Source organism: Moraxella sp. (assembly GCF_030525845.1).
Classification (GTDB): Bacteria; Pseudomonadota; Gammaproteobacteria; order Pseudomonadales; family Moraxellaceae; genus Moraxella.
The window spans coordinates 7,083-64,753 of sequence record NZ_JAUNDY010000003.1; the positions used below are offsets into that span (position 1 = coordinate 7,083).

Below are 57,671 nucleotides of genomic sequence, written 5' to 3' on the forward strand. Positions count from 1 at the left end.
TACTGACAAGGCGTTACCCCCCCCCCCCCACTTTTTTTTTTGGTTTATATCCCAACAAGCCATCGCCCAAGCACAGCACTGACCGCACTTTCGGTTCGCAGTATTCGCTCGCCAAAAGTCAATGCCCTCACACCCACACTCTGCAAAAGCTCAATCTCATATGGCACAAATCCCCCCTCCGCTCCGATGATAACGACTTTTGGCAGGGTTTGCGCTTTTGTCAAAAACCCATCAAAACCCATCTGTGCATAAGGGTGAAAAACCACCGCCCTGCCACCCACCATCAACTGTGACAACTCATCTTGCACAAAGGGCTTAAACCGCTTGGCAAGTCTGATGGTCGGTGGCATGCTGTCCATGCCTTGTTGAAGCCCCTCCAACACAAACTCGTCAAGCCTAGCCAATAGAGGAGAACCCCAGTAGCTTTTGTCGGTGCGTACGCTATTGATGAGAATGATTTCGTTTACTCCAAAGGCTGTCATGTCCAACATCAGTCGCCGTAGCACCTTTGGTCGTGGCAAAGCAAGAATGACGGTAACACCCAGTTTGGGAGGCGGTGGTTGGTTTAGTAAGACATCTACCAACACACAACTCTCATCATCGAGCCGACCAATTTTACCCATTCCTAGATAACCACCCAACTCGCCAATTTTGAGGGTGTCGCCCACATCTGCCTTTAATACCGTCTTGATGTGCGTAAGTTGGTTAACATCGGTAATGATGGCGGTACCATCGGTGTGATTTATTGAGGCTTTGGGTAAAATTAATACGTTCATCATCACACCTTTAATACAGCCATTAAAAGCTCAAATTGCTCTTTATCCGCATTTGCTCTTTGTTTTGTCAATGCCTTTGCCGATTCTCCTGCCACACCAGCAGACTCTGGGTCGGTCAGCCATGCTTTGACGACCTCATACAGCCCCTCATCGTCAGTTTGGATAAGTCCGCCTACTGCCATCAAATCTGAGACGATGTCCGTACAGTTTTTGACGTACCGTCCCATGACAACAGGCGTACCGACGCTGGCAGGCTCAATGGGGTTATGCCCCCCTTTATCCACAAATGAACCACCTACCACCGCCACCTGACAGATGCCATACCACGCCAAAAGCTCGCCCATACTGTCTGCTAGATACACTTGGGTATCCCCAAAAATCGCCTCATCACAACTTCGCCGATGGCAAATGAACCCCTTGCACAACGTCGCCACTTCCTCAAAACGCTCTGGGTGACGTGGCACTAGGATAAGTAATGCATTTTCAGAATCCGCCAGTAGTTTTTGGTGCACATCAAGTGCCAACGCTTCCTCGCCTGCGTGCGTGCTTGCCATGACCCAGATGGGGCGGTTTTTGATGTGCCATGTCTGCATTTCATGATAAATCGGCAAATCATGACGTGCCTGAGTACACCATTTTAAAGAATATGCCCTACCCACCTTATCCGCCCTCGCCCCAAGAGCGATGAAATTATCACGACTGCTATCATCTTGGGCGATGATATAAGACAAGTTTGTCATCATGGCACGGCTAAGGCGTGAAAATTTTTGGTAACTAACAAAGGAGCTTTGGGTAAGTCTGGCATTTACCAGCACGCTAGGAATGTTATTTTTTGCCAAAAGATACAAAGTATTTGCCCAAAGTTCAGTTTCAATAAATATCGCCATCTTAAAAGATGTATGAGACAAAAACCGCCGAACCACTCCCACATCGTCCACAGGCACAAAACTGTGCTGAACACGCCCCCCAAGCTCATCACCAAACAGCTTATCCGCCCTTGCAAAACCAGTCTGAGTAGTGCTAGTTATCCACAGCCCAAAACCTGAATCTAGTAACATTTTTAGCAAAGGATAAGCGGTGTTTAATTCCCCAAGCGACACCGCATGACACCAAATTACCCCCCTAGCACCTGTGGGAGCAGGCAGATAATGATATCCAAACCTCTCGTTAATTTCACGCTCATAATAAGGAAGTTTGGCTCGTTTTCTGGCGAGTGATAAGCGGTATAGAGGCTTTGCAAAGGCAATAACAAAGCGATAATACCAAGGCGAATTTATGACCATATCCACCCTACAATATGATACTAAGCACAATAAGAAGCAACAACGCTCCCACGCTCACGCCCAAAAGTAGCATGCCATAGCGTTTGTCGGAGGCTTTTTCGGTGCGATAGCTGTCTTTTAGGACTTCTACTTGATTCATGTAGGCACAGACTTTTTTTGCCTCAGGGTGTCCGCCATCTGCCGATTTTTTTAGCCAATGTTCCCCCAACATCACGTCCATCGCCACACCGCCATCGTCCGCACGAAACCCCTGATAGTACAAGCGACTGAGCAGTTTTTGAGCTCGAATATCCCCAGCCTCGCTGGCTCTTTTGGTTAGCATGGTGGCTTTTGCTACATCTATACCCACGCCACGCCCTTCAAAATAATATAACGCCAAACGAAGCATGGCAGAGGTGTTGCCCTGCTTAATTAGCCCCACAAGCAAAGATAGAGCCTGCTTGCGGATATGTTGTTGTTGGTCGCTAAACGTGATATTATCTAGCAAGTCGCCTTTTGACAGCTTATCTTCGATGAATTCATCAAATTTATTAAGCGTCATACTCGCTCTTTGGTAATCGTGAACAGCGTCGCTGGGTGTGTTTATATTTTTCAAATCCTGATATGCCTCCAAAAAAAGCTTGGGTGTGTGCGAGGCCCTTGCTTTTTGCTTATAAGCTGATGGAGGCAAAACATGAGACTTTTGGGGTGTGCTTGATGTAGGATTTACAACGGAAGTTGGCATAGGGTTTTGAGGGCTTGGCGTGTTTTGTGAAGGCTGATTTGGAGCTTGGGGGATAGGCTCGGCAATGGAATTTGTGTTTGATGATACGTCTGTTTTGGGCGATTGGGAGGTTTGACAAAATAATGCTTTGGCATGATTGCTGCCGCCATCGCTACTTTGTAGAGCCTTAATTCGCTCAATAAAATCATGCACCGCCCAGTATAAGCTGTCTTCTGCCGTGCCTATTTTTTGTCCATCGTCATTTAAGTCTGAGGCAAACGCACGCTCCATAGAGCCAAACAATCGTGTGGCTATGATTGGCAAAATAAACAGCCTTGTCGCCACCTCACGCCCAGCAGGATTGACCCCCTGACACAGCACGCCAGCCCCATAATAAAAGTCATCCAATTCATCTGCCATCACAACCGAAGCAAAAGCCTCTTGCATGGACGAAAACAGGCGAGCATACACACGCCCAAAACCATCTGCGGTATAAATTGTCAGCTTGGGCTTAGGCATGGCAGTTGATTTTGCCAAAACTGATAACACCCCATCAATGACCGCCACCACATGATAAAATAGCACGACAAACAGCCGAGCAAAATCAGGGTGAGCCACTGCACGCTCCTCTGTGATGTTTTTGCCAGCCAAATCCGACTTAATCGCCGACAACAGTACGTCCACCACTTTTAGGCTGTCCAGATTTACCCCCCAAGTCGCCTCCTCTGCACCAGCAAGATTGGCAAGTCTTTGATGATAAGCGAAGTTTTTTCCGCCAGCAGGGATACTTTGCCACAGCCTAAGTACGTCATTATCAAATTCAAACTGAACAAAAGCACTCATGGCATATCCTTAATCATGTTATTTAAAAATTCTAGCACGTTTTTGGAGCTTACTTGCTCCTTTAAGCGAGTCAAATATCCATACGCCATCGTACGTCTATCAGAGGTAAGTGTGTTAAAGCGTGCCAACGCTGACAGCAGACGAGAGGCTAGCACAGGGTTTGTGTCATCTAATCTTGCCACAGCTGAGGTAAATAACGCCAAGCCCTCTTTTGTCCATAGTTGGGTGGGCTTGGTGGTTAGCCCCATCAAGGTGGTACGCACACGATTGGGGGTATGCCAATCATAATCTTCCCTATCCATCAGCCGTCCAATGTCTGCCACATCACGACTGTTTGCCTTTGCCTGCACGCTAAACCACGAATCAATGACCAGTGCTTCATCGCTAAATTCATCATAAAACGCCTGCACATATTCATCGGCACGCCCCAAATCAAACTCAATCATCGCAGATAACGCCCCCAACTTCTCACTCATGCATGTGGCATTATCGTACTGATGATAACTTAGCGGTTCGGCACGCTGTCGGTTTGTAGTTAACGCCAAGTCAAGCAAAACATTACGAAGCAATCGCACGCCACGAGCGTCAGGGCTGTCTACATATTCTGTGATTGGCAATTTATCATACCAAGCAAATATCTCATCAGACAGACCGTCTGCGATTTTTTGTTTGAGCGTATCTCTGATGTGCTTGACCTTATCAGGGTCATAATCATGCTCGTAGGCACTGGCAAGCTCTTTTTCGCCAGTCAAATCAAACAATCTGGCCGCCAACATGGGGTCGCTCTCTATTAATGTTGGTACACTTGTTTTTAGAGCGTCAATTAAAACATTGACATCATCAGAGCTTCCCATCAACAGACGCATGTTTAGGGTTTGCACCGCTTGCCAACGATTAAAACCCTGCTCCTCAAAGGCAATCAGCTTTGACAATTCCTCATCGCTACATACAAAATCCAACTGCACGGGTGCCGAAAAATTACGCAATACCGACACCACAGGACGAATATTTTGTGCGGTACAAATGCCCTCAAACACAAAACTGCCCTCCTCGTCAGTCAGATAGCACAGACGCTCTGCCAACATCTGCCCTGTGCTTTTATCAAATATCGCCACATCAATCGGCATGGGCAGTGCTTTTGGTTCATCTAACCCTGCAACACGGCGTGTCTTTTGACGAAAATTTAACACCACTTTATCATCAATAAAATCAAAATCCCCTGATAAAACTGGTGTACCCGCCTGACGATACCACGCCAAAAAGTCAAGCACCCTCTCATCGCCCACGCTCATCGCTGATAAAAAATCCTCGATGGTTACTGCTTGTCCATCATAACGGCGAAAATACTCGTCCATGCCCTGACGGAATTTTTGCTCGCCAAGTAGCGTGGCTATCATACGAACAATCTCTGCTCCTTTTTCGTACACGGTAGCAGTATAGAAGTTATTAATCTCCACAAAACTCTCAGGACGCACAGGGTGAGCCAGTACGCCAGCATCCTCAGGAAACTGCGTGGCACGAAGCACCGCCACGTCCTCGATACGCTGAACTGCCTTTGAGCGATGACTGCCCGAAAATGACTGGTCTCGATATACTGTCAAACCCTCTTTTAAACAAAGCTGAAACCAATCACGGCAGGTAATGCGGTTGCCCGTCCAATTATGAAAATACTCATGAGCAATCACGGAACGCACATAAAAACTTCGCTCATCGGTGGTCGTCTTGGGCGTGGATAGCACACATGAGGTATTAAAGATGTTTAGTCCCTTATTTTCCATCGCCCCCATGTTAAATTGTCCTGTGGCGACAATCATATAACGGTCAAGGTCATATGCTCGCCCATAATGTACCTCGTCCCACACCATCGCATCTTTTAGGGCGGTCATGGCGACATGGCACTTATCAATATCATGTGGCACAGCATAAATTTCCAGCAAAACCTCACGCCCCTCCATTGTCGTAAAACGGTCGGTCAGCACCGCAAAGTTACCTATCACGCAGGCAAACAGGTAGCTGGGCTTTTTGGTGGGGTCATGCCAAATGGCAAAATGCCTATCCTCTCCCACATCGCCCATCTCCACCAAATTCCCATTAGCAAGTAGCGTGGCAAATCGCTTAGGTGCCTCCACCCTTGTGGTGTACTCACACAGTACATCAGGGCGGTCAGGAAAAAAGGTAATTTTGCGAAAGCCCTCAGGCTCACACTGGGTAACAAACATCAACTCCCTACCCACGCCAGCTTGATACAGCCCCTCTAAGGCGGTGTTAGTCTGTGGCGTGATCTTTACTTGCGTTGCTACCGAAAAACGCTCGCCCCAGCCCTCTTGCACACGGATGGTTAGTTGCTCATCATCTTGATGATAATCCGACTCCGAAAGTGCCTCATCATTGACACTTACCGCCTGCAAATCCAGCTCTCGCCCAAACAGCGTCAGCGTCTCATGCTGATTGCTTTTGGGGTTTTTGCTTACCGTCATGACCGCCCCTACTGTGGCATATTCCTCAAACAAACGAATGTCTAAGTAAATATCATCAACCAAAAACGCAGGTGGCGTATAATCTTTTAGGTAAATCTTTTGGGGGGTTTTGTTGGCGGTGGTAGAAAGGTCGCTCATGAGACACTCGATGTAAAATAATAAAAATAACGTATCATACTACCAAATTTTTATGCCCAAAAAAAGAGTGTTTTGCAAAATCCGTCAAGCGGTGCGATTTTAATCATAAGAATTATACGCCCAAACACCGCCCATTAAATCCATTTACGATAAGAAAATTATCACAACAAAAGCTTCTTCATCCAAAATCCCAAAAAAAATCCGCTGAGTATACCCAAAAATAACCCCCAAATGACTTGTCAAAAAACCATAATTTTGTCATCATAGCACAATAATTTTCACTTAATTTTGCAAATTGTCATTAAATAGCAAAATGTGATAAAATACAGCGATTTCTTAGTTTTATGTTTTTTTCAAAGGAGCAATTATGCTTACTTCTAAAATCTCAAAAGCTTTGGTACTGGCTTTGACAGCGGGCACCTTGATGGTAACAGGCTGTGCCAGCAAAAAACCAAAATCACAAGTGGTGGTTGCTCCATTGGGTAGCGGTCATGGCGGTGGTTATACTGGCGGTGCATTGGTTAACAACTCAGACGCCATCAGAAATGCCGCTCGTAGCCTACAAAACGTGGTTCATTTTGACTTCAACTCTGATGCCATTCGCTCTGATGCTGCCGCCATTCTTGATCGCCAAGCACAGTTTTTAAATGCCAATCAAGGTGCCAGAGTGCAGATTGCAGGGCATACCGATGAGCGTGGCACTCGTGAATACAACATGTCTTTGGGCGAGCGTCGTGCTGCTGCCGTACGTAGCTATCTTGCCAGCAAAGGCGTGAACACCGCTAATGTTGAAATCATCAGTTTCGGCGAAGAACAGCCTGTTGCCACAGGTTCAAACGAAGCTTCATGGTCTCAAAACCGCCGTGCCGAACTTAGCTACTAATTTACACACACCAAAGCCCACTTTCTCAAGTGGGCTTTTTATTTGTTAATTTTAAAATAAAAAAACAGCCCCATCAGGAGCTGTTTTGGCAATCACACAATAAAGGCGATTAGAAGCGGTAGGTTGCACCCACTTTAAAGATTGGGTACCAAGAGATGTTATTGTCGTTGATTTTTTCTCTTAAATCACGTTCTAACTCCTCTACTGTACCGCCAGTAATTTGGGCATCGGTGGCAACCTCAACTTGGGTTTTGTATTTGCCAGTATATGCCGCACCTACTTCCCCAAAGAAGCCCAAACGGTTTAGGCTGTTGGTATTTGGCTTAACACCGATGGTTAGGTATGGTGCTAGGGCATTACCAGATTTGGCTCTAACCTGAACATCGCCTTTTACTTGGTATTCTTTACCATCAACGGTAATTTTGGCAAGCTCATCAGAGGTAAGTGTAGCCGTGAAATTGTTGTCTTGGAAAATCATGCCCGTACCCACAGTAAACTGATTTTTCCATGGACGTAGGTTAACACCAACATAAGGGTTGCTTAGGTCAACATCTAGATTTAGCCTACCAGTATAATCGCCCCACTCATCGCCCAATACTTTATTCCAGTTGATGATGGAGTCGTTACCACCAATGTCAGCATTGATGTCAAATTTAGCACCATTCCAACCTGCCACCACCTCTGTGGATTCGTTGGCTGACCATGCAATGCTCGCACCATAACCTAGTGTGCCCACCTCAACATTGACCGCACCTGGCTTAGATAGAGTGGTAAATACTGTCTTACCACCATCTACGATGGTACTACCTGCATCTGCAATGGTATCGCCCACATCAGAAATCACACCAGCCATTGCTACATTAGAAAGCACCGCAGTAGCTACCAAAGCACTTAATTTAAAAAGCTTCATTACATTCTCCACATTGGTTAAAAACAACAACTAAGATAGCTTTCTTAGTCTTTCCACTCATCGCCTGTACCACACTGGGTGCTTCGGCATTTTACCCCTTGATGATTATAGGTAAGCGTCCCATCATCTGCCATCATCGTACCAGAGACGGGTGTTGCTGTTAACGTCCAGCCCGTAACACGCCCACTGTCATCATTAACGGTAGTCATTTGCGTAGTATAAAGTGTCACGCCTGTTTTTGGGAAGTTTCCTTGATAATCGCCTGTATTGACACGAGAGTACGACCCCTGAGCCAACTTGGCGGACTCTATTTTGCCACCCATTGAGGTCAGCTCCGCCATCATATCAGCACGCTTGGTTTTGATGACATATTTTTGGTAGTTGGGGTAGGCGATGGCAGATAATACACCAATAATTGCTACTGCAATCACAAGCTCAATAAGCGTAAAGCCCTTTTGATTTACCATGACTCCACTCCTGCACCTGTACAATCGGTTGTATAACTAAAATCTGATTCCATACTACGACATCTTTGACCTGTACTTGACAAAAAGTACTTATACTTAATAGCAGACATCGCTTCATCATTTGGCGTTGCCAACATAACCCACTGACTACCATTAGCATCAGCATCGCCCAATGCTCTACCCTCCACATCAGTAATAGCAATGATATAACGGTTTTTGGTGTCATTGGTGTGGACGGTCTTAGAACCGTCCTCATAGGCGTATGACTCTGTGCCACCAGAGATTTTTTTAGGAGCAAAACCTTTATAAGTCAGACGGCTAGAACGATACCGCTCCATCTCCATAGACAGCGACTGCATTCTTGCTACTGCCTGAGCTTCGGCATTACGGACAATATAGCGAGTGTACGAGCCGTAAGCAATGGAAGCAAGTACCGCCAATATTGCCAAAGCTATCACTAACTCAACCAGCGTAAATCCTTGATTATGTTTCATGGCTCACCTTAGTTACTCTTCGTGCTATTGTCATACCAGCGTTGCGGCTGCATTACAAAGCGTGAATCAAATAGAATGATTGGCATAGAGCCATCGCCACCGGTAGCTGTCGTATCGCTACTTTGATTTTTTAGGCTGCTATCTGATACGCCTTCGCCATAGTCGATGCGGTTGCTAACGCTACCATTTTCGCCAACAAGAGATTCATTTACTGCCACACTTGAAATCAGAACACGCTGATTTCTACCTGTCGCTGTATCGCTGACTGGACCTAAGGTCAACTCTCTAATGCCTTGACCTGCTGACAAGAAGCCACCACGACCATTTTTTGAACTATCACTCATACATACCCCAAATGGCAGGCAGTACATTTGGTATTCAGAACCACCAATGATAGACGAAACACATGCGTTGGTTTCACCATAACTCTTATCAGGGTTGTATACAGAAGTGTACAACAGAGATGAAATCACTTCAGACTTGCCAATACCCTTAGTATACTTAACGTTAGTATAGCCATCAAAGTAGCTCAATGGATAGTACCAACCTTTCTTGCTCTTAACATTTTCAATCTTTTTCTCTTTGGTGTTATCAGTGGTAATCGCCGAAGACAAATCCTCCAAAGTGCTAGAACTTACATCTTTTACTGACAATGTCGCATTATCGCCATAAAAGTCAGCATTGGATAGACCGATGTCTGTATCCATGATGCCGTACACTCTATCAGCATTCGCTTGCGTCTCACGCATGGTGGAGGTTGGGTTACTTCTATCGCCTGAAATGGCATTAATAAGCACAAAACGACGACCACCATTATAGCTACTATCACTATATACACTCAATACAGGCTTTTCGTAGAAACGACGCACGTACTTACTAACCACCTCGCTGTCTCGTTTTAGGATACGAGTTACACGATTGGGGATACCATTTGAGGTGCTGGTAGCATCGGCACGGAAAATCTGACCACCCAAGTCTGCAAAATAAATAGCGTCAATATAACCATCGCCGTTTCTATCAATGGTGTTTACCTCACCGACGATACTGTGCTTGATGTCGCTGTGGGTAGTAGAAGCACCCTCGGTATTTGAGCTGTTAGATGCCGACCAAATCAAACTGCCCGTCTTGGCATCAACCATATAAACAGCGTTACCCACCGCTTGGGTTTTGGCATTACATGATTCGCCTCGCTGATTGGAGGCAATACCATAGCTGCCTGATAGATCTACCTGAAACTCTGCGTTTTCGTAGCATAAATCATAGCCACCGCCAAAGATAAGTACGTCTTTGGCATTGCCTTGTGCATCCCTAATCTTAGCAGAAACTGGCTTACTCCAAATCTGACCTAAGCGACCAAATCCAGCGGTGTTTGGCGTGAGGGCAAATGCCAGAGTTGGTGTGGTAGAGCTACTCTTGCCTAGATTTAGACCGTATAGACCCTCGCCACCTAGACGTAGACCACCATAGGCATAGATGTCCTCAGATGGCACCATTGCAGACTGCTGATAATCTGCCTCGTAAGAAGCTGCCACATGCCAAGGTGCATCAACACCAAACTTAGGATAACCAGTATTTACAGCATCTTGAGAGCCTCTTTCTAGGGCAGAAGGCTGTGTTTGAATCATAACCTTAGGAATAAAGGCAAACTTCTCTGTGCCGCCCCCATCGCTTGCATCTTTGGCGTCAACCACGTGCAACGCACCGTCCATTGAGCCATATACCAAATAGTCCTCACGAGACGTTACCTGACTGTTTGCGTCTATCGTACCCTTGTAAGATAATAGTGCAGGCACTGAGTGAGGGCTAGCACCCATGACTTTTATCTCTTGGGCTTGTCTAGTAAGTGTCGCCGCATAAAGATTTGAAATGGCATTCACAGTGGCAGTATCAAAGCCCAGGAATTTGAGTAGATACTTGACATTTGTACTAGTATATGTTGCTCTATCCCTAAAATCATTGGTGGCAGAATAACGCTGACCATCTAGGATAATATGGCCTTGTGTATTTACACCAAACTGACGAAGCACTGGCTTGCCATCTGCCCCTGTATCCTCGACATAGACGGTGCGGACGTTATTTACAGTGGTATTTGGGCTGGCAAGATGACTGTATACACCACCTACCGTTACCAAGTCATTACCTGAGGCACTATTACTCCATAGGTCTTGCACGTTACTGTTTAGCGAGCCATCATCTTTATAGAGACGAACTTTTTCGTAAGTACCCGAGCTGCTAGCTCGCTTGCCGTATGGCGTACCAGCGTCCAACGTGTACTTTTTGAGGTTACCTGGCCAGATGGTGTCCTTATCAGAAGCCCTAGCTTCAATCGTTGGCATATAAGCTATCGCCTGCTGGGCAGAGATACTGTACGGGTCATCAGGAATGCTGATCGTCCCTGAGATAGATGGAGGTATCTCTGTTTGGAGGCTCTTAGCAAAACTAATCACGTTATTTTTGAGAGCTTCTGAGTCCGAAGTCGCCAAAAAGCCACCCTCGCCATAGCCATAACCTCTCTCGCCCCAACGGCATAGGTTACGAGCATCCGCTGAGTTCAGTGCATCACAATTCGTTACTTGAACCTCTTCACCATCAACGATTTTGGTCACGGTAGATGTAGAGTTTTGGTGGAACTCATAACCAAAGCCCACCGTTGCTGTCTTGATGGGTTGTCCCAAGGGGTTGTTGGTTGAATTGAGTCGTTTAGCAAAAGAAGCAACCGCCGTCCAACTCCTATCGCCAGCACTGCCTGTTTCATCAGGCATCACTGTGTCATAGGAGAAAGCAGAATTTAGAGCTCTACCCATATAAGTAGCAATGGCATTATCACCGTCGTTAGGAGCACCATCTGTCAAGAAGTAGATACCGTTACCGTTACATTCATCGTCCTTAATGGGCGAGTCATAGGTCTTACCATCTGCTTTTTTGGAGTCAGCCACCGACCACTGGATACCCGGTCTGTCATCTGCAGGTGTTGTTCTGCGATAGCCTTTTATTTCTTGGGCGAAAGTAACCGAAGTATCACAAGTAGGATTAATGGATACACTGGTAGGAATTCTACCATTTACCAGCTCAATTACCCTAGGTGCTCCCATGCCCTGAGCAACACATGTCGCTAAGCTACTACCAGTAGTGATGGCATGGGTTGCATTCACAAAAAACGAAGGGTCTAGCTGAGAAATATATGGCGTTGAAGTAAAGGTGTTGTTATATTGATCGACAAACCAACCATCTGGATAGGGGTATATGCTAGTCACTGGGTTGGTGCTTAGTGGAGTCATTAACCCTGTCGCATTCGGACCATAATACGAACCATACACCATATTCAAATTCCATTTACTGACACTAGGAGTCCAATTCGCTACCATTTTTGGTATATAACGTGCCGACACTGTATCTGATAGATCCCCAGTAGCTGTACCAAACATATAAGCTGCTGCATCAGAGTACGCCAGTGCTGTTGGTGTACGACCACCACTGGATAGTTTTGCTACTTCTTGCATGATTCGCCAGCGATGGGCATCCGTTAGCTTGTGTGCTGGCACGAGTATACGAGAGGTACTATAACGCACATCAGAGTACACACCAACACCCATTCTATAATCTTCAGACAGGTTGTTGCTATCAGACACTAAGTTTAATATGGCATCTTTTAACGTAGCAAGACGATCCACCAAAACGATTTGTTGCCTATTAATGGTAGGCGTGCACTGCCGCATATAAACCTGTACTTTACCAGAGATATTCTCTTCGGTACCATCATCGTGTTTAATCTTTGTGATGGTATTACCATTAGCATCTTTTAGCGTATAAGTGCGAAATGTTGAAATATTGGTTGTACTATATTGTCGACCATTATAGTCGCAAGCACCCATCGAACCTGAAATATCAAGCATCATAGTTAGTACAGCCGCACCACCCTTGGCGGCTTCGTAGATTTCTAGGTCGCCGATGGCTTTGGTCTTGGCATGAGCGGTAGCCGTTGCCATCAAAGCGGTACTAACTGCAAAGACTAGGGATTTGATGGTGGGTGTGTAAGTGGTTTTTTTTAGTTTTTTCATTGTCTTATCTCACGTTTAGTTTAGGCAAAGCAGGCGAGTAGCCCCACTACTGTCTGTGCCCGTCTGAGCTGAACTACTCCCAAAATCAACACACGCTTGGGCGGTAGTAGTATGTGAAATGTCAGCAAGCTGATATACTTGCGTTTGAGGCACACCTCTATCCTCTAAGCATGAGGCGATGTCCTCTGTCTCAGTACTACCACTAAAACATGTACTCACGTCTGACTTGCTAGAATAGGCAGGGATAGCGGCAGTAGAATTAATCTCAAACTGCTTGCTTTTACTGGTCTTGCTGTTAATATCCTGACCTGTGGCATAACCTGATAGCGGTGCAACCTCTACTGATGAGTGCTCATTGACTGGCTGAATACTCACTTGGCTGACCATCACATCACGACTGCTGGTGTATCTCATGTTGGAGCCATTGGCACAGTACCCACTACCAGCTCCGACTGTGCCTGTACCTGACTTAATCGTCGCAGAATTTACCAAATAGGATAAGTCGCTACCTGTCTGGCAATAAATCAGCTCTTGGTGGTCTCTGGTATCATCGGAGTAAAAATACCCAATAAAACCATTGGTGTTTTCTACCAGTTTTTGGTAGTCGGCATTACTGGTATCGCCGTTAATGATGGTTTCAAGTTTTTGGTTGGCGTTATCAGCGGTTTGCAACAGCACGGTGTTAATTTGATCGCTGGTCGCCACTTGTAAATCTGTACGGCTTTGACGCACTGCCAATGCCCCCGCTACCATCACAAGGAGCAGGACAAGCAACACAACGATTAACGTTGCCCCTTGTTGCTCTCTTAGGTTGATTGATTGCTTCATCACTACTCCGTCTTAGTTAATATTAATGCCTGTGTCATTGGCGTGATAACTGATGGCTCGTGCATTTCTAAGCAAGGTGGTCGTCTCAAAGGTATTACGCACGAAGTTTGTGCTAACACCGCCATTGATTGTCTCACTCTGTCCTAGCAAAGTAAACTCGGATAGACCCTCCAAGCCTGTCATCGGTGTACTACCACGTGCGATAATACCCGCTCGTATCATGACAATTTGAGGTTTATTAGCAGCAGACAAAGCCTTGTAGTTATCTGCGGTATAAAAACGAATTGTTGTCCCACCACTAGTAATGGTCTGCACCCCAATCAAGTAACGGAACAAATCCACGTCAGAGATAAGCTCCACGCCATCATCACCGAAGTTGGATAAAGCACCACCACTAAACGTACCTGCATCACACGCCAGTACTAGATTGCCGTTGGCACCATTACGTACAAAATAACGCTCAATACTGCGAGCCTTATCCGCTACTTCATTGCCCTCACAGTCATATATCGCAAAGCCTGTTTCATTGGTAAACTGAATGGTCAGCTGGTCGCTACCTGTGGCGGTGTTCGAAGAACCTGTACCTGTGTTTGAGTGCAGTGCTGTATCCGTAACAGCAGAGGCATTGGCAGATGTCAGTACAATACCGCTGTTGTCGGTCGCATCGGTAATGCTTGTAACATCGCTACCTAAGTTCGCTAGACGCAGACGAGCCTCCAAAGGCTGTACACCAAACATACTGGCACTTTGCATTTCGCTACCACTTCTTTGGGTGGCAAGGTTGCGATAATTAGCAAGATAAACCCCCACCGCCGCAGCGATGATAATAAGCCCCAAAGCCATGGCAATCATCAACTCAATCATCGTGAAGCCATGCTGTGTCGTTGTTTTTTTCATTAATATGCCTCCATGATGAAGCAAGTCGCTCGTGCCTGATACAAGCCGTTGGCATTGGCACATGAGTTAGTATTGCCATTAAAATCTGGCTGTGTATCGCCCCAACTTACTATCATGCATTGTCTTGTTTGGTTGCCTGATGTGCCAGCACAAGTATCGATGTTAATTTGAACCTCGTTATCAAAGGCGTAGTTATGCAGCATGGTGGCATCGTACTGTGCCAATTCAGCAAAGGTACAATCATTGTCCATGCAATCAGTGTCAGGCGTAGCTTTGGACTGACCTTGCAGGCTATTTAGTTGGCTTTTGAAGTCGTCAATGACATCATGGTGCAGTCGCATGACCTCAGCACCACTACGCATGACGGTCATCGCACGGCTACGCAGGATACTCTCGTCAGTTGTTCTAAGAGCATTCATTTGCAATGCACTAAACCCCAAAATTGCCACTGCCAAAATCAGGAGTGCCACTAAGACCTCTATCAAACCAATACCCGCTTGGTGTTGCTGGGAAGTTAATTTCATCTCATGTTCTCCTGACTTATAAGTTACAAACCACAGATTCGCTGGTAGATTTTTGGGCGACTGGCACGCTACGGTTTTGGAATTTTAGACCGATACTGGTGTTACCATTGTAAATGGTGTCGCACGCATAAAACACCTGTGTGGTGGGTGCGTAACTACTGCCTTGCTTGCTCTGAAAACTGCCCGCTGGCACAACTCTAAGCGAATTATCGGCGTTGATGACATTGCCACCACTATCAAGCAAGCGAATGGATTTTGGCAGGGGGTTGCTTGATATAATTTTATCAGCGTCCACAGTTGTTGAGCTTGGCTCATCGCTTGTCAGCACCAAAGAAAACTTGTCATCACTGTCTTTTTCGATGACAATCCACACAGGCTTTCTAAGAATAGAACTTTGGGCCTGAGCATCTTTAATGGTACTGGCAATGGTGGTCTTAGCACTTTTGATACGCATATTGGCAATCTGTGATGTCATAGAAGGGTAAGCCATCGCAGCCAAAATACCCATAATGACAATGACAACCATCATCTCAACCAAAGTAAAGCCACGTTGACGAGAAACACCTGTTAAATCCATGACAAACACCTTTTGGGGGAATTTTTACAATACATTGCAAGATAAGCTGCAAGAATCATTCCTAAGGTTCACCCAGCTAAATACTAAGCAGCCAAAACACATCAATAAATAAAAATTTGTTCACTCATTCTATCAAAAACCGCAAACAAAACCAACACCACTCATCTGCGTAAATGGCATTACGGCGGAAAAGTCGGTAAATGCATGTCGGCTCGCCCATGCAGTACGCACACGGCGTGAATGTTTGTTTTGGGGAAATTTTGTGTTAAGGCATGAGCCATCGCACTTAGCGTTGAACCTGTGGTAACCACATCATCGACCAATATCGCATGACGAGCAGACAAGATATCTGCCACATAAAAATCATCTTTGACGTTATTTAGGCGGTCATCACGTCCCAAGCCTCGCTGATGGATTTCGTTGTCAATACGACCTACGCCCTGCCAAATAGGGATTTGCCATAAAAAAGATAAGTATCTAGTCAATACACCCACAGGATAAAAGCCACGCTCTGCCAGACGGCTGTCGGTGGTTGGCACAGGGATTAGTACGGTGTTAGTGGCGTTTAGCTTGGGTGGCAACTTAATAAACCTAAGCAAATGATATAACACCATCAATGCAGACACCTCGCCTTTATCCTTAAAGGCACTCATCACGTGTTTTAGGGGCGTATCATAATAAGAGGCAACATACAGCGGAATATAGCCATCTGTCACCTCAATCCCAAAAACAGGCAACCTACCCACCCATGCTTCATGACAGTGATGGCAAAGCAATGGAGAGCGAGCGAGCATGTTACCCTGTACGCTCTTGGCTGGGTTGATGGGTATTGCCTGCTTACACAGATGGCACATGCCATGCACATACGAAGCCAGCATGGCAAGCGTATAAGGAGGCAATTTAGACACGCTCAACGATTATAAGCCCATCCAGTCATTTAACATTACACCCACACCAATGGCAGTAGATTCGTTGTTATAATCCACAATCGACTGTCCATAGCCATGAAACAACTGTACATAACCACTGATACCACGACCGATGGGACGCACATAATCTAACTGTAATGCCCCCTTGCTGGTTGATGGGTTGTAGCGTGCCAATCCTGAAATGTGGTTGCCTTGTTTAAATTGATACATGAAACGAACATCGCCATAACCATAAAAATCACTGATGTCAGGGTTATCATCTGGTCTGCCACTATCACTATCTTTGGCAACTCTCGCCCATAGGCGTGGCATGATGGTTAGGTTGCCCCACTCTGCCCCCGCCATGACATAAGCACGATTCCACGAACGTGATAATGGGTCGTTCTCGCCATTGGAATGATGCACTGCACCCACGCCAAGCATACGCAACTTACCATTAAAAGGTAAATCCGCCACCACAGGCTGAGTTAAAAAAATCTCTGGCTGATAGTCATGCACCCTAAATGGGTGAGAGTTATCCTCATTGTACACCTGCCAATGCGACTGCTGAGTATAACCAAACCACAAATCTGCATTACTGCCAAATAAATCCTCGGCAACTTTTGACTTAAAAGAAATTTGGAATTTGAGCTCTGTGTTACGAATCTCATTATCCGTAAATGTACGCACTTCTTGGGTGGGCGTTGCAAACTCACGATTGGGCTTGGCATTGACATAGACAGGCAAGATATACATTGGGTTATGCGGACGCACTTTCCACAGCCCTCCGCTGTTTTTATCAAGGTCATAAGAGAGGCTAAGTGGCGTATATTTACTGCTATCCACCACATCAAATGCCTTAGTATCCGACATGGATAGCTTTTGCCAGCTGTCATCTTGACTTAGAGAGGTCGGTTCATCTAGATTATCCGCAAGGATAATCTGGGGGTTACCCTTGATGGTGCTTTTGACGGTTTTGCTCAAATCAAGGGGGCGTTTTTCTTGCAAAATACTTGGCACTTTCCCCTGTGCAATGCTGTCATAGCACGCCAACCTCTCGCCATCACCAAGCACAGAAGCACAATCAAAAAACAACTGCTCTCCCTGTTCTGGGGTGCCAATTAAAGAACTATCAACGCCAAACACATCAGATGCCGCCGTATCATTTGCCCACGCCTGAATGTTTACCACGCCAATAGATAGTGCCACCATGACACTTAGTTGATTTGGGATAAATTTCATAAAAATCTCATCTTGATTTGTTGATGTTTGAGTGTACGTGTCTTATCCGCCACATATCGCACGCTTATTCGTATTTTTGACCACCGTACATAATCCAACCGCCTTGATGCCTGCCAGCGGGGTCATGGTGCGTCCAATGAACCACACCACCTTTTTCGGTGTATTCGTATTCACCATAAAACGACACTTCATCGCCCTTTTTAAGTCCGTGAACATAAGGAGCTAGGTCAATGTTATGGGCAATCAGCACGGTGTGATTATCCGCCACTTTTACGATGAATTTTTGGTGGCGAGAACCTTCATTATCATCAGGCAAGGTCGCCACCACCACACCACAGCCCCTAACTTGCACATCAGAGCGTCTATCAACAAAACTCTGCATGATAAGCTGGTTTTGACAGTCAGTTGATGAGGTTGCTACCGTCTCTTTTATGGGTTCTTTATCCGCCACAACAGCAGTCTGAGAAATTGGCTGGGTTGTTGATGGCGGTACACTGCCCTCTTGACACGCCAGCAACCCAAAACCCACCATCAAAAGAAATGCAAGTTGCTTGGCTTTGTGACGAAATAGATGCATGAATTATCCGTGTATTTGTTAAATCAATGGATATTTTAACAGAAGCCTAAGAGTGTTGCAAAATAAGCGTGCTGACTTTATGTTAATTTTTGAAAAATATGACAATTTTTGTCAATATTCATAAGCAACTTACAATTTTTGGCAGTCAAATCAAAACCTCGCTAGTGCATTCTCAAAATCTGCTCGCCCCACTTCTCCTAGCAGTACAGTTTGGAGTTGATTGTGTTTATAAATCAATAAAGCAGGTGGCCCAAACAACTGATAACGAGACAGCACCGCACGACTATCGTCATTGGTATCGCTGATGTCTAGTTTTACGACTTGATAGTCGCTAAGCACCGCTGGTCGGTTGGTAAATAGCGTCCGCTCCATGATGCGACATTCTACACACCAATCAGCGGTAATATCCACCAATACTTTATCATGGTGAGGCAACACTTCATCAAGCTCGCCCAATGTCGTGATTTTAATGTCCGCTCGTGCCACAGACCCAGTATGCTGGGATTTAAAATTTGCCAATGGTCGCCATGCGTCATTTGCCCCCATGCTTGCCCCCACCACAAGACACACCGCCCAAATAGCAGCAACCAAGCCAAAACCTTGCGAGGCTAGACTTTTAATTTTAAATAACCAAACCGCCATTACCGCAAACCACACCGCCCACATAACCAGTATCAAAGATGAAAAAATCAATCTTTCAAGCAATGATAGTGATACGGCAAGTAACAACAAACCACAAAATTCCTTGACACGGTTCATCCACTCGCCTGCTTTTGGCATGAACCGACCTTGTGCGACACCAATAAGCATCAGCGGTAATGACAGTCCAAGCCCCAACGCAAACAACGCCACAAAACCAAAGTACACATTAGAGCTTGATGATACCGCCGTCAAAGCCCCTGCCATCGGTGCAGAGACACAAGGCGACACCACCAATGCCGATAATGCTCCCGCCAAAAAACTACCGCCCAACGTACCTAACTTACCATCGGCACGCTGGGAATGTTGATGAAGTCGGTTTTTGATGACGGCAGGCAATCCTATTTTTAGCACATCAAACATGCACAACGCCAATACCGCAAATACGATGGCAAACACACCAAGCACATAGGGGTTTTGTAGCATGCCAAGCACACCGACCGCCTGACCCACCCACGCAATCATCGCTCCCAAAAAACCATATGCTGTCGCTACGCCCAAGCCATAACTGCCTGATAACGCCAATCCCTGCATGGAGCCACGTTTATTGTGCGTAACGATATTGGCAACAATCGGAATCATTGGGTAGACGCACGGTGTCAGCGACAACAATAACCCAGCCAAAAACAACAGTAATACCGCAAGCACAGGATTTTTATGGACGCCAAAAGGGTCAGGATTATCCATGATGGCTTTATGGTTATTTTGAGAGTTTGGGGTAGTTTGAGGGGACTGGGAGCTGAGATTCTCAGATGGAGCAACTTCCTTTTTGTCTTGACCCTCCTCAAAGATGTTTGGCTGATGACTTGTTTCGTTCTCCACCAAATCCTGCCAAACCTTTGTATCATTGGCAATATCGCTGGCGGCTTCCAAATCAACATCAGATGTCTGAGAGCCTACCACCTGCACCAGAGGCGATGATGATACATCTGACAAACTTGACGCATCAGCCGACTGCTCATCAGTTGTGGTTTTGATGGATGTTGATTTGTCTTGTATATCTTGCGATTTAAAGAATTGGAGCTTAGAGGTTTGGGAATATGCAGCGTTTTGCTCGGCAGCCTCTTTGATGTGTTTGGTGCTTGCCGTTAGATTGGCTGATGTTTTGACAGTCTCTGGCGGATAACACAGTCCTGCCTTGGCACAACCCTGCCATCTGACACTAATTGGAGCTTCAACATCAGCGGTAGCATGCAGTTTGGTGGTCGCCACAACATCTTGTTCAAAGACCGCCACACGCCCAAACTCTGGGTCGTCAATCATCGTATGTGCTTTATCAAACGTCCATGTATCTGCACTAACCCCATCAGGCAGGGTAAGCTTGATTTTATCTTTGTAGATATAATGCTCTGGCGTAACACGAAATGACACCGTCAGCACATCGCTTTGCACCATTGCCTCCACCCCAAAGGCCTGATGCACGGGCAAAAATTTGGATTTTTGAGCGAATAAACCTACCAACTCGCCACCACCAGACGCAGCTAGACTGACCGTAGGAGCAAACACACCCACACTCACAGATAATAAAGATAAGACAGCAAAATGAGCAACTTTTGACATATATTTAATTTTCACAAAAAAAACGGCTCATTATAACATAAGCCATTTTTACAATTTCGCCACAATTTGTCTGTTTTTGGTATCCAGCCATGACAACTAGTTTTGTTTTAGGTATGGCCACGCCGCCCTTAGATAAATCATCATCGACCACAATGTCAATACCACTGCAATGACCATCAGTACATAGCCAAGCGTTTGCAGGCTTTCCCAGTTGAGTAAAAGTACCGTAATGGCTATCATCTGAAAAGCGGTTTTGAGTTTGCCAACATACGACACCGCCACCGATGTGCGGTTGCCCAATTCCGCCATCCATTCACGCAGTGCCGACACCGCAATTTCACGACTGATGATGACAATCGCACTAATCGCCATAACGATATTAGCATGCCATTGTACCAAGATGATTAACGCTGCCGCCACCATGAGTTTATCTGCCACAGGATCCAAAAACCGACCAAATGCCGAGGTTAGTCCCATTTTACGAGCCAAATACCCATCAAGCCAATCCGTAACTGCCGCAAGCACAAACACAAAGGTAAGCAAAAAATGCCGAAACATACTCTCGCTATAATCTAGCATACCAAGCCGTGCAATGGCATTATCAGAAATGGCTGGCATGCCAATGCCAAGTGCAGGTGGATAATAAGCAATTGCCACAAACAGCGGTATCATCACAATGCGAGCGATGGTTAAGTTGTTTGGTAGGTTAAAAATGGTATTGGATTTTTGGGGTATATCAGTCATGATAAGATAGCGTTATTTTTTGGTGTATCATACCTTAAAATGGTCGTTTTTGGAAAATTTTTGTGTAAAAAATAAGACAATTGAGCGGTTTTTGGATAAAATAAAGGAATTTAAATTATATTTTGAGAATTATTATCATGCAATCATCACATTTTGATGTCATTATCATCGGAGCAGGGGCATCGGGACTTTTTTGTGCCATCAATGCAGGCAAGCGTGGCAAAAGCGTGCTGGTCATCGACCACGCCAATAAAGCAGGCAAAAAAATACTGATGAGCGGTGGCGGACGTTGTAATTTTATCAATATGACGGTCAGTCATCAAAACTTTGTGGGGGATAATCCTGATTTTACCCGTTCGGCATTATCCAAATTTACCCCACATCATTTTATGGATTATATTTATAAACATGGCATCGCTTTTCATGAAAAAGCACACGGACAATTATTTTGTGATGATTCATCCAAAGACATTTTAAATATGCTACTTACCGAATGCAATGATAATGGCGTGCAAATTTCTTTAAATACCCATATCCAAAACATTGATAAAAACAACAATCTTTTTCACCTAAAAACCAAAAAAGACCACAAAGAAACCACACTCACCGCCACCTCGCTAGTGGTTGCCACAGGAGGGCTGTCTATTCCTACGCTTGGGGCGAGTGGCTTTGGTTATGACATTGCTCGCAAGTTTGGGCACAAGATTGTCCCCACCCACGCTTCCCTTGTGCCAATGACATTTACCGATAATGTCGGAGAAATGATAAAACACCTAAGCGGAATTAGCATTGATGTGATTGTTTCTAATAATAAAATTAGTTTTGAATTACCCATGTTATTTACCCATCGTGGTTTATCTGGACCTGCAATACTGCAATTATCCAATTATTGGGAAATAGGCGAAAGTATTCATATTGATCTTTTGCCCAATCTAAATATCGGTAAGTTTTTAATTGGTTATAAAAAAGACAACCCCAAAAAGCTCATTCGTACAGCATTAATGCCTTATTTTGCCAAAAAGCTATTAACCGCCTTAGAGGCTCATTTTTGGGAAAAAGACAAAGATACCGAGCTTGCCAACATCAAAGACAAAACCCTATTAGAGATTGGGGCAAGCCTCAATGACTGGCAAGTCAAACCGTCAGGGACAGAAGGCTATCGCACCGCCGAAGTGACTCGTGGGGGCGTGTCCACCGATGAAGTGAGTAGTAAGACGTTTGAAAGCAAACATTGCCAAAACCTGTATTTTATCGGCGAAGTGCTGGACGTGGCAGGGTGGCTTGGGGGTTATAATTTTCATTGGGCATGGGCAAGTGGCTTTGCGTGTGCAAATGCGTTGCCCTAAACAGCCCCCTCAATCATCGCAATCTCATCATCACTTAGCCCATACAGCTCATACACCATTTGATTGATTTCATTATCGGTTTTGTGGATTTGATTTTGTAGGGCGATGGCTTTTTGTTGTTCGGCGATAAAGTAGTCCTCCCATGTCGCTTCATCGCCCAAAGAGAGTTTAATTTTCTTTTTGGCAAGCTCTTTAATAAAGGCTTTATAATCGAGCAAGTGCCAATTTTGTAGATTTTTTGAGAAATCCGACAAATCAAATCTGCGATTTAGCGTACGCAAAAATTTATTTATCGTCTCTTGCAATTCTTTATTTAACGATAACATTAAATCGGCTTTTTCGATAAAGGGTTGTTGTTCAGATAAGGGGATTTCTTTGATTGGGAGTTTCTCCAAATAAACTTTTTTAACCTCTGCAAACAATTTACCTTTTTCTTGTGATAAACTTTGATAAATTATATTCATAAATTTACTATTCAAAATACACAAAAGGTATTTTAAATTGAAATTATCATTTGTTTTTCCGATATTATACACATTATTTAGATTAACTCTTTTTAAATCATCAATATTACAAATTAGACTATCGGCGGTCTGCCTAATAATAATTTTCTCATCATCAAAAAATGGAGCCGTAAATCTAGGTTCTGCCAACCATTCTCCATATTTAATAAACATGGTTGGCTCATTTAAAAATTTATACCTATGAAAATCCTTTCCAATCACACATTGAATGTATTCATCATTGAGTTGGATACCAAAAGTGGTAAATATTTTATCCTTTACAACCTGTGCAGTTTGAGCGGGCTTTCCTTTTCCTGATTGATAAGGTTTTATCCCCACAATAATATTTGAAATACTTCCAAGCTCCGAACAACCTCCTTCAAATTTCTTAATATTCAGAGGCGACTTATTTAAATTATAAGTCAAATCATCATTAACAACATCTACATAGCTTGTCAAAGATGGTTCTCGCATGGCACTTTCAGAATTATGGCATAATTGAATAAAAATATCAGATTTTTTATTTTCTGATTTTTGAATAACCCAAGTAACTGTATCTCCAATATCTGCATCATCAAATACATCATAAAAGTATTTACTAATAAATAATTGATTGTAATTACCAAAAATTTCTCTAATATTTTTAAAATAATGCCCATAAGCAAACGTTGCTGGCGTAATATAACCCAATATGCCACCATGCCTTAAAAGATTTAAACCAAGCTCATAAAATATCACATAAGTATTTATCTGATATTCAAAAGACTGGTAGTTATCTTGAATGAATTGTTTTTGTATTATGTCCAATGTAGCCCCATAAGGCGGATTACCAATCACCACATCAAATCCACCATCGTTCCCCCCCCCCCTGCGTTACCAAACCTATTTCTTTCAAACACTTGCGGAAATTCTTTTTGCCAATTAAAGGCTTTATCGCCTGCGATGGCTTTATCATCAATCAAAGAATTACCACATTTGATATTTTCGTTAAGATTGGATAATTTACGATGTGGCTCGGCGGTGCGTAACCATAGCGAGAGTTTGGCGATTTGTACGCCCTCTTCGTTAATATCCACACCAAATAGGTTGTTTTCAAGGATATGATTGGCGATATTTTGGTAAATTAAAGGCGTATCCTCTAATTTACTCTCCAATTCATCAATATAACGATGTTCGGTCATTAAAAAATTTAATGCTTCATTTAAAAACGCCCCACTACCACACGCAGGGTCGCAAATAGTGATTTGCAATAGCCAATGACGATAATTTTGTAGATTGGCATAAAGTGTGTTTTTGGTTTTGGTTTGGCGACCTGAATAATATTCTTTGTCAATCACACCAAATTCTTGTTTTTTATCCGCACATAATTTACCAACGGTGTTTTGCACGATATAACTCGTGATGTATTTGGGCGTATAAAACACGCCGTCTTTTTTGCGTTTGGTTTGGGTTTTATCTAGCGTATCGCCATTGATTTTGGCTTTAATCTCATCTATTTCATTAAGACTATTTTCAAAAATATGCCCCAAAATATTGACATCGATTTCGCTTTTAAAATCATAATCAGAGAGTTTTTTTATGTGCGTGCATAACACATCATCACTAATGATAAGATTGTCTAAAATGTCATCGGGCTTAAATAAACCGCCATTATAAGCAAATATTTCAATACTGTCTGTTTTGTAGCCTGTATTTAAATAATTAAAATAGTTTTTAAGATGACTATAAATGGTAATGGGGATATTTAATTCTTTGGCTTTTTCGTATTCTTTGATGATATTATGGGCGGTATTGGCAGGTAAAAGCCCACCATCTTCACAAAAGAAAATAAATAAAAATCTATCGAGTAGTTTTTGGGTTTTATTAAATAAAGTGAGTTGGTCGATGCTAGGATTACGATTTATCAAGTCATCAAATAATGCACGCTTAAATGATGAATAATCCTGATAGAGTTGTTTTGTGATTTTTTCTTCTTGGCTGATACTGGCGTTTTTTAATTTAAGAGGAATGTCATTTAGCAGATTATCCACATGCAATAATAAATACAGTTTTTTAAATTCATCAAAAGATAATTTAAACAAATCAAATTCTAAATGCTCCACCGCATTATCGATATAAAAGCGAAGTTTTTGGAAATTGGCGGTGATGACATAACGGCAATTGGGCTGATTGTTCTTATAGCCAAAGGCTTGGGATTCGATTTTTGACAAATCTGTGGTATCCATGCCTTTTAATTCAATCACGGCAATGGCATGACCATCTTTTAAAATCGCTCCATCGCACTTTTTTTGCCCTTTTTGGTTTTTAAGTTCGGTGGTAAGATTAAAATTGGGCTGTGGATTTAGGGTGTAACCCAAAATACCCACAAATAAATCCTTTAAAAATCCCTCTTGGTATTGTTCTTCCTTAGCGTTTTTGATGTTTGACTGAATGTCTTTATTGCCAAAATGTGTCATAAATCTATCATGGGCATCTGTGAGGGCATCGGCATTTTGTTTGGCGATAAAATCGGCAATGATGATGGACTGAAACATGATAACTCCTTGATAAATATACGTTTATACCAATGATGATAGCTGACGAAAGTCCCCATCTGATACCGAATTAGGATAGATGACCAGCTGATGTCTGCCCTCAAAGGGAATCATCACGTCAAACTCTAACTGCACCGCCCTGCCGACACGCTTGGCACAGCTCAGATAAGCCTGCCACACTTGACGCTCATCGTCATCATACACCCCCAAATACCAAATATCATCAGGGTGTTTGGTACTTAGCTCACGCACAGGCGTAGCATGGGAGGTATCCACCCACAGACAAGCAATAAACACCACCAGTACCGCCGTGTACTGCCACCACGTCGCACCCATCTTCGCCATCAGTGCCAAAACAGCCACCACGAGCAGTATCTTGACACATGATGCATGATGAGTGGGGCGAACAGCGGTATCGATAAACATCAAACTTAGGCATGTTTTAGAGTTTTGATTTTTTCGATAAGGTGGACAACTTGTTCATCATCAGGGCGAGCCTGCCCTAAAAAGAACAAGAGCAAATCAGGGTCTTCATACGACAACAACTGCTCAAAGGCACGTTGTTCGTCCTCGTCTGCACTTAGGTAGTGGTTTTTGACATAGGGATCGATATAAAAATCAAGCTCTTTTAGCCCACGTCTGGCTTGGTAGATGATACGGCGTTGGTGTAGGGTAGGTTCAATCATAAGAAAATCCCAAAAGGTTTGCAATGGGTGCTATTTTTGCATAAAATAATTCAATTATCAATACAGCAATGCTCTCATGCCAAATACCATCGCCTCGCCCATACCCACACCACCCAAAATCATCTTTTTTGACATCGATGACACGCTCTACATTAAAGCCGAAAATCGCATTTTAGACAGCACCATCTTTGCCCTAAAACAACTGCACGATAAAGGCATTATGGTTGCCATCGCCACAGGGCGTGGGATTTGCGTATTTCCAAAAGCAGTACATCGGCTGATAGATGAGGCTGACATCAAGATTTTTGTTACCATCAATGGACAGTACAATGAATATCAAGGCAAAATGCTGGCACATTACCCCCTATCTGCCGAACAAATACAGCACACCACCGACTATCTAGTGCGTCAGCGTATCGCCTATGGCTACATGACACGTCATGAGATTATTGCATTTAATGAAACGCCATGCATGACGCACGCCCTACGCTCCCTACACATTCCCTACCGTGTGGCAGAGGAATTTGATGGGACTGATGATGTGTATCAAATATTGGCATTTTATGAAAATAACCAAACGGCAAGCTTGGAGCTGATGGACAATCTAAAAACCGTCCGCTGGCATGAGTGTGGCGTGGACATCTTAGATGTGCAAGGCTCTAAGGCACGTGGCATTGGTACGGTGATGGGTGCGTTGGGATTGGACATGAGTGAGGCATGGGCGTTTGGCGATGGTCTTAATGACATCGAAATGCTATCAGCGGTCGGCTACGGCATAGCGATGGGTAATGCTCACCCAAGCCTAAAAACCGTAGCGGATTTTATCTGTCCTAGCCACACAGATGATGGGATTTTTAGGGGGCTTAGAGAGTTGGGTGTGATTTAGGTAAATGTGTGAAATACACCCCAATCTCGATGATGGATTGGGGCATGCCACACACATCACTTATGGCACTCGCTTGCCTGTTTTATCGATATAAAAACGCTCGCCATCTTTCTCGACTTTAACAAGCCCTACATCAAAATAACTTACATAATCATATGTCGGTGCAATCACTTGTTTGCCTGTTTTATCAATAAAGCCGTATTTACCCTCTACTTCTATGCCAACCATACCCTCTCTGACCTCATAATCCATATCATCATAGATAAATGGCGTTAGTGCTTTGCCTGTATTAACATCAAATAGAGCAACTTTATTTTGTTTGCTAACTACTTTTACCAAAGCACTAACATCATCTTCGCCAGAATAATTACTCATTGCTTGCACGTAACGATACTTTGGCGGAATAACAACCTTGCCTGCCTCATTCATGACACCACACCCAGTACCATCTTGATGGTCAGCTTGACAAAATGACACAGCACCATTATCCAAGGTGTGTGCCACAGGATAGGTTGCGATGGATTTACCCTGTGGGTCAAACACGGTATAACTACGAGTTTGGGCGACTGCCACTCCTGCGTCATTCACGCTGATTTCATGATAAGAAATAGGTAGCACCACCTTGCCCGCCAAATCCATCACGCCATACATGCCGTGCTTCTCGACAATGACTAGATTGTTCTTGGTAAATCTTAACTCGTCATAATCTGGGGCAAGCACGACTTTACCTTTGTCATTCATCAGACCATAACGATTATTCTCTGATTTGATGGCTAAATAAGGAACTCTGTCATAATCTACATCATAGGCATGATTGATGTCATCATAAATGGCAGGCACGACGACATTGCCCTCTTTGTCCTTGATGCCATATTTGTCGTTGTCATAAAATATCTGACATACCACATCTGACAGTACACATTCATATTCTTCAACACTGGCAATAGCACAAACATCACAGTGAGCAGATGCTGACATCGCCAATAAAGACAGTGCAAGTAGTGATTTTTTCATAAAATCTCCTTTTAAAATCACAAATTTTAATTACCCCAAAATATCAGAAAAAATCCAAAATGGCAAGCAAAAAAACCAAAAAAAAATAAGACAAACAACCTAAGTCATTTGTCTTACAAATATCACAAGAGTCATCGCATGGTAACAAACTCTTCGCCACCTGTGGGGTGAATCGCCAGCGTATTATCAAAATCCGCCTTAGTCGCTCCCATCTTAATCGCCACCGCAAAGCCTTGAATCATCTCATCAACCCCAAAGCCCACGCCATGAAGTCCCACAACCTTCTCATCATCGCCCACACACACCAGTTTCATTTTGCAAGGCTGGCGATGACTTGTGATGGCACTCATCATCGGTGTAAAGGTCGAACGATAAACCTTAACTTTGTCAAATTTGGCTTTTGCTTGCTCCTCTGATAAACCCACCGTACCGATGGCAGGATGGCTAAAAATCACGGTCGGAATCAGGCTGTAATCAAGGTGTTCATTGGGTTTATTGTTAAACAGTCGCTCAGAGAGTCTGCGTCCTGCTGCCACCGCCACGGGGGTTAGCTGTACGCCGTGTTCGATGATGTCGCCCACCGCATAAATGCCATCTACGCTCGTGTTTTGGAATTTATCCACGACAATCTCGCCTTTGTCGTTGGTCTGCACGCCTGCTTTATCTAGACCGATATTATCAGTTGCAGGCACACGCCCTGTCGCCCAAATCAAACTCTCCACCACCAAGCTCTCGCCTGTATTTAGCTGGACAGTTAATGTGTCATCTGCGTTTTTAATAATCTCACTAGGAGAGGACTGATAATAAAAATGCACACCATCATCTGTCATAATCTGAGCGAGTGTACCGATAATATCTTGGTCGAAGTTTTTAAGGATTTTATCGCCACGCACCACCAAATGCGTATCCACCCCAAAGGCATTTAGCACGCCTGCCAGCTCCACACCGATATAACCAGAACCCACGATTGCCACTGATTTTGGCAAGCTTTCCCACTCAAAAAAACCATCAGAGTCAATGCCTAACTCAGCCCCTTTAATGTCTGGGCGTGTGGGGCGACCTCCTGTGGCAATCAAAATATGCTCTGCACTCAAAACTTCCACCGTGCCGTCTGCTTTGGTCACTTCTACGGTGTTTTTGTCAATGAACTTGGCAAAGCCATCTATCTTAGTTACGCCATTTTTATTAAAGCCGTTTTGGTAAGAGGTATGAATGCGGTCAATGTAAGCGGTACGATTTTCGACCAATCTTTTAAAATCAAATGCCTGTACATCAACATCAAAGCCATAATCATGAGCGTATTTGTGCAAAGCTTCCGCTAAATTTGCTCCATTCCACAGTACTTTTTTTGGAACACAGCCGACATTAACACAAGTACCGCCGACATGGCGAGCCTCAATAATAGCGACTTTCTTGCCGTACATCGCTGCACGATTTGCCGAAGCGATACCACCAGAACCACCACCGATGGCGATATAATCATAATGAGTTGTCATGATTTACTCCAATTTTTAATTGCCTTATTATAACCCAAAAACAGACAAAGCATGTTGTGATTTTGTAGATAAAATACCTATTGGTTTACTTTGTTTTTTATGTTGCCTGTCAGCTCTTTGATTTGTGCCAGTACTTGTTTGTTTGCTGGGATTTGACCGTATCGATATTTGCGATAAAGTGTTTTTAGGGTGTCAATATCATCAGCATTGGCGTCATTTTTTAGGCGGTCAAGCCATGTAAGATACGCCTCGCTCGCTCCTCGTGCCATACTCTTGTCTTGCTTGGCAAGTGCATTGGACAATCTAATAAAAGGCAAGTCCAAAGCGTGATACCTCACTCGTCGCCCATACATCACCACCACCACAAATACCACCATCAATCCCACGATGCTCCCCACCAACACCCAAAATTGGCCTGCAAAACTGCTGATGTTTAGCCATTTAAATAGTGAGTTTTGTTGTTTGTCTTGGTTGTAGCCCACCACGTTTTTTTGCCAATAATAGCTCATTTGGTCAGAATAACGTCTTAGTGCTTGTAGTGTTTTAAATTGTTGATAACTCCACTGTGCCACCACACCATCGCCAAACATGGAAGCTCCTCCCATTTGAGTTACCGCATTCATGCCCTGCTCCACCCTATCTGGCGACACAAAAGACGTGGGATCTATACGTACCCAGCCTCGCCCTTCTAGCCAGACCTCTGTCCATGCATGAGCGTCCATTTGCCGAACCTCCCAGCTTTTACCATCACGTCCAAGCTCGCCACCTTGATAGCCAGCAACAATACGTGCAGGAATACCTGCCGAACGCATCAAAAAAGCAAAACTAGAAGCATAATGCTCACAAAATCCAGCCTTTGTTCCAAATAAAAACTCATCAATGCGATTATTAATCAAAATAGGTGGCGATAGCGTATAACTAAACCCTCCTGTACTGATAAATCGTTGCACTTCTTGTATGTAGGTAATGGGATTGCCTGTTTTGGCGTACAATTCTTTGGCAAACTCCTTTGATTTGTCGTTGCCATCAGTAGGCAACATGAGATTTTGGTTTTTTTGTTCTTGACTAAGATAAACGTCTATCTTGGCATCATCAAAATAGCTTGATTGGTACTGCCTTTGATTGCTGATAGGATAATAGCTTTGCAAGGTAAAATTATCTGTCATGCCCAAGCCACGTTCGGCATACAAATACGGATAATCCAAAGCAAATAGCCAATTTTGTTCGGTTGGCTCCAAAATCACACGATAGCGATGTTCTGTCCCTTTATAGGCACTCATCGCCCAAGATGGCGTACTTGCTCCATCACGAGACGACCAAAAATTGGTAGAATCATCGCCTTGTCGCCATGTAACCCCATCAAAATCACTAAATACCAAGCCACGCCAATACATCTGCTGACGGCTTGGCATTTGCCTGTCAAATTCAACACGAAAAGCAAGCTCGGTAGATTGACTAAGATTTGAAAAATCCCCAGGCGACATACTGTCTGACACCCCTGTGGTGGCGGATTTTCCTGCCATGGGCAACGACCAAAGTGGTGGCAATCTAGGAAAGAACAAAAACAGCACCACCAAAAGTGGCACAGCAGGCAAACCAATCATGGCCAAAGCTCGAAGCCTACCATCGCCATCATTATTTCCTTCATCGCTTAGTGTGATAAAGCCCAGCAAGGCAGTCATCAAGGCGACTAGACCAAGCAACATCGTGCCAAGATTCTGCCCCATCAAAAACGCCGCCGCCAGCACAAACAGCACCAGATGTAGCACCACATACGCATCACGCTTATTGTACAGCTCCCATGTTTTACCCATCAGACACAGCACCAAAAAGCCCACCGCCACATCTACCCCAAAACTGCGACCAAAGCTTACCCATAACGCCAACACACCCACCCCAAACATCGTCAGCTGAATGAATCGATAGCTTAGTTTTAGTCGTCCACCAGTGATGCGATTGACAAACGATTTTATGCTGGGTTTTTGCATAATGGCACTGATGACAAGCAGTACCAAAATCCAAATGGGCAAACCCATCAAATGCGGCAACACCACCGCGACTACCGCCATCAGCGACCAATGGTAAGCAGGCAGGGCAAACATGCTTTTTAGGGGGTGTTTGATGGTAAATGACTGAGCAAGTTTTTTACCCAGTCCAAATTCACAAAAGTTATTATTCATAAAATAAAGAGATGTTTATATTTGATTAGATATTGGCATATTTTGATGTCTGCTTTATGGTCAATTTGGCAGTATCATTGATGAATTTTTGGGTACTTTAGATGACAAAACAAATGACGATTTATTCTTAAAAATTAACCGTCAATATGGAAAATACAAAATAACATCAAGGCTCTTGGGCGAGGCGTAATAGGCACTGACGTACAAAATCATCGCCCACACCAATATCGCCATGACCACTAGGAAGTATCAACATAAATGGCACACCCAAACCTGACATGGATTGCACAGCGTGGCTAAGTTCGCCCAGTTTGGATTCGTGCATGGCAGATGGCATGTCCTCATAACGCAAACACCACTCACGCCCCCCAGTATCACTAAAATGCTTGGTAAGCATACCCATGCCTCGTGCTGTGTGAGCCCATGATACCCTAGATAGGCTCTCGCCTTGCTCATACTCATCTAACATGTCAAAATCATCTTGACCTGCCCTACTCATCGCACTTTGTTCATCGCCATCGCTGTCTACCATTTGTCTGATGCTTTGCCAATCAAAAGAGATGGGCTTGGGGTAAACATACATAGGGCTTGCCAGATAAACATACGACCACGCACGCATGACACCCAAAGGATATCGACTGCTAATCGTCAAACGAGGCAAAGTCATTACGCCACGATTTGAAGCGTAGACTGGCACTTTAACCAACATCGACCCACTCACAGCAGGTACGATAACTTGACTTTTGGTGTTTTCTGTCTTTGTCCAGCCATCAAATCTCAACACCACTTGTCTAGATGGTTTGGCACTTCTACTGGATAATTCTAAGGTTACATAGCCTACGGATTCAGCTTCCACCAATTCAGTCTCAACCAAACGAATATCCAAACCAGATATTTGCACAAAAGTATAAAATACCGAAACAAGCCAAATGCCGAACAAATAAAAACACAGCCCCAAAACTAAGTTGTTGCCGTAGTTAATACCTGTAATAAACGTTGCAATCAGCAATAACACAAACAACAGCCCTGCTCGACTAGAAAAAATATAGACGTTACGAAGCCCCAAGGACACGCTATCTTGACGTGGAGAACGGCGAGCAAAAAATGCGTTACTTTTATCTTGGAATGAGTTTTCCATCATCTCATCAATGACCAATTAGTCCACCGCCACTTCATCTAAAATCCGCCCAGCAATCGTGCTTTTGGTTAGACCACCTAGATGATGAAATGGCACAAATCGCTGACCCAGTCTATGGTCTGCCACCGCCATGAATACCGCTTGCACATCATCGATGGAGACATTATCTTGACCCAACACATAAGCATGAGCCTGACAAGCACGTTTTAGGGCAAGCACGCCACGTGGCGATAGTCCGTGATATTCTCGACTAGACCGTGTCTTAGCCACCAGTCTTTGGATATAGTCTAGCACCACAGGAGCAATGTACATCGCCTGAACTTCTTGCTGGGCTTGTCTGACTTCATCTGGCGTTAAGATGGCGGTAAGCCCACTTAGCATGGCACGTCTGTCTTGTCCTTCTAAAAGTTCTCGTTCCGCCTTTAAGGAGGGATAACCCAAGGATACGCACATCAAAAATCGGTCTAGTTGCGACTCTGGCAAAGGGTAAACCCCTGCTTGTTGAGTAGGGTTTTGGGTAGCAATCACAAAAAATGGCTTTGGAAGCTCATAAGTTTGCCCATCTTGGGTAACTTGCTTTTCTTCCATCGCTTCCAATAGAGCTGATTGAGTTTTTGGGCTAGAACGGTTGATTTCATCTGCCAAGAGTAGCTGAGTGAACACCGCTCCTTTTCTAAATGTGAAGCTATGCTCGCTTTGATTATAAATCATCATACCCAAAATATCGGCAGGTAACATGTCATTAGTAAACTGTATGCGATTAAAATCCAGCCCCAATAACATCGCCAATGCATGTGCCAAGGTGGTCTTACCCATGCCGGGCAAATCCTGCAATAACAAATGTCCATCAGCAAAAATACAAGATACCGCCAACGTTACCACTTGCTCTTTGTCAAGAATGATTTGGTTGAGTTCATGAAGTAGTTGTTTGGCTTTTGGTTGAATTTGGGAATTTAGCATAATATTTCGGTCTATCAACTGATGATTGATGGCACAACATGAATATACGAAAACCCCCAATGTAATATTGGGAGTTTTTCGGCGGTATCATCACGCCTCTTCGGCAGGTGGTGGGAATACAATCTCGGTACTGGCAGGTTGTAGATAATCACCCTGTAAATACCTCGCCCCAACCGACCACGCCATCGACATCGTAGAAGCTTCCTCGATGTATGGCATGATGACATTAGCACTTTTTTCGTTGGCACTATGAATTAGCCCTTGTAGTGCCGATAAGTTATCTGGCCTATCTAGATCTTTGGTGTAGCTTCTAGCAAGACGTACCACATTTGGCGACAGATATTCTAATATCTCAGCAGATTTTGCAGTTACACCAAAACCATTCATGCCCACAGGGCAGTCGATATTAGCCAGGGCGATGAACTGACGTTTTGCCACCGCCATATAATCCACCAAATCCTGCTCATTAAATTGCAAGGTTAATACCTGATGGTCGCCACCGATGGCTCTCACCAGCTGTGTAATGACACCTGCTAAGCTGGTATCCGCCAATGATGCTGATGATAACCCCACCAAAATACGTGCGGTTGGCTCTGTTTGGCGAATGGTCGCCAAGTGCTTGCTGGCATTGATGAGCATCCAGCGATCTAGCTTATCGAGCAAGTTATGTTTTTTGGCAATCGGCACTAGCTTATCATAAGTCATCTCGGTACCATCAGCTTGTGGCAGTGTAATAAACACCTCAAATAAGCTACTGCTGTCCGTCTCAATATCATAAAGCGGCTGATATTTTAAAATCAGTTTATTCTGGGTCAGGGCAGTCTGTATATACTCCGCCATTGCTGAGTCATCTTCACCTGCGATGCTGCTGATATCAAAGACCTTAACCTTCATACTCTCATCATCAGGATTCATTTCATGAGCGGTATCCATTGCACGGCTTAGCACCACACTCGCCTCAGGCGTGTTAGTCTCCATAACAACCACACCCACCGACAGGCTGGTTGTTACAGTACGGCTACCCACCTCAATCAGCAACCCTGCCACACGCTCAGATAACTGCTCAGCAAGTGCTTGTGCTTGTTCTTTATTAACACTCTCAACCACCACCGCAAAGCTACTATCACTAAAACGCCCAACAAAAGCCGTATGAGATTTTTTGGCAGTTTCGTCAAGCACCCAACCCACTTGCTTAATAGCAGTATCCACCCCAGCAAGCCCTGTGCTTGAATGAATTTTACCCATACCGTCCACACGGACATAAAGCAGGGCTGCTGATTTAAGCTCGCCACGAGCTACCTCGCCACGTACCGCCTCCAATCGCTCGGTAAAGGCGAGACGGTTTGGCAATCCTGTCAACGAGTCCTGACGCTCGGCTTCGGCAAGTTTTTTGGCAAGCTCAGCACTATTACCCTCATTTTGTTGGATAATCATTTGCGTAACAGGCTCGCCCTCTAAGGTGGCAGCGGCCAATTGTAGCTTGGAAGCAAAAGTCGAACCATCGGTGCGTTTACTCTCAAAAGCAAACTCCACCTGCGAGCGGTCTCCTTTGTCAAATTTACGCAAAAACTGCTTAAAACCTTTGACGTTATCGCCACCTGCAATCAAATCCACCACAGGCACGCCAATGATCTCTTCCATCGCCTTATAACCAAACATTTCAAGATAAGGGTCATTGGCAAAAATATGCACCCCTTGATCGATGTAGGCCACCGCTGATTTTGAGTTTTTGATGAGGATATTGGCACGCTGTTCTGCTTCTTTTAGAATGCTTTTTAGGTGGTTGGTTTGGCGTTTGGCACGGATATAAGCCGCTTGCAAACAGATGGTTGCCACAATGAGTTTATCATCGCCACGCACCAATGACTTAACCATATCGCCATGTATGACCTCAGGACTGCCCTGCTCGTTGAGACTTGCTTGTTCAGCACTTTGCACCAAGTGAATAACAGGCAGGCTAACTTGCTCCTCTTGAATGATACCCACCACATCGGTAAAGTTCATGTCATAGGCACGATGAAACACCAACACATCCCATTCTTGACGCAGTGATTTGACAAATTCAGCCTTATCGTCCCAAAAGCCCAAATTCACTTCATCAAAATAAGCCGATAAATGCTCAATCAAATGCTCGGCATACAGCTGTTCTTCATCGATAAATAATAAATTTAAAACATTTTTTTTCATAAAATTACGCACATCTAAAAAAATTAAGAAATGGCGGTAAACCATACCTCAAATCCGCCACCTTATCTCCAAAATCATTGCAAGATTCATGCCTGCTTGATACAAATTGTACGACTTTTGTATACCAATATTGCCAACACCTCTGCAATATCAGCTAGACAATCGCACAATTTGATATTGCTCAATTTCATCGGTGGTCAGAATATTACGCTCCAAGCGAAGTTCCATTTCTTTGTTGTCGATACGAAGCACCACATAATCGCCTGTCTTAAAATGATAACGAGGCATAATTAATGTACTTTGTTCGCTTAGACTGTCGCCGTCTACCAACAAGGCATGGACAAACTCTTGGCTTCTACCGTCTTGTTTTCGTAGACGAATGCCCACTGCCATCAGCACACGCCCCAAAAATCGACCATCGACTTGCACAGCGTTATTTGATTTTTCAACCCAATGCACCACACCCAATCGCCATGGATTTGTGTTGATAGACTCAGGTGATCTGATGGCAAACAGACCATAAATGTGCAGTTTGGGTCCAAGCGATAATATCCCCTCATCATCTTCTTTTTCTTCATCAAAATGAAAACGCACCACCGTGTCGTTTTTATAGGTAACGCTTACCATTTCTTTGGCATGGTCTGCACCGACAATGGCAGGGTTCATCTGTACACGAAACTCCGCTGGCAAACTTCGCTCACGAATCATGCTGGATAAATTTTGTCCACCTGACATTTCGTGAAATACCGAAGAAAAACCGATTAATAGTTCAGACCCTCTTTCATAGCCACCGCCCTGTTTTTCTTGCAAGGTTCTTTGTTCAAAGGCAAGTAGCACCATCTTGGCAAAACGTGCCTCAAACAGCGACTGTGCCGTACCGTCAGCATGCTCCCCTGATGACACTTGCTCCATATAAGCCACAAAATCCCCCAAATCAAAGAACAAACAACGATACTCATTGCTGTATGGGTTGATGGAGGCATAAGGTGTGATGACTTCCGGTGGCTGTGAGCCTTGCAAATTGACAAAAACACGAAACTCAGGACGTGCCTCAAAGGTGGCTTTAAAATATTTTGTCCATGATGGCAATACCTTAAAGGCATTTAGAATATCTTGTCTGCGGTAAGCAAAAAAGTTACCAAAACTTGCGGCACACGCTTGCATATACTGGTCATAAATGGAGGTTTTGGGATAGCTATGAGCAAAATCCGCCATTTGAACATCTTTTATACCCACGCTCAGCGCTTTTAAGTACCAAGCGTTAATCTCCCTCCAAATGACAGGAGAAACCTTTTGGTAGAGCAAAGCATACTCCAAAAGCAACTTAACATACAACACCATCATCTGATGAATGCTGTACGCCAAGATATCCCTATCAGTACTAAGTGTGCCAGATTTTTTGGTAGGGATAAGCTTCCCTAGCCATTTTTTGCCATCGCCTGCCCCTCTTGCAATGTCCTGATGACGCAGTGCCACATTGCGATATACCAAAATCATCAAAAAATACAAACTACGCACCTCATACACTGAGGCTTGCTGTTCACTAGATAGACTTTGGTTTTCATAGATATAATCAGCATGCATCTGTTCAACCGTACGCCCAACAAGCACCATGAGTTTATCCATCAACACTAATCGCTCACCATCTAGGATGTTAGCCACCAAAATCTCACTCAATGTGGTCTTGAGTTCTGTGTACTGCTCGTGTTTGGATTTGACAGATAGCAGTGTCGCCCACGCATCAAACACGTCGCCAGCTTGACCAATGTGCGTAAAAACAACCTCTTTTTGGGTAAGGGGGGCACTAATTAGACGTTCGAATTTTTGCAGGGTAATCATCATCTATCTCTTTACTAAGCCACAACCATTTAAAACAGTCCACTCATCTCATGGTAAAGACCTATTATAACAAAATATTAACATCTGTCCATTCAAATCATTGCATTCAAATGACATTTAAAGGCTTTTTATCCAAAAAAAATAAAGGCACGACCAAACATCGTGCTTTATTCACAAACTTGTCATTGATTACCAGTCATCATCACTATCATCATCGTCCCATTTGGCGTACGTCTTAGATGGGTCGATACCCTGTGATTTTAGGTAGGCGACTTGCTCTTCTAGGGTGCGTGATTTTTCGGCATCATGCATGACATCGGTTAGGCTATCTAGCTGTTCTTTTGAGATGGTTTGATTTGACATAGTGATACTCGGCTATTTATTAAGATTTAGGGCTTTATCAGTTGCTTGCCACAGCGAACCCTGATTGACAGATGCAATCCACTCTGCCAATTCAAGCTCATCTAAAACCCAAAGCACATCTGATTTTGAAACCTGTATACGACTAACAGCATGAACATCAGCATGTTGGCGAGCGACGATGTAACTTGCAGTCCCCTTATCAATCACTTCATTGAGAGCCCTCCCCAACACTTGCTCTGAAAACGGCGAAACCACATTAGGCAGCATAGACACCACCTGTCGCCATTTTAGGGGCATGACAAACGACACCTCAATGAGCGTACCTCCACGAAAGGCATGAGCCGTGCAATTTACCAAAAACTCTCCATCTAATACCAAAGCAGGCTTTAAAGAAGCCATGTCATTGCCAATACGTCGAGGCCGTACCATCTCCTGAGGCTCATTTTTGGTATCTGCTTTCGGTTCTGGGTTGTTTGGCTTAGGAGGAGTTAAAAGCGCTGTTTTTACACTCTCACCTGTCGCTTGCCAGCCCTTAGATTTATTAAAATCAAGTGAGTTAAATGCCGACTCTAACATTTTGATAAAATTGCTCTTGTCATCAAAATAATGTACACTCTCCCCCTCTTGCAGTCGCAGTAACGCCAAAAAATCGGGTAATTTTTGGTCGTCTGCACTCTTGGCGTCATGATGCACAAAAACCAGCACAGGCTTATTTTTTGCTTTTGCATTGGTGTAACTGACATGAAGCTGGCTTACACCTGTGGCATTGGGCTTACCATAGTGATTACCCACCACGACCAACACCACATCAGCAGCATTGATGCAACGCCAACCATAGCTTGCCGTCTCTGCACGAGACAACACCAAATCCTTGGTTAAAAAGGCACGGCTTTCAAAAAATATCGCCACATCGTCCAAAGCACCAACCAACAAAGGGTCGTCTGCAACACAGGCAACATGAACATGATAGCGATGATTTAACATGAACACCTCATAACAATAACAAATAAAAAACGGTCGTATACAAAATCAGCAACAACCATTTCCATGACACTCTAATCTAGCATATTATTATAAAGAATTTTTAAAAAAATAAAAACACCTTTTTATGGCGATTTATCAATTTTAATGACCTCTATTTTTGTCTCGCCGCTAAGCTGATAGATGGTAGACATCAGCTCATCATCTAGATAAGTAGCATACAGCGACAAAGGCTGACGCACGTTGGCGGTGGTCTCTATCCCAAAAAATGCAAGTAAATGCTTAACCCTTTGGGCGATGGCAAACCCTGAGTCGATGAGCTGTATGTCAAGCCCCTCTTTATCCAAGAATGTTTGCAAAAATCCCTTAAAAAACGGATAGTGCGTACAGCCAAGCACAATCACATCCACCCCGTCATCCGCCCATTTTTGTACTTGCTTGGTCAAAAGCCCCACCACCTGACTGTCAATAGGCATGCCATGCTCCACCCACGGCACTAAGGCTGGCTCAAAATGCTGATGCACCATCACGCCTGCTGGGGTGGCGATATGGTCGATGACATCTTTGAGCAAATATCCACGCAGTGTCGCTTGGGTGGCAAGCACGGCAATCTTTTGAGATTTGGTAATAGCACAAGCAGGCTTCACCGCTGGCACCAGCCCCACAATCGGCACAGTACAACGCTCACGAAGTACATTTAGGGCGTAGGCAGAAGCACTATTACAAGCGATGACGATCAGCTTGCACCCACGCTTACACAGCCTTGCTACCGCCTGCAAAGTCAGCAGTAAAATCTCATCGCCTGATTTGTTGCCATAAGGCACATTGGCGGTATCGGCATAATAGATGAACCGCTCATTTGGCATGAGGGATTTTAGTTGTAAGTACACCGACAGCCCCCCCACCCCAGAATCAAAAACACCGATGGGAGCGGTAGGGTCGTCCTTAAAATCAGGATGCTGAACAATCATAATAAACCAAAATTAATTAGAAACAATCCGATATTCATTGCCACCACTGGTTAGAACAAGCACAGTCCGCCCTGCTTCCTCCACCAGCTCGCCCATCTCCACCAAATGATAAAAGACATTACGATTAATGCGGGCAGTCAAATTAAACCGCATATCCACATACAATCGATGCTCCGATGAGCCATCTTGGGTGAATTCCTTAAAATACGGCACATGTTCATCTAACAACAAAACATCGCCATGCACCGTCATAAACACGATATGTTCTTTATCGTTCAAGTATGTTTTATCCACACGACTAATAAATAACGGCGTATCCACGACCGTAATTTGGTATTTGTCGGTGGGGGTTTTTAAAAAATAGTGCTTTTGCTCGCCCTCGCCTTCTGCCCATAAAACACTGGCAAATAAATCCACCAAACTTTGGCGAGTGATTTTATGCCCCTCATGATACCAGTCGCCACGCTCATCGATGACGATATCAAACGGCGTGATGGTACTCGGTGACCATTTATCCAGTGGTGGTATTTTTCGCTCATTTGTCAGTGTTGTTAAAAATTTAGTCAATGGATTATCATTAATTTTTCCATCAAATGCCATGCCAATCCCCAACGACAAATATTGGGTTAATTTTGCCTAAAATTTCCTAAAAAATCAAACAAAATTAAAAATACAGCCGTACCAGTCATTATTTTTATGGGGAATTTCTAGAATTTACTTGCCTAATTTGCTAAGATTGGTAGAATATGGCTGTTTTGATATATTTATCAAATTTATACCAAGATGACGGTATCGTCATTAATTAGCCAAAAGTGTATTAGCACCCAAGCCAATAGGATAAAGTATGCAAGATATAGAACGAGAATCTATGGAGTTTGATGTCGTCATCGTCGGCGGTGGCGTCTCAGGTCTGTCTACCGCCATTCGCCTAAAACAGCTTGCCAATGAAGCTGGTATGGACGAGTTTATGGTTTGTGTCGTTGAAAAAGGCTCAGAGTTTGGGGCTCATATCCTATCTGGGGCGATTATGGAGACTCGTGCCTTAGACGAGCTTTTGCCTGACTGGAAAAACATGGATGCTCCCATCACAGTACAAGCAAAAGAAGACCGTGTCTATATGATGCTAAACGACACACACGCCGTCCAAACCCCAAGCGGTGTCGTGCCAAGAGCCCTACATAATGACGGCAATTACATCGTCTCACTAGGTAATGTCGTGCGTTGGCTCGCCCAAAAGGCCGAAGAAATGGAAATCATGCTGTTTCCTTGTTTTGCCGCCAGCGAAATCCTCTACAATACTGACGGCTCTGTCAAGGGTGTGCGTACAGGCGACATGGGCGTGAATGCCAATGGCGAGGCCAAGCCCTCCTTTGAGGCAGGCTATGACCTACTTGCCAAGTATACCGTTTTTGCCGAAGGTTGTCGTGGACATCTGGGTAAACGCCTCATCAGCCGATTTAATCTTGATAAGGGCAAAGACCCCCAACATTATGGCATTGGTCTAAAAGAGTTATGGGAAATCCCTGCCGATAAGCACGAAGAAGGCGTGATTATGCACGGCACAGGTTGGCCTCTGTCTGACACAGGAGCAACAGGTGGTTGGTTCTTGTATTTTGCCGAAAACAACCAAGTGAGCTTTGGGCTTATTAGTGATTTATCTTACACCAACCCTTATTTTTCGCCCTTTGACGAAATGCAACGCCTCAAACTTCACCCCCTAATCCGCCCCATTTTAGAAGGTGGTACTCGCCTATCATATGGAGCAAGGGCGCTCGTCAAGGGCGGTCTAAACAGCCTACCCAAGCTAACCTTTGCAGGTGGCGTACTGGTGGGCGATGACGCAGGTCTACTAAACCCCGCCAAGCTCAAAGGCACGCACACTTCCATGAAGTCGGGCATACTCGCTGGCGAGGCGATTTTTAACGCCATCAAGGCAGGACGAGCGAACGATGAAGTGGTCGAATACCAAAGTGCTTTTGAAAATTCATGGCTGTTTGAGGAGGCTCACGAAGCTCGCAACTTCGCCCCTGCCATTCATCGCATGGGTACGCTCATGGGTGGTGCGTTCACCTTTGTTGAGCAAAATATCATGGGTGGTAAGATGCCTTTGACCATTCATGATGGCACGCCTGATTTTGCCAATCTTGACAAGGCTGACCATGCCTACAAGCCTGACTACCCAAAACCAGATGGCAAGCTTACCTTTGACAAGCTATCAAGCGTCTTCATCTCAAATACCAACCATGCCGAAGACCAGCCTTGTCATCTAAGACTGACTGACCCCACCGTCCCAATCAGCAAAAACTTACCCATATACGCAGAGCCTGCCCAGCGTTTTTGCCCTGCTGGGGTTTATGAAGTGGTGGCAGATGACAACGCCCCAGAGGGAGCAAGATTTGTCATTAACAGCCAAAACTGCGTCCACTGCAAAACCTGCGACATCAAAGACCCATCTCAAAACATCACGTGGGTTACGCCTGAGGGCGGTGGTGGTCCCAACTATCCAAATATGTGATAAAAAATGCAAACCAAGTTCTATTATAGAACTTGGTTTTTGATACCGCCGAATTTAACACATCAAGTGCATGCCACACACCAATAAACACCAAAATTTAAATGGTGCGATATACACTCTACCGATGTATGGTTGTTTGTGGGTTTGGTACCATACCCAATTTACCCCAAACCCCAAAGCTCCATGCTAAAATAGCCCCATTATGATGGCATATGAGGTAGAACTCAAACAAAAGGTATTAGCCCACTTAGGACAATGTGACAATATCAGTACAGTTTGTACTACCTATAATATTTCAAGAGGCACCTTGTATGCTTGGATTAAAAACAAGAACAAGGACGTACTGTGTATAACTCATTCCACGACTACCTACACTGGTGTAGCAGTATGGATAGAAAATTTTTAAGCCTGATTGGCACACAAGTCAGTGTTCCCCAAATTAACCCAAACACCAATCAGTTCTACCGAACAGTTTATCAAGGCTAACCAAAGGAGAAACTTTATGAAAAACATCACAGTTTTATCCATCATCTTATCATCAGTACTTTCTTTAACTGCCTGTAGTACGCTAGATGGCTATGGACAAGAGGCGGGGGCGAATGGTAAGCCAACACCAAGATTCAAAAATGCTAGGGGAGGGGAGATTTTAGGCTGTCAAAAGGAAATAATACCTGCCAGTGATGGCGGTGCGTGGCTAGAATATTATAACCTACCCCCAGAAATTGGCGGTAACTTTATCTGTGAAAATGGCAAGCCCAAACTCCCAAAAGACTGTCAAGGTCGGGAGATTCGTAGTGAAGCGGAATTTATTGCTTTTTGGGAAAAACATCAACTTCCTATTGGTCTAAAATACTTTGAATGTGTGAATGGTCAGCCACGCATTCCTGCAATACAGTTAGAAGCATGGAAGCAGATGGAAAGAGAAAAACCCACCTGCAAAGATTCTCGTGGTCGTAAACGCCCTTGTGTATAATATTGCGGTATGATGTGGGGTATACGACTACAGTTATAGACTTACCATTTGAGCTTTCTTGATTAAATCATGTTTATTTTCAGGGTAAGCGGCAATTATTTTTGCGTCCAGTCCTGAGCGGTGCATTTAAATTGACCACCAGTCTCCCAAAAATGCGATTTTCTGGCTTTGACCAGTCGTGTTGTTCCTTTTTGGGATTTTAGGACGCAAAAGCTTGCCTTATGATAACGATAACGGTATTTTTTCATATCTTCGGCGGCGACTTTTATATATATTTCATAGGGGCTATTGTAAATAAATTTATGTGAAACATCATAGCCATAACTAACACAATGACCATTATAATGAAAATTATTTTCTTGTAATGGTAGTAATTTTGGGTCTTCGCCACCCATATCCCTAAGATAAAAACTGCTGATTTCTTTATTGGCATTTAGACTAAAACAGGGATAATCATCCACCAAAGAAATCAACACTTCGCCATCTTCTTTACTAAGATTAACAAATGAATTGGCATAACCCATTGAAAGAGAGGATAGTGTCATTAAAATAATAAAAAACTTATACATCATTGCGTGTTATTGGGTGAATTTAGCAATCACAAAGAGTAGATAATTAAGAATAGGTAATCATCATTTTTGCGTCCAGTCCTGATCGGTGCATTTAAATTGACCACCAGTCTCCCAAAAATGCGATTTTCTGGCTTTGACCAGTCGTGTTTTTTCTGTTTTTAAAATACAAAAGTTGGTAGTAGAATAAATGTGGCTACTACTTCTATTTCCTTGTATGTCATTTGGACTATTTTGTATATAGGCATTATTATAACCACCGACATATACACTAAACGGAGTGTTGTAGGGAAAGTCTTTATGATGGTCTACAGTAATACAAGTACTTTCATTAAAGCCAAATTTTTCTTTGCCAATTTTATGTGAATAATTGTACTTATAACCATCCAATCCCCTAGAAGCTAACCCAATATGATAAATGGGCTCATTATCTGCTAAATAAAAGCAGGGGTAATTATTTTTTAGGATAATAAGTATTTTACCATCTTCTTTGGCAAGAGTTGATGTAGAATGAACATGACTAGAGAATAACAATGCAAGTAAATAAAAAGGTATTTTAAGCATGATTATCTCTTGGAAGTAGTTGTTTATTGGAAGGGTTGTTTTTAAGTTCTTTCAAAATGCTATCAATAAGAGGCATTCCTTTTGTGTATGGATGAGGACTAGGAGATGTGTGGTTATTTGTGGTGTCTATAAAATAATCTGCAATCATGCTACTTTTATACTTTTTACACTACCCCAAAATCGCCACCGAACTGATGTTTGACATTATGACAGGCATAGGTATTCATCACTTGCATCAATTCACAGGTACAGCAACGATTAACGGCTCTACTTTACCCAGTATCTCCAAAAGGAGGATGGGGTTGACCAACCTAGTGTCATTTAAACCACTACTTCTTACATGTTCTTACCTCTCATCTTAAACCAACCTCCCACATCGTCCATAAGCGTATAAACCACAGGAATCACCACAAGGCTTAAAAAAGTAGAAGTAATAAGGAGATGCCTACCACAAAGCGAGCGGACGGAATGTCTTTGACCGTCTGGCTAATGGCTTTTTCTATCTCGACCTTAGTAGGTCGCTCACCGTGCGTCTTTGGTGCATTCATGTTGTATTTGATTGCCTCAGGCACGAGTGGATGTAGGTGCATTTGCCACCAATGGCTACGGTGCGTTTTCGCCCGCTGGTTATAGTATGATGTCGGCATTTGTCGCAGAAGTGTTTTTGACGGCGGTATTTTTAATCATCATCATGGGTTCAACGCACAAAAATGCCCCCGCAGGCTTTGCACCGATTGCCATTGGCTTGGGTCTTACGCTCATTCATTTGATTAGCATTCCTGTTACCAACACATCGGTGAACCCTGCCCGTTCTACGGCGGTGGCACTGTTTGTGGGTGGCAATTCGTTATCGCAACTGTGGCTGTTTTGGGTAGCACCTATCATCGGTGCGGTCATTGGTGGCGGTCTGTATGCTTGGCTTGGCAGTGAAAAAGCAGATAAAGTATAACAAACTTGATAAAAACCCCAGTGCGTGCTGGGGTTTTTGATGTCAGGTGTAAGTGGTGGCTTTTATGTCCAATATAAATCCCTTAATCTGCCCCTTTCTTTGCTTAACCGTGCTTTTTGCTTAATAAAATCGCCATTCCAATCATCAACACCGCTTACTATTTAACAACTTTACTCGCCACAATCTTATTAATGACGAGCTTTAAGACGATTGACTTTTAATGAGTTTTAATTTATTGGTTTGGATTTCAATATTTTTTCAAAAGTTGTGGTTATCAATAAATAGCATGAACAGTAAACCACAAAATTCACTAGATTTTTTACTATGGTGGTGTTAAAATTAAAAAAAAAATTTAGATGAGATAATTTTATGACTGCCACCAATTTTAAAACAGTAAACCAAACCTATCGCCAATTAATTGGTAATGGACTAACTTACTCTATTCCAAGATTTCAGAGAGATTATAGTTGGACGGCTGATGAATGGGACGATTTATGGCAAGATTTATTAATTGCCATTGAGGATAAAGCAAACAACAAAGACAGCTCGCATTATATGGGTTATTTAGTCTTACAGTCAAGTGATGATAAAAATTTTGATGTCATCGACGGACAACAACGCTTAACCACACTAAGCATTGTTGTTTTAGCTGGCTTAAAAAATTTGCAAAAGCTCATTAACACCCATCCTGAATTTGCTCAACAAAATCAGCAACGCTTAGAGCAGTTACGGCAAACTTATGTTGGCTATTTAGATCCAATTACATTACAACCCAAGTCTAAATTAAATTTAAATAACAACAATGACTATTTTTACCAGAATTATTTAGTTACTTTATCAGAAAAAATACCACAAAGAAATATTAGGTCATCAGAACATTCTCTACGAAAAGCATTTGAATGGTTTGATGATAAGATTGCCAAATACATTAAAAATAGCGAACACAAAGGGGTGGAAATTGCAACCTTTATTGGCAATATGAGTGATTTATTATTTTTTACAGTAATTACCGTAAATGATGAATTAAATGCCTATAAAGTGTTTGAAACATTAAATGCTCGTGGCATTAAGCTATCATCGACCGATTTATTGAAAAATTATTTATTTTCTATCATTCACAAAGAAACTGATCATTTGGACAATAATCATGAATTAAATGGTTTGGAGAGACATTGGAATAAAATTGTGGAACGACTTGGCTCGGAGAGCTTTCCTGATTTTTTAAGAGTCTTTTGGAACAGCAAATACTCTTTTGTCCGTCAAAATGAGTTGTTCAAAAGAATTAGAGATAAAATAACCAATCGTGCAGAAGTATTTTCATTAATCAGAGAGATCGATGAAAATATTGACTTGTATTTGTCTTTAAATAATCCAAGTTCAGCAACCAACTGGTCTTTAAATGCCAGAAAGCATGCTGAAATATTAAAGATGTTTAATGTAAAACAGCCTTACTCTTTACTTATGTCTGCTTATCGTAACTTTAAGACTGATGACTTTGAAAAAACATTAAAGGCTTGTGTTACCATCTCGTTTCGTTACAATGTTATTGGCGGATTGCACACAGGAGAATTAGAGCGTGTTTACTATAAAGTATCGGAAAAAATCAATGAAAATATCCACTATTCAGACATGATTTTACTACTAAAAGAGGTTTATGTAAAAGACGAGCATTTCAAATCCTATTTTTCAGACAAAATTTTAAAAACCACTTCATCAAGGAACAAAAAAGTCGTCAGATACATTTTGACAGAAATAGAATATAAAGAAAGTAGCATCAATAATCCCGCCTTAGATGATGTGGATGTTAATATTGAGCACATCTATCCTGAGAATCCCGATGAAGGTTGGGAGGTTTTTGATTTCAAAGATGGCGAATCCATGACTTATAGACTTGGCAATATGGCATTGTGTGAAAAAAGAATAAATAGTCAAATGGCAAATTTGGAATTTGAACAAAAAAAACCTGTGTTGGCTCAAAGTCATTTTAAAACCACGAGAGCAATTGCTGATTATTCAGATTGGAATCCAGACACCATTACAAAACGCCAACAATCCATGGCAAAGGTCGCTACAAGCATTTGGCGGATAGACCAATTAAGCTAACCCTATAAGGCTTTACGCCCCCACAAACTCCCCACTATCTTTAAGCCACAGCCTTATCATCGCTTGTGTTAGGGCGGTTTTGTTGGGCTGACTGATGAGATGTTTTGCCAACTGCTCAGCGATGTGAAGTAGCCTTTCATCTCGTACGATGTCTGCCAGATAGTAGCCCATGTCCCCCGTTTGGCGTTTACCCAGTAACTCGCCTGCCCCCCGAAGCTCTAAGTCTTTTTGGGCGATGACAAAGCCATCTGTACTGTCTCTTAGGATATTTAGCCTCTCGATGCCTGTGGGCGATAAAGGCATTTGATAAAGCAGAACACAAAAGGACTTTTCTGAGCCACGTCCCACCCGTCCACGCAGTTGGTGGAGCTGGGAAAGCCCCAGTCGTTCGGCATTTTCGATGACCATCAGGCTGGCATTTGGCACATCTACCCCCACTTCGATGACGGTGGTGGCGACCAGTAGGTCAATATCACCATCTTTAAAGGCGGTCATGACAGCTTGCTTGTCGGCAGGTTTCATCTTGCCATGCACCAGCCCGATGCGTATGTCCAGCCGTTCGCACAAGTCCTCATAAAGTAGCTCAGCAGACTGTGCGTCCAGCACATCTGACCCCTCTACGAGCGGGCAGACCCAGTAGGCTTGTTTGCCATTTTTGCAATTCACCCGTATCCGCTCGATGACCTCATCTCGGCGGTCTCGGCTGACGGTTACGGTGGTAATGGGCGTACGGTTGGGTGGTAATTCATCGATGACCGAGATGTCCATATCGCCATACATACTCATGGCGAGCGTACGGGGAATGGGCGTGGCAGTCATGGCAAGCTGGTGGGGAGTCGTGCCTGTCGCCCCTTTGCCGATGAGTTTTAGGCGTTGCTCCACGCCAAAGCGGTGCTGTTCGTCAATGATAACGAGTCCCAATTTGGCAAACACCACCCCATCTGAAAACAGGGCGTGCGTCCCCACCACGATTTGCACTTCGTTGTTCGCTATGGCAGTTAGGTTTTTGGTGCGTTCTTTGGTGGTTTGTTTGCCAGCCAGATAGCCCACGCCCACGCCAAGTGGCTCAAACCACTTTTTAAAGTTAGTAAGGTGTTGCTCCGCCAAAATCTCAGTCGGTGCCATGACCGCCACTTGCCAACCGCCATCAATGGCATGACAAGCAGACAGTCCTGCCACCAAAGTTTTACCCGCTCCGACATCGCCCTGCACGAGGCGTAGCATGGGTTTGCTGGTGGTCAAATCCGCCACAATCTCATTCACAACACGACATTGGGCAGATGTGGGGGCAAAGGGTAGATCTGCCAGTAGTGCTTGGGCAAGAGGGCTTACTCGCTCGCACAGGGGGGCTTTGTAGGCGTGCAAATTTTGTTTGCGGTACAAAAATACCAGCTGATGAGCGGTCAGCTCCTCAACAATCAAACGCTGACAAGCAGGGTGCGTGCGGTCGGCAAGCCCATTTAACAAAGCGGTTTGACTAAAAATATCCGCCTGTGGATTTGGCAAATGTATGGCGGTCAATGCCGAAAGCAAATCGCCCTGTGATGTCATGCCCACACGAGCAAACTCATCATCGGACAGACAAGTCAAAGGACTTTGGCGGACAGCATTGAGAGCAAGGCGGATAAGCTGGCGAAGTTTATTTTGGTGGAGTTTTTTAATGGTGGGGTAAATCGGCAAAAGCCCACTTTCAAGCACTCTGGTGCCTGTGATGTGGTATTCTGGGTGCGACATTTGCACGCCGTAGCGACTAATCTTGATTTCGCCAAAAGCGGTGATGTTTGCCCCCACCGTCATCGTGGCGAGCAAGGCGGGATAGGTTTTAAAAAATTGGAGCACCACCGTACCTGTGCTATCGCTAAGACTGACCGAGAGTCGTCCTTTGTTGCTTACCACATCGGTAATGACCCCTGCAATCATGCACGATTGCCCATTCATCACTTGCCCCATGGGTATGGCACGGCTACGGTCTTCGTAGTCTCGTGGCAAATGCATGAGCAAATCAAAAATGCGATGAATGCCAAGCTCGGCAAGCTGACCTGCTAAGGCTTGTCCCACGCCTGCTAGGGCGGTAATGGGTAGGGTTGCGGTGGCATGGACATTATTGGCAGAATATATCATGGCAAGCACTATGGAGGATTGTGATGAATTATCATCATTTTAAAGGCAATATCCCAAATTAACAAGGAGTTAAATTTAGAAATTTTTGCCAAAATCTTCGCCACCTGCACTCATCATTGACTTACCAAACAACCTTTTAACCAAAAAAACATGCCATTCATACGAAAATGGTATAAACGGCGTAATAAACCCTACCAAAAACCGCGAATATCGCGTAAGTTTTTAGATACATTATTTACAATTTGGCGACTTTTGGTGTAAAATGATGGACAGTATACCTAATTTTGTGATGCATAAAACACATATACTGGCGGATGGCATTACCATCGCCATAACACAAAGAGAAGACACACATGGCAAAAGTAGCAACCGAACAATTGCTTGACTTTAAATACACAGGCACCAACAGCAGAGGACAAAATGTCAAGGGCGAATTGACCGCCAAGAGCATTGAGCTGGCTCGTGCCCAGCTTAGAAAGCAAGGCATCATCGTCCAAGATGTTCGCCAAAAACCCAAACCATTGTTTGGTGGCAAAAAAGCCATTAAAGCCCTTGATATCGCCATTTTTGTGCGTCAGCTTGCCACCATGATGAAAGCAGGCGTGCCACTTACTCAGGCTTTCGAAATTGTCGCAGACTCTCTTGAAAACCCCAGCATGAAAGATTTGGTGCTACAAGTCAAAGCAGATATTGAGGCAGGTAGCAACTTTGCCACCGCTCTTCGTAAGCACCCTAAGTATTTTGATGATCTATTCTGCTCACTGGTCGAATCAGGCGAGCAGTCAGGTGCTTTAGAAGTTATGCTTGAACGTGTTGCCACCTATAAGGAAAAAAGCGAGCTACTAAAAGCAAAAATCAAAAAAGCGATGAAATACCCCATCGCAGTTATCATTGTAGCCATCATTGTTACTGCCATCTTGCTTATCAAAGTTGTACCAGTCTTTGCAGAAATGTTTGAAGGCTTTGGTGCACAGCTGCCAACTTTTACCCAAATGGTTGTGGACATGTCAAACTGGATGGTAAAATACTATTTGGTGTTCTTTGCGGTCTTGGCAGTCTTTGCCATTGCATTTAGTCAAGCCAAGCTACGTAGCAAGAAATTTAGAGATTTCCTAGATAGACTAACATTAAAACTTCCTATCTTTGGTGACATTGCCTATAAAGCCATCGTTGCTCGTTTTTGTCGCACCCTCTCCACTACTTTTGCTGCTGGTGTGCCACTCATTGATGCCCTCGATTCTACCGCAGGAGCTACCAATAACGTGGTATTTTATAATGCCACCCAACAAGTCAAAGAAGATGTGTCGACGGGTCAGCAAATGCAATTTGCCTTGCGTACCACCAATTTATTCCCCAGCATGGTTATTCAGATGGTTGGTATTGGCGAGGAAGCAGGTAGTCTAGAAGAAATGCTGGATAAAGCCGCAACATTCTACGAAAACGAAGTAGATAACGCTGTTGACGGACTCACCAGCCTGATGGAGCCAATGATCATGGCATTCTTAGGCATTGTCATCGGTGGTTTGGTTATCGCTATGTACCTACCAATCTTCATGATGGGCGATGTTATCGGATGATGGATCTATTGCTGGAAAATGTTTACCTCTCACTTGCCCTAGCTGGACTGCTGGGGCTTTGTGTTGGCAGTTTTTTAAATGTGGTCATTTATCGTACGCCTGTCATCATGAACAGAGAATGGCGTAAAGACACGGCATATTTTTTGGGCACACAATCAGACCTTGACCCAACCCATGTCAAGCCCATACAGGAAGTTATCGCCAAAGACACACCTTTTAGTTTATCGCTACCACCATCACGTTGTCCTAAGTGCAACCACCAAATCCGCTTTTATGAAAACATTCCCATCATCAGTTGGTTGATACTGCTTCGTGGACAATGCTCAGGGTGTGGCAACCCCATCAGTGCTCGTTACCCAATGGTAGAGTTTGTCACTGCCATTTTATCAGTGCTGGTCATTTATATACTAGGAACAAATATCATGGGAGTGTTGGGTCTCATTTACCTATGGATACTCATCGCTCTTACAGGCATCGATTTTGACACACAGTTATTACCCGATCGCTTCGTCTATCCACTAGGCATGATTGGGCTTGCTAGCAACAGTTTTGGTGTTTTTACCACCCTAAACAATGCAGTGTGGGGTGGACTGCTTGGGTTTTTGTCGCTATGGTCTGTCGCTAAATTGTATGCCATCATTACCAAAAAAGATGGTATGGGAGCAGGCGATTTTAAGCTGCTAGGGGCATTAGGTGCATGGCTTGGTGCTGGCATGCTACCCTTGCTGATTTTGGTATCCGCCCTACTTGGTTCCATCGTAGGCATCATTCTCATGAAACGCTCTGGCGAAAGCAAGCCTTTTGCTTTCGGTCCTTATATTGCCATCGCAGGCATCATTACTCTTTTGTGGGGTCAGGACATCATGAGTTGGTATTTGGGTATGTATCAAGCATAAAATCAAAAAAGTGCTTGCTATTTAAAAAATACCTGCTATAATAGGGTAAATTTTAGGCGTATAGCTCAGTTGGTTAGAGCACCACCTTGACATGGTGGGGGTCGATGGTTCGAGTCCGTTTACGCCTACCATATCTAAACCCCTTGAAACCATTGGTTTTAGGGGGTTTTGCTTTGTCTGTTTAAATCTGCTTACAAAATAAAATATGCGTATTTTTAGCTTTGCCATACTTTGTTTTATAAACATAAAGGCATAAATAACAAAACACCGCCCAAACTTTCATTTAAGCGGTGCTTTTTCCTTTATTCCAATAATCGCCAAATCGTGTGTTTGTCCAATATTCCTGTTTTATTGTTGGTAACGGCTTTTATCATCGCCTGTGCCAAAAGTGGCGTGGGTAGGGGCGTATGGGATTTTAATAAACCAATTTTATTCAAAGTTAAAATCAGTTTTTCGGCAAGTCTTTCGCCAAATCTATCGCTATTTTCTCTGACCAATAATGGCGGTCTAAAAATACTGAATTTTTCAAAATTTAATGCGATTACCGCATTGTCCAATTCGCCTTTTATTCTAGGATAAAAAGATGGGCTATTTGCATTTGCCATATCTGATGAAATCAGCACATAATGTTTAACGCTATTTTGTTTGGCGATTTTGGCAAAATTATATTGATAGCTATAATCAATTTTATATTGTGCGTCTTTACTGCCCGCTTGTTTTAAAGTTGTGCCAAGACAGCTAAATAACACATCGCCTGTTACTTTGTTTTGCCAAGTATCGGGATTGTCAAAATCAATGATTTCTACATTTAATTTTGGGTGCGAAAAATCAAGTGGTCTTCTGACAAATGCCGTTACCTTATCAAAGTCTGAATGGTTTAATAACAACTGGGTCAAAGGCTTGCCCGTTGCCCCTGTCGCTCCAATGATAATGGCATGCATTTTTACTCCAAAGTGTGTTGTGTTTTCAATAAAGCTCATTATAACCCAAATTAAACAAAAACATCAAATCAATACCGATTAAACTTCCCTGCCTTTTGCTCTGCCAATCTTTTTAACACAGCCTTGGCAAGCAGATGGTCAGAATACGGATTTTGCCCTGTAATCAGCTCACGGTCTTGCACAATAAACGGCTTATCAGGTTCGCCCACAATCACTTTACCGCCAGCATTACGCAAAGCGTCTTCCATATAAAATTCAATTTTTGCCCCCAGCCAATTTTCCACGCTAAACCCCATCACAATAAACCAACCACACACTCTGCAATAAATGGGATAATTTAAAACGATGTGGGATAAGTTAAGACAGACCATTTTGCAAGGGCGTTACACTGGGTGCAACAAGTTGAGTGGGGCATAAATTTTGAGTTTTGGGAAAAGACAGGTAAAAACACCTGTCTTTTTTGTTACCCTATTTTAGCACATAAGCTCACGGTGGTCCGGATTTTGTGCCGATTTTAGAAGACCATTGGATAGAGTATCCGCCTGTTTATCTGTATTTTTTGCAAAATAGCCAGAAAATTGGGCGGATTAAGGTGTGGATTGATTTTTTATTGGAAAAGGCAAAAATATTACAAAATCAATAAAAAACACCGCCCAAATTCCCACTTGGACGGTGTTTATTTTTCAATAAATCACAAATCAAACTCTTCCATAACTTTTACGTGCAAACGCACATCCACATTGCCACGCGTTGCATTAGAGTATGGGCAAACTTCGTGGGCTTTTCTAATCAATTTCTCAGCATCATCACGGCTAATACCTTCTACCGTAATGGTAATGTCCAAATCCAATGCAAACGCCCCGTCCGCTTTTTGACCGATACCCACCGCAACGGTAGTGCTAGACTTGGTCGGCTTAATGTTCAAGCTTGGAGCAACGTGGTTCATCGCACTGTCAAAACATGCCGCATAGCCCATCGCAAAAAGTTGTTCTGGGTTGGTGCCAACTTTGCCTTCTGTATTTTGAAAGCCAACCAAATCAAAACCGATAGAGCCATCGTCCACTTGGGTTCTGCCATCACGTCCGCCACTTGCGGTTGCACTGGTGCGGTAAAAAATTTTCATAAATCGCTCCTTAAAGCGTTGTTTGTTAAATTGATAAAAATATTATATAGTAAAATTAAATTGTGTGCAATTATTTTTTTACAAAAAAACCTAATTAAGCCTGATTTTTTAAATTCGCACACGCTGTTGCAAGATTATCAGCAGCAAAAGCAAGAGCAATCACATCCGCCCCAACAACAACAAAACTTGCACCCCATTCAATATAACGTTGTGCTTCTTCTGGTGTGCCAGCAATCGTACCAACAGGCTTACCCCAAGCACGAATATCTTGAATGAGCTTTTTAATGGTTGCTTGCATTTCTTCGCCAGAAAAATCGCCATAGTAACCCATATCCATCGCCAAATCCGCGGGACCTAAGAAAATTGCATCAACACCTTCGGTTTTGGTAATCGCTTCGGCATTTTGTACGCCCAATTTACTTTCAATTTGCAATGCCAAGAAAAGATGTTGTTCGGCAGTTACAGCATAATCAGGAATACGCCCCCAGCGTCCTGCTCTTGCCGCAGGTGCACCAAAACCACGCTTGCCTTTTGGAGGGTAACACATTGACTCCGCGATATATTTTGCTTGCTCACCCGTTTCAATCATTGGGGCGATAATCGATTGAATACCTGCATCAAGTAATTGCTTGATTAACGCACGATTGCTTTCTAATGGGCGAACCACAACGTGGCCACCATAAGGTGCAATCGCACGAGCTTGGGCAAGAATAGTCTCTATCGTATTTGGTCCGTGTTCGCCATCAATCCATAAAAAATCAAAGCCAGACCCAGCGACAATTTCAGCCACCGTTGCCGAGCCTGAAACCAAGCCAAAGCCGATTTGCACTTGGTGATTTTGTACCGCTTGTTTGAATGGATTGTTTAAGTCATTTTTATCAACTACACACATTTTATTTTCCAGCCAGATATTAAAAATAGATTGCCAAAATTTACATTCTTTTTGATAAATAAAGTGGCTCGCCCAATTTTTCAAGCAAATTCAATTCTTGCTCTAACCACGCCAAATGCTCTTCTTCGTCCGCCAAAATCTCTTCAATCAAGTTACGCGTGGTAGCGTCATTGAGCTCTGACACTTGTCTGACCAGTTCATTTAAAGCGGTACGGGCGTTCTTTTGCAATTCGTAATCGTTTTGCAAGGCTTCACGCAAATTTGTGCCGATGTTGGGCTGAGATAGGGTAAAGTTAATCACACCGCCCAAATCAAGCAAACGATTTTGTAGATTTTCAAGCGTCTGTGGCTCATCGGCAATTTTGGCGGTCATTTCGCTGGCAAGTAGGCTTGCCCCTTCGCTCTCAATCACGGCAACGTGGCTTCTGTGCTGAATAAGGGCTTTCCAATAGACAGCCAATAGGTCGTTTAATAAGGTGTGAATTGGGTTCATAACTTGCTCCTTAAAGCGTTAAATTAAAATATAATTTTGCAAAATTTAATTGCTTACAATTACCAATACAAAGTAGCACTTTCTTCTACTGGTACTCGCCCAGCACGAAATTGATTTTGTGGTGAATTAGGGTCTGGATAACCAAAGGCAATGCCGTGCAATAATTTAAGATTGGGCGAAATACCCAGCTCTTCACGCACCACATCAGCAAACATCGCCAAAAACAACATCGGAACACCACCAAACCCACGAGCGGTCAAAGACAGCAAAAAGGTCTGCGAATACATACCTATGTCAGAAGCAACATTAACATTGCCCTCGCCCACATCAGGCATAAACAAAAATACAGCGTGCGGTGCATCATACAGCTCGGCATTACGGCGAGTAACCATCGCACGCCCCGCCACATCATCACGAGCAACTCCATAAGAATCAAAAATCGTCTTATAAAGCATACGCCAACGGTTTTCGTAAGCACCACCAAAACGAGCTTGGTCATAGACAAAATCAGCTTTAAACTCGCCTTGTTCAAATTTTTCCAAAATGCGATTTTTAAGGCGATTTAAAGTTTCTCCTGACACAACATACACTTGCCACGGCTGAATATTGGTCGCAGAAGGTGCTTGCTGTGCATCAGTAAGCACTGCTTTAATTTGACTTTCAGTCAGGGCGGTGGGCAAAAATTGACGCACCGAATGGCGAGTATGAACGGTAGTTTCAAAGTCTAACATGGGTTTTCCTCGCTGACTTATTGGTTGATGTGATTATTATAATGCAAAATTAAATTGTGTGCAATATATTTTTGCAAGATTTTTCTAATTATTTTTGCACATTTATAAATTTTTTGATAAAAGTCAACAATTTATTTGATGAGCAATTTTTTGTAAGACCGCCATTTCGTCAGCTGTTAGCTTAAAACAGTCGGCAACCTTATTTGGAATATCTACAGCTTGATGTTCTAATGCTCGCCCTTGATTGGTTAGGGCAATCATTACGGTGCGTTCGTCTGTTTGGCTACGAGTGCGTGCGATTAAGTCTTTGCTTTGTAAGCGTTTTAATAGCGGTGTCAGCGTGCCACTATCAAGGTGTAATTTACTGCCAATCTCGCCCACGCTTTGCTCGCCAAATTCCCAAAGGGTCAGCATTACCAAATATTGTGGATAAGTCAAATCAAGCTCGTCCAAAAAGGGCGAATACCTACGGATGATTTCTTTGGAGATGGCGTATAAAGGGAAGCAAATCTGATTGGATAGGCGTAACTGTTCGTACATGGCAATTTATTA

At 43.6% G+C, this 57,671-nt stretch carries 53 protein-coding genes, 1 tRNA gene and 1 pseudogene; 13 read left to right on the plus strand and 42 right to left on the minus strand.

The features are described from left to right. Positions 1-44 precede the first annotated feature (44 nt). Genes Q4B79_RS01800 through pepN form a run of 4 tightly spaced genes read right to left on the minus strand, consistent with a single transcriptional unit; the run spans position 45 to position 6,220 of the window. The gene (locus tag Q4B79_RS01800) at positions 45-776 is read right to left on the minus strand and encodes a 16S rRNA (uracil(1498)-N(3))-methyltransferase (RefSeq protein WP_303084715.1); all 732 of its coding nucleotides are present in this window, start codon (positions 774-776) and stop codon (positions 45-47) included. A 2-nt stretch (positions 777-778) separates the two neighbouring features. Further along, positions 779-2,059, minus strand: a complete 1,281-nt coding sequence (locus tag Q4B79_RS01805; RefSeq protein ID WP_303084716.1) for a 3-deoxy-D-manno-octulosonic acid transferase — start codon at positions 2,057-2,059, stop codon at positions 779-781. A gap of 7 nt (positions 2,060-2,066) precedes the next feature. Next, positions 2,067-3,605 carry a hypothetical protein gene (locus Q4B79_RS01810; protein WP_303084717.1) on the minus strand — a complete coding sequence of 513 codons (1,539 nt, stop codon included), beginning with the start codon at positions 3,603-3,605 and terminating at the stop codon, positions 2,067-2,069. Beyond that, positions 3,602-6,220: an aminopeptidase N gene (pepN, locus tag Q4B79_RS01815; RefSeq protein WP_303084718.1), complete on the minus strand. Its 2,619-nt coding sequence runs from the start codon at positions 6,218-6,220 to the stop codon at positions 3,602-3,604. Before pepN ends, Q4B79_RS01810 begins: the two co-directional genes overlap by 4 nt. A gap of 367 nt (positions 6,221-6,587) precedes the next feature. Here pepN and pal point away from each other — a divergent pair, with 367 nt between their 5' ends. Next, positions 6,588-7,103, plus strand: coding sequence for a peptidoglycan-associated lipoprotein Pal (gene pal, locus Q4B79_RS01820; protein WP_303084719.1), 516 nt, complete (start codon positions 6,588-6,590; stop codon positions 7,101-7,103). Positions 7,104-7,212: 109 nt separating this feature from the next. Here the strand turns inward: pal and Q4B79_RS01825 are convergent, their stop codons facing one another. The 13 genes from Q4B79_RS01825 to pgsA all read right to left on the minus strand — a co-directional run bounded on the left by Q4B79_RS01825 (position 7,213) and on the right by pgsA (position 21,588). After that, positions 7,213-8,013, minus strand: coding sequence for a hypothetical protein (locus Q4B79_RS01825; RefSeq protein WP_303084720.1), 801 nt, complete (start codon positions 8,011-8,013; stop codon positions 7,213-7,215). Between the two features lie 44 nt (positions 8,014-8,057). Next, entirely contained in the window at positions 8,058-8,480 is a 423-nt protein-coding gene (locus Q4B79_RS01830) for a type IV pilin protein (protein WP_303084721.1), read from the minus strand. After that, positions 8,474-8,974, minus strand: a complete 501-nt coding sequence (locus tag Q4B79_RS01835; RefSeq protein WP_303084722.1) for a type IV pilin protein — start codon at positions 8,972-8,974, stop codon at positions 8,474-8,476. The genes Q4B79_RS01830 and Q4B79_RS01835 overlap by 7 nt, the downstream gene beginning before the upstream one ends. Positions 8,975-8,982: 8 nt before the next feature. Then, a complete protein-coding gene (locus tag Q4B79_RS01840; RefSeq protein WP_303084723.1) occupies positions 8,983-13,032 on the minus strand; it encodes a hypothetical protein in 4,050 nt (1,349 codons plus the stop codon). Between the two features lie 15 nt (positions 13,033-13,047). Then, positions 13,048-13,860, minus strand: coding sequence for a pilus assembly protein PilX (locus tag Q4B79_RS01845; protein ID WP_303084724.1), 813 nt, complete (start codon positions 13,858-13,860; stop codon positions 13,048-13,050). A gap of 12 nt (positions 13,861-13,872) precedes the next feature. Next, entirely contained in the window at positions 13,873-14,757 is an 885-nt protein-coding gene (locus Q4B79_RS01850; RefSeq protein WP_303084725.1) for a PilW family protein, read from the minus strand. Then, a complete protein-coding gene (pilV, locus tag Q4B79_RS01855; RefSeq protein ID WP_303084726.1) occupies positions 14,757-15,281 on the minus strand; it encodes a type IV pilus modification protein PilV in 525 nt (174 codons plus the stop codon). The genes Q4B79_RS01850 and pilV overlap by 1 nt, the downstream gene beginning before the upstream one ends. Positions 15,282-15,297: 16 nt before the next feature. After that, a complete protein-coding gene (locus Q4B79_RS01860) occupies positions 15,298-15,858 on the minus strand; it encodes a type II secretion system protein (RefSeq protein ID WP_303084727.1) in 561 nt (186 codons plus the stop codon). A 179-nt stretch (positions 15,859-16,037) separates the two neighbouring features. Next, positions 16,038-16,766: a ComF family protein gene (locus Q4B79_RS01865; protein WP_303084728.1), complete on the minus strand. Its 729-nt coding sequence runs from the start codon at positions 16,764-16,766 to the stop codon at positions 16,038-16,040. Positions 16,767-16,775: 9 nt separating this feature from the next. Further along, complete coding sequence (locus Q4B79_RS01870; RefSeq protein WP_303084729.1) at positions 16,776-18,008, minus strand: phospholipase A; 1,233 nt, start codon at positions 18,006-18,008, stop codon at positions 16,776-16,778. Positions 18,009-18,072: 64 nt separating this feature from the next. Next, entirely contained in the window at positions 18,073-18,585 is a 513-nt protein-coding gene (locus Q4B79_RS01875; protein ID WP_303084730.1) for a DUF3465 domain-containing protein, read from the minus strand. Between the two features lie 150 nt (positions 18,586-18,735). Continuing rightward, positions 18,736-20,844: a protein-disulfide reductase DsbD domain-containing protein gene (locus tag Q4B79_RS01880; protein WP_303084731.1), complete on the minus strand. Its 2,109-nt coding sequence runs from the start codon at positions 20,842-20,844 to the stop codon at positions 18,736-18,738. A 96-nt stretch (positions 20,845-20,940) separates the two neighbouring features. Further along, positions 20,941-21,588 (minus strand): CDP-diacylglycerol--glycerol-3-phosphate 3-phosphatidyltransferase, encoded by a 648-nt coding sequence (pgsA, locus tag Q4B79_RS01885; RefSeq protein ID WP_303084732.1) that lies wholly within the window; start codon positions 21,586-21,588, stop codon positions 20,941-20,943. A gap of 137 nt (positions 21,589-21,725) precedes the next feature. Here pgsA and Q4B79_RS01890 point away from each other — a divergent pair, with 137 nt between their 5' ends. Further along, the gene (locus Q4B79_RS01890) at positions 21,726-22,934 is read left to right on the plus strand and encodes an NAD(P)/FAD-dependent oxidoreductase (protein ID WP_303084733.1); all 1,209 of its coding nucleotides are present in this window, start codon (positions 21,726-21,728) and stop codon (positions 22,932-22,934) included. Here Q4B79_RS01890 and Q4B79_RS01895 read toward each other — a convergent pair. From Q4B79_RS01895 to Q4B79_RS01910, 4 genes are read right to left on the minus strand one after another with little or no spacing between them, the layout of a single operon-like run. Beyond that, positions 22,931-24,277: a TaqI-like C-terminal specificity domain-containing protein gene (locus tag Q4B79_RS01895; RefSeq protein ID WP_303084734.1), complete on the minus strand. Its 1,347-nt coding sequence runs from the start codon at positions 24,275-24,277 to the stop codon at positions 22,931-22,933. The two genes, Q4B79_RS01890 and Q4B79_RS01895, sit on opposite strands and share 4 nt — an antisense overlap. Then, on the minus strand, positions 24,271-25,971 hold the full coding sequence (locus Q4B79_RS01900; RefSeq protein WP_303084735.1) for a DNA methyltransferase: 1,701 nt from the start codon (positions 25,969-25,971) through the stop codon (positions 24,271-24,273). The genes Q4B79_RS01895 and Q4B79_RS01900 overlap by 7 nt, the downstream gene beginning before the upstream one ends. 24 nt (positions 25,972-25,995) lie before the next feature. After that, complete coding sequence (locus tag Q4B79_RS01905; RefSeq protein WP_303084736.1) at positions 25,996-26,397, minus strand: hypothetical protein; 402 nt, start codon at positions 26,395-26,397, stop codon at positions 25,996-25,998. Positions 26,398-26,402: 5 nt separating this feature from the next. Then, the gene (locus Q4B79_RS01910; RefSeq protein WP_303084737.1) at positions 26,403-26,657 is read right to left on the minus strand and encodes a succinate dehydrogenase assembly factor 2; all 255 of its coding nucleotides are present in this window, start codon (positions 26,655-26,657) and stop codon (positions 26,403-26,405) included. A 76-nt stretch (positions 26,658-26,733) separates the two neighbouring features. Here Q4B79_RS01910 and Q4B79_RS01915 point away from each other — a divergent pair, with 76 nt between their 5' ends. Beyond that, a complete protein-coding gene (locus Q4B79_RS01915; RefSeq protein ID WP_303084738.1) occupies positions 26,734-27,543 on the plus strand; it encodes a Cof-type HAD-IIB family hydrolase in 810 nt (269 codons plus the stop codon). Between the two features lie 60 nt (positions 27,544-27,603). Here Q4B79_RS01915 and Q4B79_RS01920 read toward each other — a convergent pair whose 3' ends face one another. From Q4B79_RS01920 to Q4B79_RS01970, 11 genes are all read right to left on the minus strand, one after another. Beyond that, positions 27,604-28,557 carry a WG repeat-containing protein gene (locus tag Q4B79_RS01920; RefSeq protein ID WP_303084739.1) on the minus strand — a complete coding sequence of 318 codons (954 nt, stop codon included), beginning with the start codon at positions 28,555-28,557 and terminating at the stop codon, positions 27,604-27,606. Positions 28,558-28,688: 131 nt separating this feature from the next. Beyond that, positions 28,689-30,053: a glutathione-disulfide reductase gene (gene gorA, locus Q4B79_RS01925; RefSeq protein ID WP_303084740.1), complete on the minus strand. Its 1,365-nt coding sequence runs from the start codon at positions 30,051-30,053 to the stop codon at positions 28,689-28,691. A 77-nt stretch (positions 30,054-30,130) separates the two neighbouring features. Next, a complete protein-coding gene (locus Q4B79_RS01930) occupies positions 30,131-32,233 on the minus strand; it encodes a DUF3488 and transglutaminase-like domain-containing protein (RefSeq protein ID WP_303084741.1) in 2,103 nt (700 codons plus the stop codon). A gap of 166 nt (positions 32,234-32,399) precedes the next feature. Further along, positions 32,400-33,371: a DUF58 domain-containing protein gene (locus Q4B79_RS01935; RefSeq protein ID WP_303084742.1), complete on the minus strand. Its 972-nt coding sequence runs from the start codon at positions 33,369-33,371 to the stop codon at positions 32,400-32,402. A gap of 18 nt (positions 33,372-33,389) precedes the next feature. Next, a complete protein-coding gene (locus Q4B79_RS01940; protein WP_303084743.1) occupies positions 33,390-34,331 on the minus strand; it encodes a MoxR family ATPase in 942 nt (313 codons plus the stop codon). Positions 34,332-34,421: 90 nt separating this feature from the next. Beyond that, positions 34,422-36,518 (minus strand): EAL domain-containing protein, encoded by a 2,097-nt coding sequence (locus tag Q4B79_RS01945; protein ID WP_303084744.1) that lies wholly within the window; start codon positions 36,516-36,518, stop codon positions 34,422-34,424. 150 nt (positions 36,519-36,668) lie between these two features. Further along, entirely contained in the window at positions 36,669-38,360 is a 1,692-nt protein-coding gene (locus Q4B79_RS01950) for a hypothetical protein (RefSeq protein ID WP_303084745.1), read from the minus strand. Between the two features lie 186 nt (positions 38,361-38,546). After that, positions 38,547-38,720 carry a hypothetical protein gene (locus Q4B79_RS01955; protein WP_303084746.1) on the minus strand — a complete coding sequence of 58 codons (174 nt, stop codon included), beginning with the start codon at positions 38,718-38,720 and terminating at the stop codon, positions 38,547-38,549. Between the two features lie 12 nt (positions 38,721-38,732). After that, complete coding sequence (locus tag Q4B79_RS01960) at positions 38,733-39,704, minus strand: hypothetical protein (protein ID WP_303084747.1); 972 nt, start codon at positions 39,702-39,704, stop codon at positions 38,733-38,735. Between the two features lie 122 nt (positions 39,705-39,826). Then, positions 39,827-40,672, minus strand: coding sequence for a glutamate racemase (gene murI / locus Q4B79_RS01965; protein ID WP_303084748.1), 846 nt, complete (start codon positions 40,670-40,672; stop codon positions 39,827-39,829). Between the two features lie 12 nt (positions 40,673-40,684). Beyond that, entirely contained in the window at positions 40,685-41,272 is a 588-nt protein-coding gene (locus Q4B79_RS01970; protein WP_303084749.1) for a DUF1285 domain-containing protein, read from the minus strand. 244 nt (positions 41,273-41,516) lie between these two features. On the opposite strand from Q4B79_RS01970, the gene Q4B79_RS01975 reads away from it, so the two are divergent. The 4 genes from Q4B79_RS01975 to Q4B79_RS01985 all read left to right on the plus strand — a co-directional run bounded on the left by Q4B79_RS01975 (position 41,517) and on the right by Q4B79_RS01985 (position 44,160). Then, positions 41,517-43,187 carry an electron transfer flavoprotein-ubiquinone oxidoreductase gene (locus Q4B79_RS01975; RefSeq protein ID WP_303084750.1) on the plus strand — a complete coding sequence of 557 codons (1,671 nt, stop codon included), beginning with the start codon at positions 41,517-41,519 and terminating at the stop codon, positions 43,185-43,187. 205 nt (positions 43,188-43,392) lie between these two features. Further along, the gene (locus Q4B79_RS09630; protein ID WP_368500042.1) at positions 43,393-43,593 is read left to right on the plus strand and encodes an IS630 transposase-related protein; all 201 of its coding nucleotides are present in this window, start codon (positions 43,393-43,395) and stop codon (positions 43,591-43,593) included. Beyond that, positions 43,533-43,673 carry a hypothetical protein gene (locus Q4B79_RS01980; protein WP_303084751.1) on the plus strand — a complete coding sequence of 47 codons (141 nt, stop codon included), beginning with the start codon at positions 43,533-43,535 and terminating at the stop codon, positions 43,671-43,673. Before Q4B79_RS09630 ends, Q4B79_RS01980 begins: the two co-directional genes overlap by 61 nt. Before the next feature lie 16 nt (positions 43,674-43,689). Next, entirely contained in the window at positions 43,690-44,160 is a 471-nt protein-coding gene (locus Q4B79_RS01985) for a hypothetical protein (protein ID WP_303084752.1), read from the plus strand. 95 nt (positions 44,161-44,255) lie between these two features. Here Q4B79_RS01985 and Q4B79_RS01990 read toward each other — a convergent pair whose 3' ends face one another. Together Q4B79_RS01990 and Q4B79_RS01995 are read right to left on the minus strand one after the other, a co-directional pair. After that, positions 44,256-44,705, minus strand: coding sequence for a hypothetical protein (locus Q4B79_RS01990; RefSeq protein WP_303084753.1), 450 nt, complete (start codon positions 44,703-44,705; stop codon positions 44,256-44,258). An 87-nt stretch (positions 44,706-44,792) separates the two neighbouring features. After that, positions 44,793-45,293 (minus strand): hypothetical protein, encoded by a 501-nt coding sequence (locus Q4B79_RS01995; RefSeq protein WP_303084754.1) that lies wholly within the window; start codon positions 45,291-45,293, stop codon positions 44,793-44,795. 146 nt (positions 45,294-45,439) lie between these two features. Between Q4B79_RS01995 and Q4B79_RS02000 the strand changes: the two genes are divergently transcribed. From Q4B79_RS02000 to Q4B79_RS02010, 3 genes and pseudogenes are all read left to right on the plus strand, one after another. Then, positions 45,440-45,655 (plus strand): hypothetical protein, encoded by a 216-nt coding sequence (locus Q4B79_RS02000; RefSeq protein ID WP_303084755.1) that lies wholly within the window; start codon positions 45,440-45,442, stop codon positions 45,653-45,655. A 124-nt stretch (positions 45,656-45,779) separates the two neighbouring features. Continuing rightward, positions 45,780-46,242, plus strand: a pseudogene (locus tag Q4B79_RS02005) (aquaporin); the annotation flags it as partial. A 369-nt stretch (positions 46,243-46,611) separates the two neighbouring features. Further along, positions 46,612-48,345, plus strand: a complete 1,734-nt coding sequence (locus Q4B79_RS02010; protein WP_303084756.1) for a DUF262 domain-containing HNH endonuclease family protein — start codon at positions 46,612-46,614, stop codon at positions 48,343-48,345. Between the two features lie 12 nt (positions 48,346-48,357). Here Q4B79_RS02010 and recG read toward each other — a convergent pair whose 3' ends face one another. Beyond that, on the minus strand, positions 48,358-50,466 hold the full coding sequence (recG, locus tag Q4B79_RS02015) for an ATP-dependent DNA helicase RecG (protein WP_303084757.1): 2,109 nt from the start codon (positions 50,464-50,466) through the stop codon (positions 48,358-48,360). Positions 50,467-50,819: 353 nt separating this feature from the next. On the opposite strand from recG, the gene Q4B79_RS02020 reads away from it, so the two are divergent. From Q4B79_RS02020 to Q4B79_RS02030, 3 genes are all read left to right on the plus strand, one after another. Then, the gene (locus Q4B79_RS02020) at positions 50,820-52,043 is read left to right on the plus strand and encodes a type II secretion system F family protein (RefSeq protein ID WP_303084758.1); all 1,224 of its coding nucleotides are present in this window, start codon (positions 50,820-50,822) and stop codon (positions 52,041-52,043) included. After that, positions 52,040-52,939: an A24 family peptidase gene (locus tag Q4B79_RS02025; protein ID WP_303084759.1), complete on the plus strand. Its 900-nt coding sequence runs from the start codon at positions 52,040-52,042 to the stop codon at positions 52,937-52,939. The genes Q4B79_RS02020 and Q4B79_RS02025 overlap by 4 nt, the downstream gene beginning before the upstream one ends. A 54-nt stretch (positions 52,940-52,993) precedes the next feature. Next, positions 52,994-53,070, plus strand: a tRNA-Val gene (locus tag Q4B79_RS02030). 171 nt (positions 53,071-53,241) lie between these two features. On the opposite strand, the gene Q4B79_RS02035 is transcribed toward Q4B79_RS02030, so the two are convergent. From Q4B79_RS02035 to Q4B79_RS02065, 7 genes are all read right to left on the minus strand, one after another. Then, on the minus strand, positions 53,242-53,880 hold the full coding sequence (locus Q4B79_RS02035) for an NAD(P)H-binding protein (protein ID WP_303084760.1): 639 nt from the start codon (positions 53,878-53,880) through the stop codon (positions 53,242-53,244). Between the two features lie 68 nt (positions 53,881-53,948). Next, positions 53,949-54,164, minus strand: a complete 216-nt coding sequence (locus Q4B79_RS02040) for a hypothetical protein (protein ID WP_303084761.1) — start codon at positions 54,162-54,164, stop codon at positions 53,949-53,951. A 407-nt stretch (positions 54,165-54,571) separates the two neighbouring features. Further along, a complete protein-coding gene (locus tag Q4B79_RS02045; RefSeq protein ID WP_303084762.1) occupies positions 54,572-55,003 on the minus strand; it encodes an organic hydroperoxide resistance protein in 432 nt (143 codons plus the stop codon). 94 nt (positions 55,004-55,097) lie between these two features. Then, a complete protein-coding gene (locus Q4B79_RS02050) occupies positions 55,098-55,895 on the minus strand; it encodes an HpcH/HpaI aldolase/citrate lyase family protein (RefSeq protein ID WP_303084763.1) in 798 nt (265 codons plus the stop codon). A 40-nt stretch (positions 55,896-55,935) separates the two neighbouring features. Continuing rightward, positions 55,936-56,388 (minus strand): bacterioferritin, encoded by a 453-nt coding sequence (locus Q4B79_RS02055; protein ID WP_303084764.1) that lies wholly within the window; start codon positions 56,386-56,388, stop codon positions 55,936-55,938. Positions 56,389-56,447: 59 nt separating this feature from the next. Continuing rightward, on the minus strand, positions 56,448-57,119 hold the full coding sequence (locus tag Q4B79_RS02060; protein WP_303084765.1) for a nitroreductase: 672 nt from the start codon (positions 57,117-57,119) through the stop codon (positions 56,448-56,450). A gap of 123 nt (positions 57,120-57,242) precedes the next feature. Beyond that, positions 57,243-57,659 carry a MarR family winged helix-turn-helix transcriptional regulator gene (locus tag Q4B79_RS02065; protein WP_303084766.1) on the minus strand — a complete coding sequence of 139 codons (417 nt, stop codon included), beginning with the start codon at positions 57,657-57,659 and terminating at the stop codon, positions 57,243-57,245. Between the last annotated feature and the right edge of the window lie 12 nt (positions 57,660-57,671).

Coding starts and splice junctions, on each gene's coding strand:
- Q4B79_RS01950 (WP_303084745.1), bottom strand. CDS start 38,360: ATGATGATTACCCTGCAAAAATTCGAACGTCTAATTAGTGCCCCCCTT.
- Q4B79_RS01940 (WP_303084743.1), bottom strand. CDS start 34,331: ATGCTAAATTCCCAAATTCAACCAAAAGCCAAACAACTACTTCATGAA.
- Q4B79_RS01900 (WP_303084735.1), bottom strand. CDS start 25,971: ATGTTTCAGTCCATCATCATTGCCGATTTTATCGCCAAACAAAATGCC.
- pilV (WP_303084726.1), bottom strand. CDS start 15,281: ATGAAATTAACTTCCCAGCAACACCAAGCGGGTATTGGTTTGATAGAG.
- Q4B79_RS01945 (WP_303084744.1), bottom strand. CDS start 36,518: ATGAAAAAAAATGTTTTAAATTTATTATTTATCGATGAAGAACAGCTG.
- Q4B79_RS02045 (WP_303084762.1), bottom strand. CDS start 55,003: ATGAAAATTTTTTACCGCACCAGTGCAACCGCAAGTGGCGGACGTGAT.
- Q4B79_RS02060 (WP_303084765.1), bottom strand. CDS start 57,119: ATGTTAGACTTTGAAACTACCGTTCATACTCGCCATTCGGTGCGTCAA.
- Q4B79_RS01985 (WP_303084752.1), top strand. CDS start 43,690: ATGAAAAACATCACAGTTTTATCCATCATCTTATCATCAGTACTTTCT.
- Q4B79_RS01850 (WP_303084725.1), bottom strand. CDS start 14,757: ATGAAAAAAACAACGACACAGCATGGCTTCACGATGATTGAGTTGATG.
- Q4B79_RS01880 (WP_303084731.1), bottom strand. CDS start 20,844: ATGTCAAAAGTTGCTCATTTTGCTGTCTTATCTTTATTATCTGTGAGT.
- murI (WP_303084748.1), bottom strand. CDS start 40,672: ATGATTGTTCAGCATCCTGATTTTAAGGACGACCCTACCGCTCCCATC.
- Q4B79_RS01805 (WP_303084716.1), bottom strand. CDS start 2,059: ATGGTCATAAATTCGCCTTGGTATTATCGCTTTGTTATTGCCTTTGCA.
- Q4B79_RS01935 (WP_303084742.1), bottom strand. CDS start 33,371: ATGGAAAACTCATTCCAAGATAAAAGTAACGCATTTTTTGCTCGCCGT.
- Q4B79_RS02050 (WP_303084763.1), bottom strand. CDS start 55,895: ATGTGTGTAGTTGATAAAAATGACTTAAACAATCCATTCAAACAAGCG.
- pgsA (WP_303084732.1), bottom strand. CDS start 21,588: ATGACTGATATACCCCAAAAATCCAATACCATTTTTAACCTACCAAAC.
- gorA (WP_303084740.1), bottom strand. CDS start 30,053: ATGACAACTCATTATGATTATATCGCCATCGGTGGTGGTTCTGGTGGT.
- Q4B79_RS01800 (WP_303084715.1), bottom strand. CDS start 776: ATGAACGTATTAATTTTACCCAAAGCCTCAATAAATCACACCGATGGT.
- Q4B79_RS01970 (WP_303084749.1), bottom strand. CDS start 41,272: ATGGCATTTGATGGAAAAATTAATGATAATCCATTGACTAAATTTTTA.
- Q4B79_RS01845 (WP_303084724.1), bottom strand. CDS start 13,860: ATGAAGCAATCAATCAACCTAAGAGAGCAACAAGGGGCAACGTTAATC.
- Q4B79_RS01835 (WP_303084722.1), bottom strand. CDS start 8,974: ATGAAACATAATCAAGGATTTACGCTGGTTGAGTTAGTGATAGCTTTG.
- Q4B79_RS01860 (WP_303084727.1), bottom strand. CDS start 15,858: ATGGATTTAACAGGTGTTTCTCGTCAACGTGGCTTTACTTTGGTTGAG.
- Q4B79_RS02025 (WP_303084759.1), top strand. CDS start 52,040: ATGATGGATCTATTGCTGGAAAATGTTTACCTCTCACTTGCCCTAGCT.
- Q4B79_RS01870 (WP_303084729.1), bottom strand. CDS start 18,008: ATGAAATTTATCCCAAATCAACTAAGTGTCATGGTGGCACTATCTATT.
- Q4B79_RS01830 (WP_303084721.1), bottom strand. CDS start 8,480: ATGGTAAATCAAAAGGGCTTTACGCTTATTGAGCTTGTGATTGCAGTA.
- Q4B79_RS01890 (WP_303084733.1), top strand. CDS start 21,726: ATGCAATCATCACATTTTGATGTCATTATCATCGGAGCAGGGGCATCG.
- Q4B79_RS01905 (WP_303084736.1), bottom strand. CDS start 26,397: ATGTTTATCGATACCGCTGTTCGCCCCACTCATCATGCATCATGTGTC.
- Q4B79_RS01825 (WP_303084720.1), bottom strand. CDS start 8,013: ATGAAGCTTTTTAAATTAAGTGCTTTGGTAGCTACTGCGGTGCTTTCT.
- Q4B79_RS02010 (WP_303084756.1), top strand. CDS start 46,612: ATGACTGCCACCAATTTTAAAACAGTAAACCAAACCTATCGCCAATTA.
- Q4B79_RS01975 (WP_303084750.1), top strand. CDS start 41,517: ATGCAAGATATAGAACGAGAATCTATGGAGTTTGATGTCGTCATCGTC.
- Q4B79_RS01840 (WP_303084723.1), bottom strand. CDS start 13,032: ATGAAAAAACTAAAAAAAACCACTTACACACCCACCATCAAATCCCTA.
- pal (WP_303084719.1), top strand. CDS start 6,588: ATGCTTACTTCTAAAATCTCAAAAGCTTTGGTACTGGCTTTGACAGCG.
- Q4B79_RS01955 (WP_303084746.1), bottom strand. CDS start 38,720: ATGTCAAATCAAACCATCTCAAAAGAACAGCTAGATAGCCTAACCGAT.
- Q4B79_RS01920 (WP_303084739.1), bottom strand. CDS start 28,557: ATGAAAAAATCACTACTTGCACTGTCTTTATTGGCGATGTCAGCATCT.
- Q4B79_RS01995 (WP_303084754.1), bottom strand. CDS start 45,293: ATGCTTAAAATACCTTTTTATTTACTTGCATTGTTATTCTCTAGTCAT.
- Q4B79_RS02020 (WP_303084758.1), top strand. CDS start 50,820: ATGGCAAAAGTAGCAACCGAACAATTGCTTGACTTTAAATACACAGGC.
- Q4B79_RS02000 (WP_303084755.1), top strand. CDS start 45,440: ATGCTACTTTTATACTTTTTACACTACCCCAAAATCGCCACCGAACTG.
- Q4B79_RS02065 (WP_303084766.1), bottom strand. CDS start 57,659: ATGTACGAACAGTTACGCCTATCCAATCAGATTTGCTTCCCTTTATAC.
- Q4B79_RS01990 (WP_303084753.1), bottom strand. CDS start 44,705: ATGACACTATCCTCTCTTTCAATGGGTTATGCCAATTCATTTGTTAAT.
- Q4B79_RS02055 (WP_303084764.1), bottom strand. CDS start 56,388: ATGAACCCAATTCACACCTTATTAAACGACCTATTGGCTGTCTATTGG.
- Q4B79_RS02035 (WP_303084760.1), bottom strand. CDS start 53,880: ATGCATGCCATTATCATTGGAGCGACAGGGGCAACGGGCAAGCCTTTG.
- Q4B79_RS01910 (WP_303084737.1), bottom strand. CDS start 26,657: ATGATTGAACCTACCCTACACCAACGCCGTATCATCTACCAAGCCAGA.
- Q4B79_RS01960 (WP_303084747.1), bottom strand. CDS start 39,704: ATGTTAAATCATCGCTATCATGTTCATGTTGCCTGTGTTGCAGACGAC.
- Q4B79_RS01930 (WP_303084741.1), bottom strand. CDS start 32,233: ATGAATAATAACTTTTGTGAATTTGGACTGGGTAAAAAACTTGCTCAG.
- Q4B79_RS09630 (WP_368500042.1), top strand. CDS start 43,393: ATGGCATATGAGGTAGAACTCAAACAAAAGGTATTAGCCCACTTAGGA.
- Q4B79_RS01875 (WP_303084730.1), bottom strand. CDS start 18,585: ATGCATCTATTTCGTCACAAAGCCAAGCAACTTGCATTTCTTTTGATG.
- Q4B79_RS01810 (WP_303084717.1), bottom strand. CDS start 3,605: ATGAGTGCTTTTGTTCAGTTTGAATTTGATAATGACGTACTTAGGCTG.
- recG (WP_303084757.1), bottom strand. CDS start 50,466: ATGATATATTCTGCCAATAATGTCCATGCCACCGCAACCCTACCCATT.
- Q4B79_RS01915 (WP_303084738.1), top strand. CDS start 26,734: ATGCCAAATACCATCGCCTCGCCCATACCCACACCACCCAAAATCATC.
- pepN (WP_303084718.1), bottom strand. CDS start 6,220: ATGAGCGACCTTTCTACCACCGCCAACAAAACCCCCCAAAAGATTTAC.